The 46,446-nt window shown below is 64.0% G+C and carries 49 protein-coding genes and 4 tRNA genes; 51 read left to right on the top strand and 2 right to left on the bottom strand.

Features of this window, described 5'->3' with window-relative positions; all coding sequences use genetic code 11:
- The 3 genes from pth to N5J29_RS16750 form a co-directional block, all read left to right on the top strand.
- A partial coding sequence (gene pth / locus N5J29_RS16760; RefSeq protein WP_279924484.1) for an aminoacyl-tRNA hydrolase occupies window positions 1-560 on the top strand: 560 nt, incomplete at its 5' end.
- Between the two features lie 102 nt (window positions 561-662).
- Window positions 663-1,754 (top strand): redox-regulated ATPase YchF, encoded by a 1,092-nt coding sequence (ychF, locus tag N5J29_RS16755; RefSeq protein ID WP_053520317.1) that lies wholly within the window; start codon window positions 663-665, stop codon window positions 1,752-1,754.
- A gap of 755 nt (window positions 1,755-2,509) precedes the next feature.
- Window positions 2,510-3,061: a hypothetical protein gene (locus N5J29_RS16750; protein WP_164153090.1), complete on the top strand. Its 552-nt coding sequence runs from the start codon at window positions 2,510-2,512 to the stop codon at window positions 3,059-3,061.
- Window positions 3,062-3,135: 74 nt separating this feature from the next.
- Here the strand turns inward: N5J29_RS16750 and N5J29_RS16745 are convergent, their stop codons facing one another.
- Window positions 3,136-5,874 (bottom strand): TonB-dependent receptor, encoded by a 2,739-nt coding sequence (locus N5J29_RS16745; RefSeq protein WP_164153089.1) that lies wholly within the window; start codon window positions 5,872-5,874, stop codon window positions 3,136-3,138.
- 168 nt (window positions 5,875-6,042) lie between these two features.
- Here N5J29_RS16745 and N5J29_RS16740 point away from each other — a divergent pair, with 168 nt between their 5' ends.
- The 47 genes from N5J29_RS16740 (at window position 6,043) to N5J29_RS16510 (ending at window position 42,610) form a co-directional block, all read left to right on the top strand.
- The gene (locus tag N5J29_RS16740; protein WP_053520321.1) at window positions 6,043-7,065 is read left to right on the top strand and encodes a cyanophycinase; all 1,023 of its coding nucleotides are present in this window, start codon (window positions 6,043-6,045) and stop codon (window positions 7,063-7,065) included.
- Window positions 7,066-7,153: 88 nt separating this feature from the next.
- Window positions 7,154-8,170, top strand: a complete 1,017-nt coding sequence (locus N5J29_RS16735; protein ID WP_065176002.1) for an isoaspartyl peptidase/L-asparaginase — start codon at window positions 7,154-7,156, stop codon at window positions 8,168-8,170.
- Between the two features lie 137 nt (window positions 8,171-8,307).
- Window positions 8,308-8,393 (top strand) — tRNA-Tyr (locus tag N5J29_RS16730).
- A 25-nt stretch (window positions 8,394-8,418) separates the two neighbouring features.
- A tRNA-Gly gene (locus tag N5J29_RS16725) sits at window positions 8,419-8,492 on the top strand.
- Window positions 8,493-8,540: 48 nt separating this feature from the next.
- Window positions 8,541-8,616, top strand: a tRNA-Thr gene (locus N5J29_RS16720).
- Window positions 8,617-8,655: 39 nt separating this feature from the next.
- The gene (gene tuf, locus N5J29_RS16715) at window positions 8,656-9,846 is read left to right on the top strand and encodes an elongation factor Tu (protein ID WP_065176003.1); all 1,191 of its coding nucleotides are present in this window, start codon (window positions 8,656-8,658) and stop codon (window positions 9,844-9,846) included.
- Window positions 9,847-9,949: 103 nt separating this feature from the next.
- A tRNA-Trp gene (locus N5J29_RS16710) sits at window positions 9,950-10,025 on the top strand.
- Between the two features lie 48 nt (window positions 10,026-10,073).
- Window positions 10,074-10,487 carry a preprotein translocase subunit SecE gene (secE, locus tag N5J29_RS16705; protein WP_053519951.1) on the top strand — a complete coding sequence of 138 codons (414 nt, stop codon included), beginning with the start codon at window positions 10,074-10,076 and terminating at the stop codon, window positions 10,485-10,487.
- Between the two features lie 10 nt (window positions 10,488-10,497).
- Window positions 10,498-11,061, top strand: a complete 564-nt coding sequence (gene nusG / locus N5J29_RS16700) for a transcription termination/antitermination protein NusG (RefSeq protein ID WP_053519952.1) — start codon at window positions 10,498-10,500, stop codon at window positions 11,059-11,061.
- 231 nt (window positions 11,062-11,292) lie between these two features.
- The gene (rplK, locus tag N5J29_RS16695) at window positions 11,293-11,721 is read left to right on the top strand and encodes a 50S ribosomal protein L11 (RefSeq protein WP_004145248.1); all 429 of its coding nucleotides are present in this window, start codon (window positions 11,293-11,295) and stop codon (window positions 11,719-11,721) included.
- A 4-nt stretch (window positions 11,722-11,725) separates the two neighbouring features.
- On the top strand, window positions 11,726-12,424 hold the full coding sequence (rplA, locus tag N5J29_RS16690) for a 50S ribosomal protein L1 (protein WP_004154350.1): 699 nt from the start codon (window positions 11,726-11,728) through the stop codon (window positions 12,422-12,424).
- Window positions 12,425-12,812: 388 nt separating this feature from the next.
- A complete protein-coding gene (gene rplJ, locus N5J29_RS16685; RefSeq protein ID WP_053519953.1) occupies window positions 12,813-13,343 on the top strand; it encodes a 50S ribosomal protein L10 in 531 nt (176 codons plus the stop codon).
- Between the two features lie 63 nt (window positions 13,344-13,406).
- Window positions 13,407-13,775, top strand: a complete 369-nt coding sequence (gene rplL, locus N5J29_RS16680) for a 50S ribosomal protein L7/L12 (RefSeq protein WP_053519954.1) — start codon at window positions 13,407-13,409, stop codon at window positions 13,773-13,775.
- 321 nt (window positions 13,776-14,096) lie between these two features.
- Window positions 14,097-18,251, top strand: coding sequence for a DNA-directed RNA polymerase subunit beta (gene rpoB, locus N5J29_RS16675; protein ID WP_053519955.1), 4,155 nt, complete (start codon window positions 14,097-14,099; stop codon window positions 18,249-18,251).
- Window positions 18,252-18,340: 89 nt separating this feature from the next.
- Window positions 18,341-22,564 (top strand): DNA-directed RNA polymerase subunit beta', encoded by a 4,224-nt coding sequence (gene rpoC / locus N5J29_RS16670; RefSeq protein ID WP_053519956.1) that lies wholly within the window; start codon window positions 18,341-18,343, stop codon window positions 22,562-22,564.
- Window positions 22,565-22,897: 333 nt separating this feature from the next.
- Window positions 22,898-23,272: a 30S ribosomal protein S12 gene (gene rpsL / locus N5J29_RS16665; RefSeq protein WP_004145320.1), complete on the top strand. Its 375-nt coding sequence runs from the start codon at window positions 22,898-22,900 to the stop codon at window positions 23,270-23,272.
- 12 nt (window positions 23,273-23,284) lie between these two features.
- Complete coding sequence (rpsG, locus tag N5J29_RS16660) at window positions 23,285-23,758, top strand: 30S ribosomal protein S7 (RefSeq protein ID WP_053519957.1); 474 nt, start codon at window positions 23,285-23,287, stop codon at window positions 23,756-23,758.
- Window positions 23,759-23,896: 138 nt separating this feature from the next.
- Entirely contained in the window at window positions 23,897-26,038 is a 2,142-nt protein-coding gene (gene fusA, locus N5J29_RS16655) for an elongation factor G (RefSeq protein WP_049470847.1), read from the top strand.
- A 52-nt stretch (window positions 26,039-26,090) separates the two neighbouring features.
- Complete coding sequence (gene tuf / locus N5J29_RS16650; protein ID WP_065176003.1) at window positions 26,091-27,281, top strand: elongation factor Tu; 1,191 nt, start codon at window positions 26,091-26,093, stop codon at window positions 27,279-27,281.
- Window positions 27,282-27,614: 333 nt separating this feature from the next.
- Window positions 27,615-27,926: a 30S ribosomal protein S10 gene (gene rpsJ, locus N5J29_RS16645; RefSeq protein WP_005408208.1), complete on the top strand. Its 312-nt coding sequence runs from the start codon at window positions 27,615-27,617 to the stop codon at window positions 27,924-27,926.
- Between the two features lie 11 nt (window positions 27,927-27,937).
- Window positions 27,938-28,588, top strand: coding sequence for a 50S ribosomal protein L3 (gene rplC, locus N5J29_RS16640; protein WP_004145336.1), 651 nt, complete (start codon window positions 27,938-27,940; stop codon window positions 28,586-28,588).
- Window positions 28,589-28,600: 12 nt separating this feature from the next.
- The gene (gene rplD, locus N5J29_RS16635; protein WP_053519740.1) at window positions 28,601-29,206 is read left to right on the top strand and encodes a 50S ribosomal protein L4; all 606 of its coding nucleotides are present in this window, start codon (window positions 28,601-28,603) and stop codon (window positions 29,204-29,206) included.
- A complete protein-coding gene (gene rplW, locus N5J29_RS16630; protein WP_004145338.1) occupies window positions 29,203-29,502 on the top strand; it encodes a 50S ribosomal protein L23 in 300 nt (99 codons plus the stop codon). The genes rplD and rplW overlap by 4 nt, the downstream gene beginning before the upstream one ends.
- 10 nt (window positions 29,503-29,512) lie before the next feature.
- The gene (gene rplB, locus N5J29_RS16625; RefSeq protein WP_065182869.1) at window positions 29,513-30,340 is read left to right on the top strand and encodes a 50S ribosomal protein L2; all 828 of its coding nucleotides are present in this window, start codon (window positions 29,513-29,515) and stop codon (window positions 30,338-30,340) included.
- Between the two features lie 6 nt (window positions 30,341-30,346).
- Window positions 30,347-30,616 (top strand): 30S ribosomal protein S19, encoded by a 270-nt coding sequence (gene rpsS, locus N5J29_RS16620; protein ID WP_005415413.1) that lies wholly within the window; start codon window positions 30,347-30,349, stop codon window positions 30,614-30,616.
- Window positions 30,617-30,628: 12 nt separating this feature from the next.
- Entirely contained in the window at window positions 30,629-30,964 is a 336-nt protein-coding gene (rplV, locus tag N5J29_RS16615; RefSeq protein WP_080375339.1) for a 50S ribosomal protein L22, read from the top strand.
- 18 nt (window positions 30,965-30,982) lie between these two features.
- Complete coding sequence (gene rpsC, locus N5J29_RS16610) at window positions 30,983-31,717, top strand: 30S ribosomal protein S3 (RefSeq protein ID WP_004145350.1); 735 nt, start codon at window positions 30,983-30,985, stop codon at window positions 31,715-31,717.
- A 5-nt stretch (window positions 31,718-31,722) separates the two neighbouring features.
- On the top strand, window positions 31,723-32,136 hold the full coding sequence (gene rplP, locus N5J29_RS16605; RefSeq protein WP_053519743.1) for a 50S ribosomal protein L16: 414 nt from the start codon (window positions 31,723-31,725) through the stop codon (window positions 32,134-32,136).
- Window positions 32,136-32,321 carry a 50S ribosomal protein L29 gene (gene rpmC, locus N5J29_RS16600; protein WP_004154487.1) on the top strand — a complete coding sequence of 62 codons (186 nt, stop codon included), beginning with the start codon at window positions 32,136-32,138 and terminating at the stop codon, window positions 32,319-32,321. Before rplP ends, rpmC begins: the two co-directional genes overlap by 1 nt.
- Before the next feature lie 11 nt (window positions 32,322-32,332).
- On the top strand, window positions 32,333-32,602 hold the full coding sequence (rpsQ, locus tag N5J29_RS16595) for a 30S ribosomal protein S17 (protein WP_053519744.1): 270 nt from the start codon (window positions 32,333-32,335) through the stop codon (window positions 32,600-32,602).
- Between the two features lie 12 nt (window positions 32,603-32,614).
- Complete coding sequence (gene rplN / locus N5J29_RS16590) at window positions 32,615-32,983, top strand: 50S ribosomal protein L14 (RefSeq protein ID WP_010483978.1); 369 nt, start codon at window positions 32,615-32,617, stop codon at window positions 32,981-32,983.
- Between the two features lie 16 nt (window positions 32,984-32,999).
- Window positions 33,000-33,317, top strand: coding sequence for a 50S ribosomal protein L24 (rplX, locus tag N5J29_RS16585; RefSeq protein ID WP_053519745.1), 318 nt, complete (start codon window positions 33,000-33,002; stop codon window positions 33,315-33,317).
- An 11-nt stretch (window positions 33,318-33,328) separates the two neighbouring features.
- Complete coding sequence (rplE, locus tag N5J29_RS16580) at window positions 33,329-33,871, top strand: 50S ribosomal protein L5 (protein WP_053519746.1); 543 nt, start codon at window positions 33,329-33,331, stop codon at window positions 33,869-33,871.
- A gap of 18 nt (window positions 33,872-33,889) precedes the next feature.
- The gene (gene rpsN / locus N5J29_RS16575; protein ID WP_053519747.1) at window positions 33,890-34,195 is read left to right on the top strand and encodes a 30S ribosomal protein S14; all 306 of its coding nucleotides are present in this window, start codon (window positions 33,890-33,892) and stop codon (window positions 34,193-34,195) included.
- A 259-nt stretch (window positions 34,196-34,454) separates the two neighbouring features.
- A complete protein-coding gene (gene rpsH / locus N5J29_RS16570; protein WP_005415417.1) occupies window positions 34,455-34,853 on the top strand; it encodes a 30S ribosomal protein S8 in 399 nt (132 codons plus the stop codon).
- A gap of 18 nt (window positions 34,854-34,871) precedes the next feature.
- A complete protein-coding gene (rplF, locus tag N5J29_RS16565) occupies window positions 34,872-35,396 on the top strand; it encodes a 50S ribosomal protein L6 (RefSeq protein ID WP_164152941.1) in 525 nt (174 codons plus the stop codon).
- Window positions 35,397-35,427: 31 nt separating this feature from the next.
- On the top strand, window positions 35,428-35,781 hold the full coding sequence (rplR, locus tag N5J29_RS16560; protein ID WP_053519749.1) for a 50S ribosomal protein L18: 354 nt from the start codon (window positions 35,428-35,430) through the stop codon (window positions 35,779-35,781).
- A 160-nt stretch (window positions 35,782-35,941) separates the two neighbouring features.
- Window positions 35,942-36,484: a 30S ribosomal protein S5 gene (rpsE, locus tag N5J29_RS16555; protein ID WP_005408213.1), complete on the top strand. Its 543-nt coding sequence runs from the start codon at window positions 35,942-35,944 to the stop codon at window positions 36,482-36,484.
- On the top strand, window positions 36,477-36,668 hold the full coding sequence (gene rpmD / locus N5J29_RS16550) for a 50S ribosomal protein L30 (protein ID WP_004145412.1): 192 nt from the start codon (window positions 36,477-36,479) through the stop codon (window positions 36,666-36,668). The genes rpsE and rpmD overlap by 8 nt, the downstream gene beginning before the upstream one ends.
- Window positions 36,669-36,674: 6 nt before the next feature.
- Window positions 36,675-37,118 carry a 50S ribosomal protein L15 gene (gene rplO / locus N5J29_RS16545; protein WP_053519751.1) on the top strand — a complete coding sequence of 148 codons (444 nt, stop codon included), beginning with the start codon at window positions 36,675-36,677 and terminating at the stop codon, window positions 37,116-37,118.
- 7 nt (window positions 37,119-37,125) lie between these two features.
- Entirely contained in the window at window positions 37,126-38,493 is a 1,368-nt protein-coding gene (gene secY / locus N5J29_RS16540) for a preprotein translocase subunit SecY (protein ID WP_005415420.1), read from the top strand.
- Between the two features lie 347 nt (window positions 38,494-38,840).
- Window positions 38,841-39,197 carry a 30S ribosomal protein S13 gene (gene rpsM / locus N5J29_RS16535; protein ID WP_004154500.1) on the top strand — a complete coding sequence of 119 codons (357 nt, stop codon included), beginning with the start codon at window positions 38,841-38,843 and terminating at the stop codon, window positions 39,195-39,197.
- 11 nt (window positions 39,198-39,208) lie between these two features.
- Complete coding sequence (gene rpsK, locus N5J29_RS16530) at window positions 39,209-39,598, top strand: 30S ribosomal protein S11 (protein WP_004145443.1); 390 nt, start codon at window positions 39,209-39,211, stop codon at window positions 39,596-39,598.
- 15 nt (window positions 39,599-39,613) lie between these two features.
- Entirely contained in the window at window positions 39,614-40,243 is a 630-nt protein-coding gene (gene rpsD, locus N5J29_RS16525; RefSeq protein ID WP_004145446.1) for a 30S ribosomal protein S4, read from the top strand.
- A 55-nt stretch (window positions 40,244-40,298) separates the two neighbouring features.
- Window positions 40,299-41,297 (top strand): DNA-directed RNA polymerase subunit alpha, encoded by a 999-nt coding sequence (rpoA, locus tag N5J29_RS16520; RefSeq protein ID WP_004145453.1) that lies wholly within the window; start codon window positions 40,299-40,301, stop codon window positions 41,295-41,297.
- A gap of 191 nt (window positions 41,298-41,488) precedes the next feature.
- Entirely contained in the window at window positions 41,489-41,872 is a 384-nt protein-coding gene (gene rplQ, locus N5J29_RS16515; RefSeq protein ID WP_053519752.1) for a 50S ribosomal protein L17, read from the top strand.
- A 231-nt stretch (window positions 41,873-42,103) separates the two neighbouring features.
- Window positions 42,104-42,610, top strand: coding sequence for a disulfide bond formation protein B (locus N5J29_RS16510; protein ID WP_053519753.1), 507 nt, complete (start codon window positions 42,104-42,106; stop codon window positions 42,608-42,610).
- A 63-nt stretch (window positions 42,611-42,673) separates the two neighbouring features.
- Here N5J29_RS16510 and N5J29_RS16505 read toward each other — a convergent pair whose 3' ends face one another.
- The gene (locus tag N5J29_RS16505) at window positions 42,674-44,800 is read right to left on the bottom strand and encodes a TonB-dependent receptor (protein WP_164152943.1); all 2,127 of its coding nucleotides are present in this window, start codon (window positions 44,798-44,800) and stop codon (window positions 42,674-42,676) included.
- 219 nt (window positions 44,801-45,019) lie between these two features.
- On the opposite strand from N5J29_RS16505, the gene N5J29_RS16500 reads away from it, so the two are divergent.
- The gene (locus N5J29_RS16500) at window positions 45,020-46,411 is read left to right on the top strand and encodes a 3-deoxy-7-phosphoheptulonate synthase class II (RefSeq protein ID WP_053519755.1); all 1,392 of its coding nucleotides are present in this window, start codon (window positions 45,020-45,022) and stop codon (window positions 46,409-46,411) included.
- The last annotated feature ends 35 nt before the right edge of the window (window positions 46,412-46,446 follow it).

Genomic DNA, 46,446 nt, shown 5'->3' with positions numbered 1-46,446 from the left:
TCGTCGGTCTGGGCAATCCCGGATCGGAGCACGCCCGGACCCGGCACAATGCCGGGTTTCATTTCGTTGAGGCCCTGGCGGAAAAGGCAGGGGCGCGATGGAACGTGGACAGCAAGCTGTTCGGCGAGACCGCCAAGGTCGAGATCGCCGGGCAGACGGTATGGCTGCTCAAGCCTGCCACTTTCATGAACCTCAGTGGCAAATCGGTCACCGCCGCGCAGCGGTTCTGGAAGATCGAGCCCGAGGAAACCCTGTTGGCGCATGATGAACTGGACCTCCCGCCCGGTGTGGCGCGGCTCAAGTTCGACGGCGGTCATGGCGGCCAGAATGGCCTGCGTGACACCATCCGCCTGCTGGGTCACGGCAAGTTCCATCGCCTGCGCGTGGGCATCGGCCATCCCGGCCACAAGGATCGCGTGGTGGGCTGGGTGCTGGGCCGCCCGTCCAAGGACGACGACCTGCTGATCGCGCGCGCCATCGACGATGCGATCGACGTGATGCCGCTGGCCGTACAGGGCGATTTCAATGAAGCGATGAAGCGCCTGAACACCCCGAAGTAGCTGCCAACCCCGGTTGGCACCCGCAATGATCGATTGAAACAGCTTGGGAAAGCGGCGCGCGCGCTGTTTTCCCAATCAATTTCACCCCAGAGGTTGTCAAAGATGGGTATCAAATGCGGCATCGTCGGCCTGCCCAACGTCGGCAAGTCGACCCTGTTCAACGCGCTGACCAAGGCGGGCATCGCCGCGGCGAACTTCCCGTTCTGCACCATCGAACCGAACGTCGGCATCGTGCCGGTGCCGGACCCGCGCCTGAACGAGCTGGCAGCGATCATCAACCCGCAGAAGGTCATTCCGACCGCCGTGGAATTCGTCGACATCGCCGGCCTGGTCGCCGGTGCTGCCAGCGGCGAAGGACTGGGCAACAAGTTCCTCGCGCACATCCGCGAAGTCGATGCGATCACCCACGTGGTGCGCTGCTTCGAGAACGCCGACGTCATCCATGTCAACAACAAGGTCGATCCCATTTCGGATATCGAAACCATCGATACCGAACTGGCCCTGGCTGATCTGGACAGCGTCGAGAAGGCGCTGAACCGCGCCGAGCGCGCTGCCAAGGGTGGCGACAAGGAGGCCGCCGCGCGCAAGCCGGTGCTGGCCAAGCTGCAGGCTGCGCTGTCTGACGGCAAGTCCGGCCGTTCGGTGGGTCTGGACGAGGAAGAGAAGGCGCTGGTGCGCGACCTGTTCCTGCTGACCCTGAAGCCGGTGATGTACATCGCCAACGTGCTGGAGGACGGGTTCGAGAACAACCCGCACCTGGAAGCCGTGCGCGCGCACGCTGCCGCCGAGGGCGCGCAGGTGGTACCGGTGTCTGCCGCGATCGAGGAAGAACTGTCGCAGCTTGACGATGAGGATCGCGACACGTTCCTGGCCGACCTGGGCCTGAGCGAGCCGGGCCTGAACCGCGTGATCAACGCGGCCTACAGCCTGCTGGGCCTGCAGACCTACTTCACTGCCGGCGTGAAGGAAGTCCGCGCCTGGACCGTGCGCAAGGGTGCCACTGCCCCGCAGGCCGCCGCGGTCATCCACACCGACTTCGAGAAGGGCTTCATCCGCGCCGAAACCATCGCGTATGACGACTTCATCAAGTACAAGGGCGAAGCCGGTGCCAAGGAAGCCGGTCGCCTGCGCCTGGAAGGCAAGGAATACCGCGTGCAGGAAGGCGACGTGCTGCACTTCCGCTTCAACGTCTGATCCAGCGGCATCGGATCGACCCCGGACGCCCCGCCCCGAGCGGGGCGTCCGCGTTTCCGGCATCCGTCCCTGCGCTGGACAAAAATTGACCATGCTCTGAAACGCCTGCAGCGCAACGTTCGCACACACTTGTCCACATCAAACCCCCACCGCTTTCCACGCGCGGTGTGGAAAACCCAGCGTGCCGCTGTAGAGCCGAGCCCATGCCCGGCTGATGCCAGCCGAAGCCGAGCATGGGCTCGACTCTACAGAAGCTTGTCCGCGCAGCGTGGATAAATTTTCGCCACGCTTCGAAACGCCTGCGCGACAACGCTCTTACCCACTTGTCCACATCAAGTTCCCATTGCCTTCCACGCTGCGTGTGGAAAACAATCGCAGTCGTGGACAAAAAATCACCACGCATGGAAACGCCTGAGGCGCAAGGCTCTCGCCTACTTGTCCACACCAAGCCCCCATCGCTTTCCACGCGTGGTGTGGAAAACCACGGCCAACAGCAGATTCCGATTTCGGACTTGTTGCATGGTGCGCGGCGCGGTGCTGCTTCAGGCTGGCCTCCGGCCCTTCCACTGACACGGTCGGCATCATGCCTGTGCGCGACCCGGAGAGTTGCTATGACGACGCGAACGTATGGGTGGGTAGTGGCGATCGCGGCCCTCGGGTTGCTTCTGGCCTACGGCTGCCAATACATGGTCGTGCGGCCTGCACGAGGGAGTGCATCAGCCCCGGAGTGCACTGCCGTCAGCCTGTTGAGTGCCATGCGCGAGCGGTTGCGACCCGAAGCGGACTTCAGCGAAAGCGGAGGTATCTACCTGGACTCTGTTGACCCGGAGGATCCAGAGGCACTGATCGCCTATGCAGCACTGGGCCGTATCTGCCGGGAGCCAGCAGGACGACGCACCGATGAGGGGCAGGCCCTTGCCAGACGGCTTGCCCGGATCGCATCCAGCTTCATCGTCGGGGGAAGGCTTGAGCCCGGTCGCTACGTCCTGACCGCGGCCACGACTGGCTCCCGGGGCGATGAAGTGGTCGCGGTGTCACCGGAACACCTTGCACTGCTGCGAAGCATGAACACCCGCACGCTGGGGAGAGCAGTGATGCTGATGGACAGCAAGCGTCCCTACGGTGATACGCATTACCTCTACATCGACATGGCCCGCGCGCTGGGGGAGCCGGTTCCGCTGGACGCGAATGGTAATGCGACGTTCGCGCCGGGGGTGATTGCCCGGTACGACGAACTGCATGGACAGATGATTGATGTGGTCCGTGTTTTCTGGCGCTTTGCGGAGCCGGCGCAGTCTACGTCCTGAGCGGAACTGCACGCGGAAGGGGACGGAGGCCTGCGCCGCCGTCTTCCCGCCTGAGTTCAATGCAGCGGCACGCCTTACAGCGCGCTGCCGCCGAACTTGTGCGTGTACTGCAGATTGATCGTGCGGCCCACGCTGTCGAACCAGGAGACGTCGTAGTACGGGTACGCCGTGTATGTGGCGTCCTTCGGCGGCATCTTGTTGAACACGTTGACCACAGACAGAGACAGGCGCGAGTGGTCGTCGAAGCGATACTGCACCGACGCGTTGTAGCGGTACGTGGCCCTGATGTACGGGCTGTCGCCGCTGTCCCAGTCGAACACCTGGTCGTAGCTGTCCGAGGTGGGCAGCTTGCCCAGTCGCGAACCGTACACGGTGGCCGACCACGCATCTTTTTCCCACGTCACACTGACGCTGCTCTTGGTGCGCGGGATGTCGAAGCCGCTGTTCACCGCGAACTGGTCCTCGATCGCATCGCCGGTGTAGCGCTGGAAATCGTGCTTCTTCACCCAGGTGTGGCTGCCGTTGAAGATGAAGTCACCGATACCGGTCTGCAGGCGGTAGCGCAGGCCCGCATCGATGCCTGAGGTCGACTCGCGTGCCACGTTGATCGGATTCACGTGCACCCCGTACAGGCGGCCGTCGGCGGTCCGTGTCACCCGCGCCAGTGCGTCCACGCAGGTCGGTGACGTGATGTCGGCGTCGCCCAAGCGGCAGTTCGCTTCACTGGCCAGTATCGTGCGCACGTCCATGTCCTGCACCTGCCTGCGCATGTCGATGTCGAACCAATCCACCGAAAGATCCAGCCCTGCGGCCGGCGACCAGACGAAGCCTGCGCTCCACGAGGTGCTGGTCTCCGGGTCCAGCTCGCGGTTGCCGCTGCGGCTGCGGATGACGTTGCGCTCGTAGTCCGAGCAGTCGTCGGCCTGTTCGGCGCGGCAGCTGTACAGGTCCTCGGCGCTGGTCTCGTCGTTGCCGGGGCCGGCAAACACGTAGTGCAGGTCCGGGGCGCGGAAGGCCGTGCCGTACGAGCCGCGCACCAGCAGGCTCTCGACCGGGCGCCACTCAAGGCCGCCGCTCCAGGTCGCCTTGCCGATCGTGTGGCCGGAGTAGCGGTACTGGTCATAGCGACCGGCCACGCTCAGGTTGATCGTCTCGTGCAGCGGCATGCGCAGCTCGGCGGCCGTTGCCCAGCGGTTGCGCGAACCCTTGCCGTCGGAATCCTTCCAGCTGTAGTAGTAGTACTGGGTCGCCAGCGGATCGGGATTCAGCGCGTAGGCCTGCTGGCCCACTTCCACGGTCGCGGCAAAACCGGCATCGCCGCCGGGCAGGGCGAACAGCGAGCCGTTGGTCAGGGTGAGGGCGGCCGTCTCGGTGCGGGACTTCGGGGTATAGGTGGTGCGTGCGGCGATCGCGTCGTACTCGGCGCGGGTCAGCGGGCGGTACAGCCGCGACGGGTCAGCGTTGTAGATCGGGAAGCCGTCATCGTCCTCGCCCAGCTGCGGGCCCAGGAACAGGTCGTTGGCCCTGCCGGCGATGATCTGCGGCCAGCTGATCCGCGACTGGTACTGCGAATGGCTCAACGCCGCTTCGTAATCCCAGTTGCCGGCCAGGTTGCCCTTGAAGCCGGTGGTCACGCTGAAGGTCTTCTGCGTGCTGCGCACCATCGCGTTGCGCAGGCCACCCATTTCCTCGGGCGAGAACTGACGCTGCCAGAACTCGATTTCGCCAGTGGCTTCATTGCTGAAGTAGCCCGACTCGTCGCCGTCGGCGGCCATGCGGCCCCACGACGTCACGTCGCGCATCAGCGCCAGCGTGTGGTAACCCATCTGCACGTCGGCGAACCACTGCTGGCCGTTGTCGAAGTCATAGCTCAGCGAGGCATAGCCGTTGGCGCCGCGGCGCTTGCTGAGGATGGTGCCGTAGCCGATCGACGCGTCGCTGCCGCAGTAGTAGCCATAGCGGGGGCGGAAGGCATGGTAGGTGCTGCCCTGGTTCTGTCCGCTCAGGGCATCGCAGGTGGCCGCGCCCGGATCCAGGTAGTCATCGTTGTAGTCGGTGCGCAGGTAGGCACGGCGGGCGATGCGCGAGCCCTCGGTCGGCCCGTCCTGGGTCGAATCCTGGATGTCGCGCTCATAGGCCCACAGCGGCGTCTGCGACTGCAGCTCCACGCTGTACACCGCATTGAAGCGGCCCGTGCTGAACCCGCTGGACAGGCTCATGTCGAAGGAATCGCCACCGCCCTCACTGGTGGTGCCCATGCGCACGTCGACCGTGGTGCCGTCGGCCTTCTTCTTGAGGATGAAGTTGACCACGCCGGCGATCGCGTCCGAACCATAGATGGCCGAGGCGCTGCCGGTCAGCACTTCGATGCGGTCGATCATGCCCAGCGGAATGTTGGACACGTCGGTGAAGTTGCTGCGGCCCTGGAACGGCATCGGGAAATCGGCGATGCGGCGGCCGTTGACCAGCACCAGGGTGTGGTTGGGCCCCAGCCCGCGCAGGTCGACCTGCTGCGCACCCGGCGAGAAGTCGGCGCCGCTGGAGGATTGCTGGCTCTGCGTCTCGCCGCCGTTCTGGGTCATTGCCCGCAGCACGTCCGGCACGGTGGTGAAGCCGCTGGAACGGATCTGTTCGGCGTCGATCACCGTGATCGGGGCGGGGCCCTCGACCTGGGCGCGCGGAATGCGTGAGCCGGTGACCTGTACCGCATCGAGCTGCCGTACCGGAGAGGAGGCCGGAGCCTGGGCCGCCGCAGAAGCGGCAAGGCCCATCAACGCCAGCTGGATCGACCACGCCATCGCCTGTCTACGCATGAGAAGTTCCCGGAAGTAATGCCGGCCCGCAGAGGAGGGGCCCATCCCCATTCAGATTTCCGCAATGGGCGCCGGCATTTAACGCCTTTTTCATGCCCTTGACTACTGATGACCCATCTGGCAAAGAGTGAAAACGCTTGCAGGTCGTTTCTGTTCAGGGAGATCAAGATGCGACGGTTCCATCGAAGGCTGCGTCACGTGCTTGCCGGCCTGGCAGTGCTGGTTCTCCTGGGCTCGCCGCTGGCCGCGTCCGCGCAGGACCTGCAGGGGCCGGGATTCGCCTATTACGAGACCGGCGATCTCGATGCCCCGCGACCGGGGCCGAGGGCGCCGGCGATGATGCTGATGGGCGGCGGAGAGTGGGTGCCGGAGGCGTTCCAGTGGTGGTTGAAGCAGGCCGGCAATGGCCGCGTGCTGATCCTGCGCGCCTCCGGCAGCGACGAGCTGCAGGAGCGTCTGCACCATGACATCGGCGGCACCACCGCCGTGCAGACCCTGGTGTTCGACAGCCGTCGTGGCGCCGACGACCCGGCCGTACTGCGGGTGGTGGCCGCGGCCGACGCCATCTTCATCGCCGGCGGCGACCAGTCGCGCTACATCCGCTTCTGGAAGGGGACCGCACTCAACCGCGCGCTCAATGCCCACGTCCGTGCCGGCAAACCGATCGCCGGCACCAGTGCCGGATTGGCGATCCTCGGTGGCTATGCCTACGGCGCGCTTGACGGTGGCAGCGTCACCTCCGCCGCCGCGCTGGCCGACCCGATGGGCAGCGCGGTGACGATGGACAGTGGCTTCCTGCAGATGCCCTATCTGCAGCGGGTGGTCACCGACACCCACTTCGACCGGCGTGATCGTCTCGGTCGCCTGATCGTGTTCGTCGCCCGTGCCGCGCAGGACAGTGGCGACCCGGACATGATCGGCATCGGCGTGGACGAAGACACCGCGCTGTGCGTGGAGCCTGACGGACGCGCGCAGGTGTACAGCGCCGATGGTCATGGCAGGGTCTGGGTGGTCCGCCCGGGACGTGGCGCGGACCGGCTCACGCAGGGCGAACCGCTGCGTTTCCACGCTGTGCCGGTTACCGTGGTGGCAAGCGGTGGCCGCATGCGGCTGGACGACTTCCAGGCCGACGCCGACTATCACGCAGCGGTCGATGTTGACGGTGGCCGGATTGAACTGATCCGTCGCTGACCGCTGCTGCCGGCCGCGCGCCGGCCCTTCCCTTCGGGCATCTCGTCGAGCCTGCTCGATGCCATCGCTTCCATTTCCGGAGATATCGATGAAGCTTCATCTGGCGCTGTCTGCGCTGCTGTCCCTGCCGTTGCTCGCCCATGCTGCGCCGGATGCGTCGCCCCTGCTGGTCATCCATGGCGGTGCCGGCGTCGAGCGCAAGGATCTGTCCGCCGCCGAGGAGAAGGCGGCACGTGCGGCACTCCGTGCGGCGCTGCTGAAGGGGCATGCCGAGCTGGCAGCCGGTCGCCCTGCACTGGCGGCGGTCACCGCAGCGATCACCGTTCTCGAGGACGATCCCACGTTCAATGCCGGCAAAGGCGCGGTGTTCACCCACGAAGGGCGCAACGAGCTGGATGCGGCCGTGATGGATGGCGCCACCCAGGCGGCCGGCGCGGTGGCCGGCGTGCAGCGCGTACGCAACCCGATCCTGCTGGCAACGGCCGTGATGCAGGAATCGAAACACGTGATGATGGTCGGGCAGGGCGCTGAGGCGTTCGCCGTCGAGCAGGGCATGACCCTGGTCGATCCTTCGTACTTCCGCACCGACAAGCGCTGGCAGCAGCTGCAGCGCGCACTGAAGGAGGAGGCCGGCGGCCAGGCCCACGCCGACCTGGAAACGGCCCGGCACTTCGGCACGGTCGGTGCGGTTGCGCTGGATGCGCAGGGGCGCCTGGCAGCGGGGACCTCCACCGGAGGAATGACCAACAAGCGCTACGGGCGCGTCGGCGATTCGCCGATCATCGGCGCCGGCACCTGGGCCGATGCACGCTGTGCGGTGTCGGGAACCGGGTGGGGCGAGTACTACATCCGCACCGCTGCCGCGCACGAGATCTGCGCGCGTATCCGCTACCAGGGCCAGTCGCCGGCGGAGGCGGGCAGGGGCGTGATCAACGAGGCGATTCCGCAGATGGGTGGGGATGGCGGTGCGATCGTGCTCTCCGCCGATGGAAAAGCGGCCACGCCGTTCAACACGCAGGGCATGTACCGCGGCTGGATCGGTGCCGACGGCGTTCCGCATGTGGCGATCTTCGCCGACGAGGCCTTGGCACTGCCCGGGCAATAGGCTTGCGTATCAAAGGGTTTGCGACGCATGTGAAAAAAAGTGAAAAAAAGCGTTGACAGGCCCCCGCTTCATCTCCAGAATTGCGGGCTCACCACCACACACCGCAACGCTTCGGCGGCACGGGATGGGGTTGAAACGGAGGGATACCCAAGCGGCCAACGGGGGCAGACTGTAAATCTGCTGGCTTACGCCTTCGGTGGTTCGAATCCACCTCCCTCCACCAGCTTCACGTTGTGGCACTTCCCGGTGCGGGAGTAGTTCAATGGTAGAACCTCAGCCTTCCAAGCTGATGGTGCGGGTTCGATTCCCGTCTCCCGCTCCATTGAATGAACTTTGAATGTTATCGAGTTCATGCCATAATGCAAAACTCGCTCACGTAGCTCAGTCGGTAGAGCACTTCCTTGGTAAGGAAGAGGTCGAAGGTTCGATTCCTTTCGTGAGCACCATCTTCAGCACCACACCAGACGAATTCGAGATAAGCAGCCATGGCCAAGGGTAAGTTCGAGCGCACCAAGCCGCACGTCAACGTCGGCACCATCGGTCACGTCGACCACGGCAAGACCACGCTGACCGCCGCGCTGACCAAGATCGGCGCCGAGCGCTTCGGTGGCGAGTTCAAGGCGTATGACGCCATCGACGCCGCACCGGAAGAAAAGGCTCGTGGCATCACGATCTCGACCGCGCACGTCGAATACGAATCCCCGACCCGTCACTACGCCCACGTTGACTGCCCGGGCCACGCTGACTACGTCAAGAACATGATCACCGGTGCCGCCCAGATGGACGGCGCGATCCTGGTGTGCTCGGCCGCTGACGGCCCGATGCCGCAGACCCGCGAGCACATCCTGCTGTCGCGTCAGGTCGGCGTGCCGTACATCGTGGTGTTCCTGAACAAGGCTGACATGGTCGACGACGCCGAGCTGCTCGAGCTGGTCGAAATGGAAGTGCGCGAACTGCTGAGCAAGTACGAGTTCCCGGGCGACGACACCCCGATCATCTCGGGTTCGGCCCGCCTGGCGCTGGAAGGCGACCAGAGCGAGATCGGCGTGCCGGCGATCCTGAAGCTGGTCGACGCGCTGGACACCTGGATTCCGGAGCCGGAGCGTGCGATCGACAAGCCGTTCCTGATGCCGGTGGAAGACGTGTTCTCGATCTCGGGCCGCGGCACCGTGGTGACCGGTCGTATCGAGCGCGGCGTGATCAAGGTTGGTGACGAAATCGAAATCGTCGGTATCCGTCCGACCCAGAAGACCACCGTGACCGGCGTGGAAATGTTCCGCAAGCTGCTGGACCAGGGCCAGGCAGGCGACAACGCCGGTCTGCTGCTGCGCGGCACCAAGCGTGACGACGTCGAGCGCGGCCAGGTTCTGGCCAAGCCGGGTTCGATCACCCCGCACACCGAGTTCGAAGGCGAAGTGTACGTGCTGTCGAAGGACGAGGGCGGCCGTCACACCCCGTTCTTCAACGGCTACCGCCCGCAGTTCTACTTCCGCACCACCGACATCACCGGCGCTGCCAAGCTGCCGGAAGGCGTGGAAATGGTGATGCCGGGTGACAACGTCAAGATGACCGTGACCCTGATCAACCCGGTCGCGATGGACGAAGGCCTGCGCTTCGCCATCCGCGAAGGTGGCCGCACCGTCGGCGCCGGCGTGGTCTCGAAGATCATCAAGTAAGCCTGCAGTACCGGCGGTTGCATAGCGCTGCCGGTCGCGCGAGTGGCGGGCCGGGAACCTCGGTCCGCCTTCGCCGTCTAAGGGAAGGCAAGTTTCAAAACGTACGCCAGTAGCTCAATTGGCAGAGCAGCGGTCTCCAAAACCGCAGGTTGGGGGTTCGAGTCCCTCCTGGCGTGCCATCTGCCCACCTTATCCAGCGGCCCTTGCCGCTAAAGCAGACACACCGGATGAATAGCAAGATCGAACATTCCAAGGACACCTCCGCCAGCGGTGGAGATATCGTCAAGTACGTTGCCGCATCCCTGCTGGTGCTGGCGGGTCTGTTCGTCTGGTTCTGGTTCTCCGCCGACTCCGGTCGCGCCGCCCAGCTGGGCGCGTGGGCGGGTCAGCTGCGTGCGTTGGCGGTCGTGGTCGGTCTGGTTGGCGGTATCGGCGTGTTCATGCTGACCGGCAAGGGGCGCGACACCCGCGAATTCCTCTCCGAGTCGCGCTTCGAACTGCGCAAGGTGGTCTGGCCGACGCGCCAGGAAGCCGTTCGCATGACCTGGGTCGTGATTGTCGTGGTGCTCATCCTCAGCCTGCTGCTGGGTGGCTTCGACTTCCTGATCCAGAAACTGACTCAGTGGTTCCTGAGCCGCTAAGGAGAATTGCATGAAGCGTTGGTACGTCGTTCACGCCTATTCGGGCTTTGAGAAGTCGGTGGCGCAGGCTCTGCGTGATCGCATCGTCCGTGATGGCATGGAAGAGCGCTTCGGCGACGTCCTGGTTCCGACCGAGGAAGTGATCGAAATGCGCGCCGGCCAGAAGCGCCGGTCCGAGCGCAAGTTCTTTCCGGGTTACGTGCTGGTCCAGATTGAGACCCACGAAGAGGCCGGTATTCCGCGCATCGACAACGAAAGCTGGCACCTGGTCAAGGAAACCCCGCGCGTGATGGGCTTCATCGGCGGTACCGCCGATCGTCCGCTGCCGATCGCCGATTCCGAAGCCGAGTCCATCCTGAACCGCGTTCAGGAAGGTGTCGAGAAGCCGCGTCCGAAGGTGCTGTTCGAGCCGGGCCAGATGGTCCGCGTCACCGATGGTCCGTTCAACGATTTCAACGGTGTGGTCGAAGAAGTCAACTACGAGAAGAGCCGTCTGCGCGTCTCGGTGCTGATCTTCGGTCGTGCCACCCCGGTCGAGCTCGAGTTCGGCCAGGTCGAGAAGCAGACCGGCTGATGCCCGGTGATGCTGCCGGCCACGGGCTGGCAGCCTTCAGGTCGCCCTCCCTGTTCAGACAGGGCGCCCAAAATCTGATATAGTGCGCGGCTCCCCGCTGGGAAGCCAGCAGGACGAGGCCACCGCAAGGTGGCCTTCGGCATGATTTCAAAACGCGATGCCGGGACGCGTGATTCCCGGTCCGATGGGGAGCCTGTTGTCGAAAGGCGCTAGCACCCGGAGAGTACTCACATGGCAAAGAAAGTTGTCGGTTACATCAAGCTGCAGGTGAAGGCCGGTCAGGCCAACCCCTCGCCGCCGGTCGGTCCTGCGCTGGGTCAGCGCGGCCTGAACATCATGGAATTCTGCAAGGCGTTCAACGCTGCCACGCAGAAGCTCGAGCCGGGTCTGCCGGTTCCGGTGATCATCACGGCCTACTCGGACCGTACGTTCACCTTCATCACCAAGAGCACCCCGGCCACCACCCTGCTGAAGAAGGCAGCTGGCATCTCGTCGGGCTCCAAGCGCCCGAACACCGAGAAGGTCGGCAAGGTCACCCGTAAGCAGCTGGAAGAGATCGCCAAGGCGAAGGAACCGGATCTGACTGCCGCCGACCTGGACGCCGCCGTGCGTACCATCGCTGGCTCTGCCCGTTCCATGGGCCTCGTGGTGGAGGGTTAAGAAGATGGCACAGACCAAGCGTGAGAAGGCCATCAAGGCCGCCGTCGTTCCGGGCAAGGCTTACGCCTTCGAGGACGCGATCAACATCCTGAAGAGCGCCACCAAGGCCAAGTTCGTCGAGTCGATCGACGTTGCTGTGCGCCTGGGCGTCGACGCGAAGAAGTCCGACCAGCAGGTCCGTGGCTCCACCGTCCTGCCGGCCGGTACCGGCAAGTCGGTCCGCGTTGCCGTGTTCGCTCCGGCCGGTGCCAAGGCTGATGAAGCCCTGGCCGCTGGCGCCGAAGCCGTCGGCATGGATGACCTGGCCGAGAAGATGCAGGCCGGCGATCTGAACTACGACGTCGTCATCGCGACCCCGGACGCCATGCGCGTTGTCGGTAAGCTGGGCACCGTGCTGGGCCCGCGCGGCCTGATGCCGAACCCGAAGGTCGGCACCGTTTCCCCGAACCCGGGTGAAGCCGTGAAGAACGCCAAGTCGGGCCAGGTCCGTTACCGCACCGACAAGGCTGGCATCATCCACTGCACCATCGGCAAGGCCGACTTCGCCGAAGACGCGCTGAAGTCGAACCTGACCGCGCTGCTGCTGGACCTGATCAAGGCCAAGCCGGCCACCTCGAAGGGCACCTACCTGCAGAAGGTTTCGGTCAGCTCGACGATGGGCCCGGGCGTCACCGTCGACCAGTCGTCGCTGACCCTGAAGTAATTGTTTCAAGCGGTCACGGTACTTTCGGGTGCCGTGACCGTGACATTTGAAGGCATCGCAGGCAGCCCACCGCCTGCGGTAGCCGTCAAAGACCGCAGGCGCGGTCGTGGCAGGGCCGGCGACGGGCACGGAAGCTCGATATGGCAGGGAGTCGCCGCCGGAACAGTCATGAACGCTTAATCGATTCCCCGGAATCACCCTGCGTAGATGGTGCCCTTCTGGAGTTTTTCTGGTTCACGCACGTCTGGGTTTCCCAGGTTGGCCCACTCCAGGTCTAGAACGGCCCACCCCCCGGAACATCATCCTGGTGTTCCCGGCGTCCAGGACGGATGCCGCACAGGACCGCACACGGCAGGAGCCGTAAGCGGAGTTCAATTGGAGGAGTGCAATGGCTCTCAATCTGTCCCAGAAGCAAGAAGTAGTCGCCGAGCTGGCAGACGTCGCCGCCAAGGCCCACTCCTTGATCGCAGCCGAATACGCTGGCACCACGGTCGCCCAGATGACCGCGATGCGCAAGCAGGCTCGTGAAACCGGTGTTTTCTTGAAGGTTGTCAAGAACACCCTGGCTTCGCGCGCCGTTGAAGGCACCGAGTTCGCCGTGGCCCAGGACCAGATGGTTGGTCCGCTGCTGTACGCGTTCTCGCTCGAGGAGCCCGGCGCTGCCGGTCGCCTGATCAAGGAAGCCGCCAAGGGCAACGACAAGCTGAAGGCTAAGGTCGTCGCCATCGGTGGCGAAGTGTTCCCGGCAAGCCACGTCGACGTGCTGGCCTCGCTGCCGACCCGCGATCAGGCCCTGGCCATGCTGGCCCGCGTCCTGACCGAGCCGGTCACGATGTTTGCCCGCGCCATCAAGGCTGTTGGCGAGAAGCAGGGTGGTGGCGAAACCGCCGCTGCCGAGCCGGCCGCCGAGACCGCCTGAGTTTCGACTTACCGTGGTTCCTGACGGAACCTCAACCCAGAAAATCATCCAAAGGTATTAATCATGTCCCTTACCAACGAACAGATCGTCGACGCCATCGCCGAGAAGTCCCTGATGGAAGTGATGGAGCTGGTCAAGGCCATCGAAGAGAAGTTCGGCGTCTCCGCCGCTGCTCCGGTTGCCGTGGCTGCTGCCGCTGGCCCGGCCGCTGCTGTTGAAGAGCAGACCGAGTTCACCGTCACCCTGAAGTCGGCCGGCGAGAAGAAGGTCGAAGTCATCAAGGCCGTCCGCGCCATCACCGGCCTGGGCCTGAAGGAAGCGAAGGACCTGGCCGAAGCCGGTGGCGTCCTGAAGGAAGGCGCTTCGAAGGACGACGCCGAGAAGATGAAGAAGGACCTGGAAGCTGCTGGCGCGACTGTCGAAGTCAAGTAAGCACTTCCTTTGCATCGTCATCGATTCTCGGCGATGCAGCCAAGGCTGGGGGCGTAAGCCCCCGGCCTTTGGTCGTTGTTGCAGGCCCGCGTACTGCGCGGGTGGAATCAGGCGGTAGAAAGCCCAACACGGGCTGCGGTCAAATCCCGGCACGCCCGCGCATCGCGCGGCAGCAGGGAAGTAGATGCAGACGAGTTGGCAGTTGGAAGTAGCGGGAGAAGGCGTGCTGGTGCCGGCAATACCAGCGACTTCCAACTGACAATTTCAAAGTTCCCTTCAGGGTCGTGGACGCACGGCCCGCACAACAAGGTGGAAGACCTCATGACGTCCTATTCGTTCACCGAAAAGAAGCGTATCCGCAAGGATTTCGGCAAGCAGCGCTCGATTCTCGAAGTGCCGTTCCTGCTCGCGATCCAGGTGGATTCCTACCGTGATTTCCTGCAGGAGAACATCGATCCGGCCAAGCGTGCCGATCATGGCCTGCACGCCGCGCTGAAGTCGGTCTTCCCGATCGCCAGCTACAGCGGCAATGCCGCCCTGGAGTACGTCGGCTACAAGCTGGGCGAGCCGGTCTTCGACGAACGTGAATGCCGCCAGCGCGGCATGAGCTACGGCGCTCCGCTGCGCGTGACCGTGCGCCTGGTGATCTACGACCGCGAGTCGTCGACCAAGGCCATCAAGTACGTGAAGGAGCAGGAGGTCTATCTGGGCGAAATCCCGCTGATGACCGAGAACGGCACCTTCATCGTCAACGGCACCGAGCGCGTCATCGTCTCGCAGCTGCACCGCTCGCCGGGCGTGTTCTTCGACCACGACCGCGGCAAGACCCACAGCTCGGGCAAGCTGTTGTACAGCGCCCGCATCATCCCCTACCGCGGTTCCTGGCTGGACTTCGAGTTCGACCCGAAGGACGCGCTGTTCACCCGTATCGACCGCCGCCGCAAGCTGCCGGTGTCGATCCTGCTGCGCGCGCTTGGCTACAGCAACGAAGAGATGCTGGCCGAGTTCTTCGAGATCAACACCTTCCACATCAACCCGGATGAAGGCGTCCAGCTGGAGCTGGTGCCGGAGCGCCTGCGTGGCGAAACCCTGGGCTTCGACCTCGCCGACGGCGACAAGGTCATCGTGGAAGCCGGCAAGCGCATCACCGCGCGCCACATCAAGCAGCTGGAAGCCTCGGGCATTGCGGCCCTGGCCGTGCCGGACGACTACTTGGTCGGCCGCATCCTGTCGCACGACGTGGTTGATGCCTCGACCGGCGAACTGCTGGCCCAGGCCAATGACGAGATCAGCGAAGAGCAGCTGCAGAACTTCCGCAAGGCAGGCGTCGATGCGGTCGGTACCCTGTGGGTGAACGACCTGGATCGTGGTCCGTACCTGTCCAACACCCTGCGCATCGATCCGACCAAGACCCAGCTGGAAGCACTGGTCGAGATCTACCGCATGATGCGTCCGGGCGAGCCGCCGACCAAGGACGCCGCGCAGAACCTGTTCCACAACCTGTTCTTCACCTTCGAGCGCTACGACCTGTCCGCGGTCGGCCGCATGAAGTTCAACCGTCGCGTGGGCCGCAAGGAAACCACCGGCGAAGCCGTGCTGTACGACAGCAAGTACTTCGGTGAGCGCAACGACGAAGAGTCCAAGCGCCTGGTCGCTGCCCATGGCGACAGCTCCGACATCCTGGACGTGATCAAGGTCCTGACCGAGATCCGCAATGGTCGCGGCGTGGTCGACGACATCGATCACCTGGGCAACCGTCGCGTGCGTTCGGTCGGTGAAATGGCCGAGAACGTGTTCCGCGTCGGCCTGGTCCGCGTCGAGCGCGCGGTCAAGGAACGCCTGTCGATGGCCGAGTCCGAAGGCCTGACGCCGCAGGAACTGATCAACGCCAAGCCGGTCGCTGCCGCCATCAAGGAGTTCTTCGGCTCCTCGCAGCTGTCGCAGTTCATGGATCAGAACAACCCGCTGTCGGAAGTGACCCACAAGCGTCGCGTCTCGGCCCTGGGCCCGGGCGGCCTGACCCGTGAGCGCGCCGGCTTCGAAGTGCGCGACGTGCACCCGACCCACTACGGCCGCGTCTGCACCATCGAAACGCCGGAAGGCCCGAACATCGGCCTGATCAACTCGCTGGCCGTGTACGCCCGCACCAACCAGTACGGTTTCCTCGAGACCCCGTACCGCAAGGTCGTGGACGGCAAGGTCTCCGACGAGATCGAGTTCCTGTCGGCGATCGAGGAAAACGAGTACGTCATCGCCCAGGCCAACGCCCTGACCGATGCCAAGAGCATGCTGACCGAGCAGTTCGTGCCGTGCCGCTACCAGGGCGAGTCGCTGCTGAAGCCGCCGGCGGAGGTCCACTTCATGGACGTCTCGCCGATGCAGACCGTGTCGATCGCGGCCGCGCTGGTGCCGTTCCTGGAGCACGATGACGCCAACCGCGCACTGATGGGCGCGAACATGCAGCGTCAGGCCGTGCCGACCCTGCGTTCGCAGAAGCCGCTGGTCGGCACCGGCATCGAGCGCGCCGTGGCGCGTGACTCCGGTGTGACCGTGAACGCCCGTCGTGGCGGTGAGATCGTGCAGATCGACGCTGCCCGCATCGTGGTCAAGGTGGTCGAGGAAGAGATCGTCGGTGCCACCGACGCCGGCGTCGACATCTACAACCTGGTCAAGTACACCCGTTCCAACCAGAACACCTGCATCAACCAGCGTCCGCTGGTCCAGGTGGGTGACGTCATCGCCCGCGGCGACGTGCTGGCCGACGGTCCGTCCACCGACATCGGCGAACTGGCCCTGGGCCAGAACATGCTGATCGCGTTCATGCCGTGGAACGGCTACAACTTCGAAGACTCCATCCTGCTCTCCGAACGCGTGGTGGAAGAGGATCGCTACACCACGATCCACATCGAAGAGCTGACCTGCGTCGCGCGCGACACCAAGCTGGGGCCGGAGGAAATCTCCGCCGACATCCCGAACGTTTCCGAGCAGGCGCTGAACCGCCTGGACGAGAGCGGCGTGGTGTACATCGGTGCGGAAGTCCGCGCCGGCGACATCCTGGTCGGCAAGGTCACGCCGAAGGGCGAGAGCCAGCTGACCCCGGAAGAGAAGCTGCTGCGCGCGATCTTCGGCGAGAAGGCTTCGGACGTTAAGGACAGCTCGCTGCGCGTTCCGCCGGGCATGGACGGCACCGTCATCGACGTGCAGGTCTTCACCCGCGACGGCATCGAGAAGGACAAGCGTGCGCGCCAGATCGAAGAGTCGGAGATCAAGCGCGTCAAGAAGGACTTCGACGACCAGTTCCGCATCCTGGAAGCCGCCATCTACATGCGTCTGCGTTCGCAGATCGTCGGCAAGGTGGTCAACGGCGGTGCCGGCCTGAAGAAGGGTGACGTCATCACCGACGCGTACCTGGACGGCCTGAAGAAGGCTGACTGGTTCGTGCTGCGCATGAAGGACGAGGACGCTTCGGAAGCCATCGAGCGCGCCCAGAAGCAGATCCAGGCGCACGAGAAGGAATTCGAGCGTCGCTTCGCCGACAAGCGCGGCAAGATCACCGCAGGCGACGACCTGGCTCCGGGCGTGCTGAAGATGGTCAAGGTGTTCCTGGCCGTGAAGCGCCGCATCCAGCCGGGCGACAAGATGGCGGGTCGCCACGGCAACAAGGGCGTGGTGTCCAACGTGGTGCCGGTCGAGGACATGCCGTACATGGCCTCGGGCGAAACCGTGGACATCGTGCTGAACCCGCTGGGCGTGCCGTCGCGTATGAACATCGGCCAGATCCTGGAAGTGCACCTGGGCTGGGCCGCCAAGGGCCTGGGCCGCAAGATCCAGGCAATGCTGGAAGCCCAGGCGGCCGTTGCCGACCTGCGCCGGTTCCTGGACGACATCTACAACCACGATGACACCAACGTGGCCAACCGTGTCGACCTGTCGCAGTTCAGCGACGAGGAGCTGCTGCGCCTGGCCCGTAACCTCACCGACGGCGTGCCGATGGCCACCCCGGTGTTCGACGGTGCCACCGAAGCGGAAATCAAGCGCATGCTGGAACTGGCCGATCTGCCGAGCAGTGGCCAGACCCAGCTGTACGACGGCCGCACCGGTGAAGCGTTCGATCGCCACACCACCGTGGGTTACATGCACTACCTGAAGCTGAACCACCTGGTCGACGACAAGATGCACGCGCGTTCGACCGGTCCGTACTCGCTCGTCACCCAGCAGCCGCTGGGCGGCAAGGCGCAGTTCGGTGGCCAGCGCTTCGGTGAAATGGAAGTCTGGGCGCTGGAAGCCTACGGCGCGGCCTACACCCTGCAGGAAATGCTGACGGTGAAGTCCGATGACGTGCAGGGCCGCAACCAGATGTACAAGAACATCGTCGACGGTGAGCACGAGATGGTCGCGGGCATGCCGGAATCCTTCAACGTGCTCGTGAAGGAAATCCGCTCGCTGGCCATCAACATGGAACTGGAAGACAACTGATCCATGCCGGCGCGGCGGCTCTCTCCGCCGCGCCGCTGGCAGTGACCTGAAAGCCCATCGACACAGCATTCCTCCTTCTGGAGAACACCATGAAAGACCTGCTCAATCTCTTCAACCAGCAGCGCCAGACGCTGGACTTCGACGCGATCAAGATCGCGCTGGCTTCGCCGGACCTGATCCGCTCGTGGTCCTTCGGCGAAGTGAAGAAGCCGGAAACCATCAACTACCGTACCTTCAAGCCGGAACGCGACGGCCTGTTCTGCGCCGCCATCTTCGGCCCGGTCAAGGACTACGAGTGCCTGTGCGGCAAGTACAAGCGCATGAAGCACCGCGGCGTGGTCTGCGAGAAGTGCGGCACTGAAGTGACCCTGGCCAAGGTGCGCCGCGAGCGCATGGGCCACATCGACCTGGCCTCGCCGGTCGCGCACATCTGGTTCCTCAAGTCGCTGCCGTCGCGCATCGGCCTGATGCTGGACATGACCCTGCGCGACATCGAGCGCGTGCTGTACTTCGAAGCCTACGTGGTGACCGAGCCGGGCCTGACCGCCCTGGAGCGCCGCCAGCTGCTGACCGAAGAACAGTACCTGCAGGCCCGCCAGGAGCACGGTGACGACTTCGACGCCGCCATGGGCGCCGAGGCCGTGTACGAACTGCTGCGCACGATCGACCTGCAGTCGGAGATGACCCGCCTGCGCGAGGAGATCGCCGCGACCGGTTCGGAAACCAAGCTGAAGCGACTGACCAAGCGCATCAAGCTGATCGAGGCCTTCCTGGAGTCGGGCAACCGTCCGGAATGGATGGTGATGACCGTGCTGCCGGTGCTGCCGCCGGACCTGCGTCCGCTGGTGCCGCTGGACGGTGGCCGCTTCGCGACCTCGGACCTGAACGACCTGTACCGTCGCGTCATCAACCGCAACAACCGCCTGCGCCGCCTGCTCGAACTGAGCGCGCCGGACATCATCGTGCGCAATGAAAAGCGCATGCTGCAGGAATCGGTCGATGCGCTGCTGGACAACGGTCGCCGTGGCCGTGCCATCACCGGCACCAACAAGCGCCCGCTGAAGTCGCTGGCCGACATGATCAAGGGCAAGCAGGGTCGCTTCCGTCAGAACCTGCTGGGCAAGCGCGTGGACTACTCGGGCCGTTCGGTCATCGTGGTCGGTCCGTACCTGCGCCTGCACCAGTGCGGCCTGCCGAAGAAGATGGCGCTGGAGCTGTTCAAGCCGTTCGTGTTCGCCAAGCTGCAGCGTCGTGGCCTGGCCACCACCATCAAGGCCGCCAAGAAGCTGGTCGAGCGCGAAGAAGCCGAAGTCTGGGACATCCTGGAAGAGGTCATCCGCGAGCATCCGGTGATGCTGAACCGCGCGCCGACCCTGCACCGTCTGGGCATCCAGGCGTTCGAGCCGGTGCTGATCGAAGGCAAGGCCATCCAGCTGCATCCGCTGGTCTGCACCGCGTTCAACGCCGACTTCGACGGTGACCAGATGGCCGTCCACGTGCCGCTCTCGCTGGAAGCCCAGCTGGAAGCGCGTGCGCTGATGATGTCGACCAACAACATCCTGTCGCCGGCCAACGGCGAGCCGATCATCGTGCCGTCGCAGGACGTCGTGCTGGGTCTGTACTACATGACCCGCTCGCTGGAAAACAAGAAGGGCGAGGGCATGGCCTTCGCCAACATCGCCGAAGTCAAGCGCGCCTACGACAACCGCGTGGTGGAACTGCACGCCAAGGTCAAGGTCCGCATCACCGAAGTGGTGACCGACGAGGAAGGCAACAAGCAGAACAAGACCTCGATCGTGGATACCACGATCGGTCGCGCCCTGCTGGCTGAAATCCTGCCGGAAGGCCTGCCGTTCGCGCTGGCCAACACCGAGCTGACCAAGAAGAACATCTCGCGCCTGATCAACTCCAGCTACCGTCAGCTGGGTCTGAAGGACACGGTCGTGTTCGCCGACAAGCTGATGTACACCGGCTTCGCCTACGCAACCCGCGCCGGCGTGTCGATCGGTATCGACGACATGCTGATCCCGGACGAAAAGCGCGGCATCCTCACCGAGGCCGAAGCCGAAGTGCTGGAAATCCAGGAGCAGTACCAGTCGGGTCTGGTCACCGCTGGCGAGCGCTACAACAAGGTGGTCGACATCTGGTCGCGCACCAACGAGCGCATCGCCAAGGCGATGATGGACACCATCGGTACCGAGAAGGTCGTCAATGCCAAGGGTGAGACCATCGATCAGAAGTCGATGAACTCGCTGTACATCATGGCCGACTCCGGTGCACGAGGCAGCCAGGCGCAGATCCGTCAGCTGGCCGGCATGCGCGGCCTGATGGCCCGCCCGGACGGCTCGATCATCGAGACGCCCATCAAGGCGAACTTCCGCGAAGGCCTGAACGTGCAGGAGTACTTCAACTCCACCCACGGTGCCCGTAAGGGTCTGGCCGATACCGCGCTGAAGACCGCGAACTCGGGTTACCTGACCCGTCGACTGGTCGACGTGGCGCAGGACGTGGTGATCACCGAGGTGGATTGCGGTACCACCGAAGGCCTGATCATGACCCCGATCGTGGAAGGCGGTGACGTGGTCGAGCCGCTGAAGGACCGCGTGCTGGGTCGCGTGGTTGCCGAGGACGTGTTCCTGCCGGGCAACGACGAAGATCCGATCGTCACCCGCAACACCCTGCTGGACGAGCAGTGGGTCGCCAAGCTGGAAGATGCCGGCGTGCAGAGCATCAAGGTGCGTTCGACGATTTCGTGCGAATCGGCCTTCGGTGTCTGCGCTCGCTGCTACGGCCGCGATCTGGCCCGTGGCCATCTGGTCAACATCGGTGAAGCGGTCGGCGTCATCGCCGCCCAGTCCATCGGTGAGCCGGGTACCCAGCTGACCATGCGTACCTTCCACATCGGTGGTGCGGCGTCGCGAGCTGCTGCGGTCGACAACATCACCGTCAAGACCACCGGCTCGGTCAAGTTCAGCAACCTCAAGTCGGTCGAGCATGCCAACGGCTCGCTGGTGGCAGTGTCGCGCTCGGGCGAAATCTCGGTGCTCGATGCCCACGGCCGTGAGCGTGAGCGCTACAAGCTGCCGTACGGTGCGACCATCACGTCCAAGGACGGCGATGCGATCAAGGCTGGCCAGACCGTGGCCAACTGGGATCCGCATAACCACCCGATCGTGTCGGAAGTGGCCGGCTTCATCCGCTTCATCGACTTCGTCGACGGCATCACCGTCATCGAGAAGACCGACGAGCTGACCGGCCTGGCCTCGCGCGAAATCACCGATCCGAAGCGTCGTGGTACCCAGGCCAAGGACCTGCGCCCGATCGTGCGCATCGTCGACGCCAAGGGCAACGACCTGTCGATCCCGGGCACCGATCTGCCGGCGCAGTACCTGCTGCCGCCGCGCTCGATCGTCAACCTGCAGGATGGCGCCCCGGTGGGCGTGGGTGACGTCGTCGCCAAGATCCCGCAGGAAGCCTCGAAGACCCGCGACATCACCGGTGGTCTGCCGCGCGTGGCCGACCTCTTCGAAGCGCGCAAGCCGAAGGATCCGGCGGTGCTGGCCGAGCGTTCGGGCATCATCAGCTTCGGCAAGGACACCAAGGGCAAGCAGCGCCTGATCATCAAGGACACCGATGGTTCGGAGCACGAAGAGCTGATTCCGAAGTACCGCCAGGTCATCGTGTTCGAAGGCGAGCATGTCACCAAGGGTGAAACCATCGTGGACGGCGAGCCGAGCCCGCAGGACATCCTGCGCCTGCTGGGTGTCGAACCGCTGGCGGCCTACCTGGTCAAGGAAATCCAGGACGTGTACCGCCTGCAGGGCGTGAAGATCAACGACAAGCACATCGAGGTGATCACCCGCCAGATGCTGCGCAAGGTCGAGATCACCGATCAGGGCAGCAGCAAGTTCCTGAACGGCGAGCAGGTCGAACGCCAGCGCGTTATCGAGGAGAATGCCCGCCTGTCGACCCGCAACGAGCTGCCGGCGCGGTTCGATCCGGTCCTGCTGGGCATCACCAAGGCCTCGCTGGCCACCGAGTCGTTCATCTCGGCGGCGTCGTTCCAGGAGACCACCCGCGTGCTGACCGAAGCGGCCGTGCGCGGCACCTCGGACAACCTGCGTGGCCTGAAGGAAAACGTCATCGTCGGCCGTCTGATTCCGGCCGGTACCGGTCTGGCGTACCACAGCCAGCGCCGTCGTGGCGCGTCCGGCCTCACCGAGTCGGAGATGCAGACCCTGGCCGGCACCCCGGCGGCGGTCGAGGCTCCGGCAGTGGAAGCCGAGACCGAACAGGCTGCGGGCGAGGAATGAGGTGACCGGTCCGGCCGCAAGGCCGGACCCACCTTTGCGGTAACGCCCGGGGACATGCCCGGGCGGGCTTGAAGGGCAGGGCGGCGCAGGCCGTCCGACCTGGCTGTAGCGGCAGGCGGCTCCATCCGTGGAGGGCCGGTCGAACCTGAACGGGGTACATGGAGGCCCCCCAGTAACGTTCCGGGATCAGGGACGGGCTTGACAGGACGCGTTTGACGTCGTTCCTGGCAGGTTGCTACAATCGTCTGTCTCAGCAGGCCAGAATTTTGGCCTGCTTTAACATTTCCGCATCTCTGGCCGGATTTTCCGGCCACCAATCAGAAGAACCTACTGATGGCGACGATCAACCAGCTGGTCCGCAAGCCGCGGCAAGCGACCACCTACAAGAGTGCCTCGCCGGCGCTCGACAAGTGCCCGCAGCGCCGTGGCGTCTGCACCCGTGTCTACACCACCACTCCGAAGAAGCCGAACTCGGCCCTTCGCAAGGTTGCCAAGGTCCGCCTGACCAACCAGGAAGAAGTGATTTCCTACATCGGTGGTGAAGGCCACAACCTGCAGGAGCACTCCGTGGTCCTGATCCGCGGCGGTCGCGTCAAGGACCTGCCGGGTGTGCGTTACCACACCGTTCGTGGCTCGCTCGACGCCGCCGGCGTTGCCAAGCGTCGCCAGGCCCGTTCCAAGTACGGCGCCAAGCGTCCGAAGGCCTAAGGAGAGAGCACTATGTCGCGTAAGGGTAATACTCCGCAGCGTTCCGTCCTGCCCGATCCGAAGCACGGAAGCGAAACCATCGCCCGCTTCATCAACATGGTCATGCAGAGCGGCAAGAAGTCCGTCGCCGAAAAGATCGTGTACGGCGCCATGGACGTGATCACCGAGAAGAACAGCAGCGCCAACGCCATCGAGCTGGTACAGAAGGCGCTGGACAACGTCGCTCCGGCGGTCGAAGTCAAGTCGCGTCGCGTCGGCGGTGCCACCTACCAGGTGCCGGTCGAAGTGCGTGCCTCGCGCAAGATGGCTCTGGCCATGCGCTGGCTGATCGACTCCGCGCGCAAGCGTGGTGAGAACACCATGCCGAAGAAGCTGGCTGCTGAACTGATCGACGCCTCGGAAAACCGTGGTGGCGCCATCAAGAAGCGCGAAGAAACCCACCGCATGGCCGAAGCCAACAAGGCATTCGCCCACTACCGCTGGTGAGTTTGACGGCCTTGCAAAACAGGCAGGGCAGCACCACCTAGGTGCTGCCTCGCGGTCCCAGAAGGACTGCGCCAACCCGAAGGCCGCCGAAAGGCGGCGTTCGGCCATCCGAAATCCAAGAAATCTGAGAGGCTCCCCGTGGCCCGTTCCACTCCCATCGAGCGTTACCGTAACTTCGGCATCATGGCTCACATCGATGCCGGCAAGACCACCACGTCCGAGCGCATCCTGTTCTACACCGGCAAGAGCCACAAGATCGGTGAAGTGCATGACGGCGCCGCCACCATGGACTGGATGGAGCAGGAGCAGGAGCGTGGCATCACGATCCAGTCCGCTGCCACCACCGCGTTCTGGAAGGGCATGGACAAGTCCCTGCCGGAGCATCGCTTCAACATCATCGACACCCCCGGGCACGTCGACTTCACCATCGAAGTGGAGCGCTCGCTGCGCGTGCTCGACGGTGCGGTGTTCGTGCTGTGTGCCGTCGGTGGCGTGCAGCCGCAGTCGGAAACCGTGTGGCGCCAGGCCAACAAGTACCACGTGCCGCGCATCGCGTTCGTCAACAAGATGGACCGTACCGGTGCCAACTTCCAGAAGGTCGTCGGCCAGCTGAAGGCCAAGCTGGGCGCGGTTGCCGTGCCGATGCAGCTGCCGATCGGCGCTGAAGACAACTTCAAGGGCGTCGTCGACCTGCTGAAGATGAAGGCCATCCACTGGGATGAAGCCTCGCAGGGCATGAAGTTCGAGTACAGCGACATCCCGGCTGAACTGCAGGCGGCTGCTGAAGAAGCCCGCCAGTTCATGGTCGAGACCGCTGCCGAAGCCAGCGAAGAGCTGATGGAGAAGTACCTGGGCGGCGAAGAGCTGGCCGAGGCTGAAATCATCAACGCGCTGCGTACCCGCACCCTGGCCACCGAGATCGTGCCGATGTACTGCGGCTCGGCGTTCAAGAACAAGGGCGTGCAGGCCATGCTGGACGGCGTGATCCAGCTGCTGCCGTCGCCGGTCGATGTGCCGGACGTGAAGGGCGTGGACGTCGACGACGATACCGTCGAGATGACCCGCAAGTCGGACGACAAGGCGCCGTTCTCGTCGCTGGCCTTCAAGATCATCACCGACCCGTTCGTCGGCGCGCTGACCTTCTTCCGCGTCTACTCGGGCACGCTGAACGGTGGTGACACCGTGCTGAACTCGGTGAAGGGCAAGAAGGAGCGCATCGGCCGCATCCTGCAGATGCACTCGAACAACCGCGAGGAAATCAAGGAAGTTCTGGCGGGTGACATCGCTGCGGCCGTGGGCCTGAAGGACACCACCACCGGTGACACCCTGTGCGCCGTGGACGCCCCGATCATCCTGGAGCGCATGACGTTCCCGGAGCCGGTGATCTCGATGGCCGTCGAGCCGAAGACCAAGTCGGACCAGGAAAAGATGGGTCTGGCCCTGGGTCGTCTGGCGCAGGAAGATCCGTCGTTCCGCGTCAAGACCGACGAAGAATCCGGCCAGACCATCATCTCCGGCATGGGCGAGCTGCACCTGGACATCATCGTCGACCGCCTGAAGCGCGAGTTCAACGTTGAAGCGAACGTCGGTGCGCCGCAGGTGGCCTACCGCGAAACGATCACCCTGGCCGACGTCAAGTCGGACTACAAGCACGCCAAGCAGTCCGGTGGTAAGGGTCAGTACGGTCACGTCGTGATCGAGCTGTCGCCGATCACCGCTGAAGACCGTGCCGATCCGAAGCTGGCTCCGGCCATCAAGGACGACTTCCTGTTCATCAACGACATCACCGGCGGCGTGATCCCGAAGGAATTCATTCCGTCGGTCGAGAAGGGCCTGCGCGAAACCATCACCAGCGGCCCGCTGGCTGGCTTCCCGGTCGTGGACGTCAAGGTGAAGCTGGTGTTCGGTTCGTACCACGACGTCGACTCCTCGGAAATGGCGTTCAAGCTGGCTTCGTCGATGGCCTTCAAGCAGGGCTTCGCCAAGGCCAAGCCGGTGCTGCTGGAGCCGATCATGAAGGTCGAGATCGTGACCCCGGAGGATTACCAGGGTGACGTGATGGGCGACGTCAGCCGTCGTCGCGGCGTGCTGCAGGGTTCCGACACCACCGGTGACGGTTCGGCCAGCATCATCAACGCGATGATCCCGCTGGGTGAAATGTTCGGCTACGCCACTGCGCTGCGTTCGCAGACCCAGGGCCGCGCCACCTTCACCATGGAATTCGATCACTACGAGCCGGCTCCGACCAACATCGCCGAAGCCGTCATGAAGAAGGGCTGAGCCTCGCTCAGCCTCTCTTGAAACCACTTACGAACAATCAAGGTATATAACAATGGCAAAGGGTAAGTTCGAGCGCACCAAGCCGCACGTCAACGTCGGCACCATCGGTCACGTCGACCACGGCAAGACCACGCTGACCGCCGCGCTGACCAAGATCGGCGCCGAGCGCTTCGGTGGCGAGTTCAAGGCGTATGACGCCATCGACGCCGCACCGGAAGAAAAGGCTCGTGGCATCACGATCTCGACCGCGCACGTCGAATACGAATCCCCGACCCGTCACTACGCCCACGTTGACTGCCCGGGCCACGCTGACTACGTCAAGAACATGATCACCGGTGCCGCCCAGATGGACGGCGCGATCCTGGTGTGCTCGGCCGCTGACGGCCCGATGCCGCAGACCCGCGAGCACATCCTGCTGTCGCGTCAGGTCGGCGTGCCGTACATCGTGGTGTTCCTGAACAAGGCTGACATGGTCGACGACGCCGAGCTGCTCGAGCTGGTCGAAATGGAAGTGCGCGAACTGCTGAGCAAGTACGAGTTCCCGGGCGACGACACCCCGATCATCTCGGGTTCGGCCCGCCTGGCGCTGGAAGGCGACCAGAGCGAGATCGGCGTGCCGGCGATCCTGAAGCTGGTCGACGCGCTGGACACCTGGATTCCGGAGCCGGAGCGTGCGATCGACAAGCCGTTCCTGATGCCGGTGGAAGACGTGTTCTCGATCTCGGGCCGCGGCACCGTGGTGACCGGTCGTATCGAGCGCGGCGTGATCAAGGTCGGTGACGAAATCGAAATCGTCGGTATCCGTCCGACCCAGAAGACCACCGTGACCGGCGTGGAAATGTTCCGCAAGCTGCTGGACCAGGGCCAGGCAGGCGACAACGCCGGTCTGCTGCTGCGCGGCACCAAGCGTGACGACGTCGAGCGCGGCCAGGTTCTGGCCAAGCCGGGTTCGATCACCCCGCACACCGAGTTCGAAGGCGAAGTGTACGTGCTGTCGAAGGACGAGGGCGGCCGTCACACCCCGTTCTTCAACGGCTACCGCCCGCAGTTCTACTTCCGCACCACCGACATCACCGGCGCTGCCAAGCTGCCGGAAGGCGTGGAAATGGTGATGCCGGGTGACAACGTCAAGATGACCGTGACCCTGATCAACCCGGTCGCGATGGACGAAGGCCTGCGCTTCGCCATCCGCGAAGGTGGCCGCACCGTCGGCGCCGGCGTGGTCTCGAAGATCATCAAGTAATCTGTTAGACTCTGCGCCCCGATGTTGCCTGGGTAGGGCATCGGGGCGTATCAAAATGGGAAAGCAGGCACAGGATGTGCCTTGTGTTCCCCGGACCAGGAAGGGTCAAGGCCATTCAGGCGGCGTCAACAGGACACTGTTGACAGCTGCCTGGCGTGCCATTATGCTTCTACGTCTGGGCAGGCCGGGAAACTGGTCTGCCTACGTTTTTGAGGTCTACGGATTGACCTTGTCGGCCTGCAGGAGTGCGGGCCGTCCGTATGCAGGAATTTCATGGGGCAAAGCAACCCAGAGGCTTTGTCTGTCGCTCTTTTAACGAAGGAACCTACCGCCATGGCGGACCAAAAGATCCGGATCCGGCTGAAAGCGTTCGATCATCGTCTGATCGACCGTTCGGCCAGCGAGATCGTTGAAACGGCAAAGCGGACCGGCGCGCAAGTGCGTGGCCCGATCCCGCTGCCGACCAAGATCGAGCGTTACACCGTTCTCGTTTCCCCGCACGTCGACAAGGACGCGCGTGACCAGTACGAGACCCGCACGCACAAGCGCGTGCTCGATATCGTTGACCCGAATGACAAGACCGTGGACGCGCTGATGAAGCTCGAACTGGCTGCCGGCGTCGACGTTCAGATCAAGCTGACCTGAGGACTACGACCATGACGAAGAAGTATTCGTTGGGCTTCGTGGGCCGCAAGGCCGGCATGAGCCGCGTGTTCACCGAAGATGGTCGTTCCATCCCGGTGACCCTGATCGAAGCCACCCCGAACCGCATCGCGCAGATCAAGACCGTCGAAACCGACGGCTACAGCGCCGTGCAGGTGACCGTCGGCGCGCGTCGCGCTGCCCTGGTCAACAAGCCGGAAGCCGGCCACTTCGCCAAGGCGAAGGTGGAAGCGGGTCGTGGCCTGTGGGAATTCCGCGTTGAAGACGCGCAGCTCGGCGATTTCGCCGTCGGCGGCGAAGTCAAGGCGGACATCTTCGAAGTCGGCCAGATCGTCGACGTCCAGGGTGTCACCAAGGGTAAGGGTTTCCAGGGCACCATCAAGCGCCACAACTTCCGTATGGGCGATGCAACCCACGGTAACTCGCTGTCGCATCGCGCGCCGGGTTCGCTGGGTCAGCGCCAGACCCCGGGTCGCGTTTTCCCGGGCAAGAAGATGTCGGGCCACATGGGCGCGGTGCAGCAGAGCACCCAGAACCTGGAAGTGGTCAAGGTCGACGTCGAGCGCGGTCTGATTGCGGTTCGCGGCGCCGTTCCTGGCGCGGCGGGTGGCGATGTGATCGTCCGTCCGGCGAGCAAGGCATAAGGAGAGATGACGATGGAACTCGTTATCACGGGTAGCAACAACAAGGTCTCGGTCTCCGACGCCGTGTTCGGTCGCGATTTCAGCGAAGATCTGGTCCACCAGGTCGTCGTTGCTTACCGCAACGCCGGTCGCGCCGGCACCAAGGCACAGAAGACTCGCTCCGAAGTGGCTGGTACCACCAAGAAGTCGAAGAAGCAGAAGGGCGGCGGCGCGCGTCATGGCGCACTGACGGCTCCGATCTTCGTCGGCGGCGGTGTCACCTTCGCGGCCAAGCCGCGCAGCTTCGAGCAGAAGGTCAATCGTAAGCAGTACCGTGCCGCCATGTGCGCGATCCTGTCCGAGCTGAACCGTCAGGGCCGTCTGACCATCGTGGAGGCCTTCGATGTCGAAGCGACCAGCACGAAGGGTCTGATCGCCAAGCTGGCCGGCCTGGAAGTGGGCAAGCGCCCGCTGATCGTCACCGAGGAAGCCTCCGAGCACCTGTACCTGTCCGCCCGCAATCTGCCGTACGTGCAGGTGCGTGACGTGCAGGGCCTGGACCCGGTGTCGCTGGTCGGTGCCGACACGGTCGTCATCACCGCTGACGCGGTCAAGAAGGTCGAGGAGTGGCTGGCATGAACAGCAACGAAAAAATCTTCAGCGTGCTGCGTGCCCCGCGTGTCTCCGAAAAGACCGCGCGCCTGCAGGAACTCTCCAACCAGTATGTCTTCGAAGTTTCGAACGAAGCCACCAAGGCCGATGTAAAGGCCGCGGTTGAGCAGCTGTTCGACGTCAAGGTCGAAGCCGTCAACGTGGTCAACGTCAAGGGCAAGAACAAGTCCTTCCGTAACCGTGCTGGCCGCCGCGGCGATTGGCGCAAGGCGTACGTTCGCCTGGCCGATGGCCAGTCGATCGATGTAACGGCCAAGGCCTGAGGTACATCCCATGCCATTGATGAAATTCAAGCCCACTTCCCCCGGCCGCCGTTCGGCCGTGCGCGTGGTTACGCCCGACCTGCACAAGGGTGCTCCGCACGCTGCGCTGGTCGAGTCGCAGAGCCGCTCGGGTGGTCGTAACCACCACGGCCGCATCACCACCCGTCACGTCGGTGGTGGCCACAAGCAGCACTACCGCATCATCGACTTCAAGCGCAACAAGCTGGGCATCCCGGCGCGCGTGGAACGCATCGAATACGATCCGAACCGCACCGCCCATATCGCCCTGCTGTGCTACGTCGACGGCGAGCGTCGCTACATCATCGCCCCGAAGGGTCTGAAGGCCGGTGATCAGGTGATCGCTGGTTCGGATGCCCCGATCAAGGCGGGCAACACCCTGCCGCTGCGCAACATCCCGGTCGGTACCACCATCCACTGCATCGAGCTGAAGCCGGGCAAGGGCGCTCAGATCGCCCGCGCTGCAGGTGCTGCCGTGCAGCTGGTCGCCCGTGAAGGCGTCTACGCCACCCTGCGCCTGCGCTCGGGTGAAATGCGTAAGGTTCCGGTCGAGTGCTGCGCCACCATCGGCGAAGTCGGCAACGACGAGCACAGCCTGGAAAAGCTGGGCAAGGCCGGTGCCAAGCGCTGGCGCGGCGTCCGCCCGACCGTTCGTGGTGCTGCCATGAACCCGGTTGACCACCCGCACGGTGGTGGTGAGGCCAAGGCCGGCCAGGGTAACCCGCATCCGGTCACCCCGTGGGGTGTCCCGACCAAGGGTTACAAGACGCGCCATAACAAGCGCACTCAGCAGTTCATCGTCCGCGATCGTAGGGGCTAATCGACCATGGCACGTTCACTCAAGAAGGGCCCGTTCGTCGATCACCACCTCGTCAAGAAGGTGGAGGCCGCTGCGGGCAGCAAGAAGCCGATCAAGACCTGGTCGCGCCGTTCGATGATCCTGCCTGACATGGTAGGCATCACCATTGCCGTGCATAACGGCAAGAACCACATCCCGGTTCTCGTCAACGAGAACATGGTCGGCCACAAGCTCGGCGAATTTGCCATCACCCGGACCTTCAAGGGTCACGGTGGTGACAAGAAGTCGGGCAAGTAAGGAGAGATGACAATGGAAGCGAAAGCCATCCTGCGCACTGCGCGCATCTCCCCGCAGAAGGCTCGCCTGGTCGCTGACCAGGTGCGCGGTCTGCCGGCCGAACGTGCGGTCAATCTGCTGAAGTTCTCGGACAAGAAGGCTGCCCACCTGATCAAGAAGGTGGTGGAGTCGGCTATTGCCAACGCTGAGAACAACCAGGGCGCCGACGTCGACGAGCTGAAGGTTCAGACCATCATGGTTGATGAAGGTCCGACCCTGAAGCGTTTCATGGCGCGGGCGAAAGGCCGCGGTACCCGCATCCTCAAGCGCACCAGCCACATCACTGTGGTTGTGGGCGCCGGCAAGTAAGCGGATAAGGAAAAGACCATGGGTCATAAAGTTCATCCGATTGGTATCCGTCTCGGTATTTCCAAGGACTGGAACTCCAAGTGGTACGCCAACAAGGCCGAGTTCGCTGGTTACCTGGCAGCCGACCTGAAAGTTCGCGAAATGCTGCGCAAGAAGCTGGCTCAGGCCGGCATCAGCAAGATCCTGATCGAGCGTCCGGCCAAGACCGCGCGCGTGACGATCCACACCGCCCGTCCGGGCGTGGTGATCGGCAAGCGTGGTGAGGACATCGAGAAGCTGCGCAAGGAAGTGAGCGAGATGATGGGCGTTCCGGCGCACATCAACGTCACCGAAGTGCGCAAGCCGGAACTGGACGCGCAGCTCGTTGCCGAGTCGATCGCCCAGCAGCTGGAGCGTCGCATCATGTTCCGCCGCGCAATGAAGCGCTCGGTGGGCAACGCGATGCGCCTGGGTGCCCTGGGCATCAAGGTCAACGTGGGTGGCCGCCTCAACGGTGCTGAAATCGCCCGTTCGGAGTGGTACCGCGAAGGCCGCGTGCCGCTGCACACCCTGCGTGCCGACATCGACTATGGCTTCGCTGAAGCCAAGACGACCTACGGCATCATCGGCATCAAGGTCTGGATCTACAAGGGCGAGGTCTTCGATTTCTCCCAGGTTGGCCAGGAAAAGCAGGACGACACCCCGTCGCGCAACGATCGTCACGATCGCGGCGACCGTGGTGACCGTCAGCGCCCGGCCCGTGAAGCGAGGTAACGACAATGTTGCAACCCAAGCGAACCAAGTACCGCAAGGTACACAAGGGCCGTAACGAAGGCCTGAGCTGGAGCGCCAACGCTGTCAGCTTCGGCGAATACGGCCTGAAGGCAACCGCACACGGTCAGCTGACCGCGCGTCAGATCGAAGCGGCTCGCCGCTCGATCAGCCGCTACGTCAAGCGCGGCGGCAAGATGTGGATCCGCGTGTTCCCCGACAAGCCCATCACCAAGAAGCCCATCGAAGTTCGAATGGGTTCGGGTAAGGGTAACGTGGAATACTGGGTGGCCCAGATCCAGCCCGGCCGCATGATCTATGAAATCGAGGGTGTTTCCGAGGAAGTGGCTCGCGAGGCGTTCCGCCTGGCCGCCGCCAAGCTCTCGGTCACCACCACTTTCGTGACCCGTACGGTGCGCTGATGGATATCAAAACTCTCCGTGAAAAGTCGGCTGACGAACTCAAGGCCCACCTGATCGACCTGCGTAAGGAACAGTTCTCTGTCCGTATGCAGCAGGTCACCGGCCAGCTGCCGAAGACCCACGACATCCGCCGGGTCCGTCGCGAGATTGCTCGCGTCAAGACCCTGCTCGGCAGCACGAAGTAAGGATGGCCGCTATGAGCGACAATACTGAAAACAAGACGCTGCGCACGGTCGAAGGCCGTGTCGTCAGCAACAAGATGGACAAGACGGTTACCGTCCTGGTTGAGCGTCAGGTCAAGCACGCACTGTACGGCAAGTACATCAAGCGCTCGACGAAGCTGCACGCCCACGATGCCGACAACGCCTGCAAGGAAGGCGATGTCGTCCGCGTGACCGAGATTGCTCCGATGTCCAAGACCAAGAACTGGCGCGTGGTGGAAGTCATCACGCGTGCGGCTGAATAAGGAGTCTGAATCATGATCCAGATGCAGAGCTACCTTGACGTCGCGGACAATTCGGGTGCCAAGCAGGTGATGTGCTTCAAGGTGCTGGGTGGTTCCAAGCGCCGTTACGCCGGCATCGGCGACATCATCAAGGTCACCGTGAAGGATGCGATTCCGCGCGGCAAGGTCAAGAAGGGTGAAGTGTATGACGCCGTCGTGGTGCGTACCCGCAAGGGTGTGCGTCGCGCCGACGGCTCGCTGATCCGCTTCGACGGCAACGCTGCCGTCCTGCTGAACAACAAGCAGGAGCCGATCGGTACCCGTATCTTCGGGCCGGTGACCCGTGAACTTCGTTCGGAGAAGTTCATGAAGATCGTCTCGCTCGCTCCCGAAGTGCTGTGAGCGACAGGAGATAATCATGGCTAACCGTATCAAGAAGGGCGACCAGGTCGTCGTCAACACCGGCAAGGACAAGGGCAAGCAGGGCGAAGTCGTCCGCGTCGACGGCGACCGTGTGGTCGTCGCCAACGTGAACATCGTCAAGCGCCACACCAAGCCGAACCCGCAGGCAGGCGTTGCCGGCGGCGTGGTCGAGCGTGAAGCTTCGATCCATATCTCCAACGTGAATGTGCTGAACCCGGCTTCGGGCAAGGGCGAACGCGTTGGCTTCAAGGTGCTGGAGGATGGACGCAAACTGCGTGTGTTCCGCTCCAGCGGTGAGGCGCTCGACGCCTGAGGAATGAGAAGATGACTTCCCGTCTCGAAAAGTTCTACAAGGACGAAGTGGTGCCGGCGCTGATGAAGCAGTTCGGCTACACCAATCCGATGGAAGTGCCGAAGCTCGTCAAGGTCACCCTGAACATGGGTGTCGGCGAAGCGGCCACCAACAAGAAGATCCTGGAAAACGCCGTCGGCGACATGACCAAGATTTCCGGCCAGAAGCCGGTTGTCACCAAGTCGCGTATTTCGGTTGCGTCGTTCAAGATCCGCGATGGTTGGCCGATCGGCTGCAAGACCACGCTGCGTCGCCACAAGATGTACGAGTTCCTGGATCGCCTGATCAACATCTCGCTGCCGCGCGTGCGCGACTTCCGTGGTGTCTCCGGTCGTTCCTTCGACGGTCGCGGCAACTTCAACATGGGTGTGAAGGAACAGATCATCTTCCCGGAAATCGACTTCGACGCTGTCGACGCGATCCGCGGTATGGATATCGCCATCACCACCACTGCGAAGACCGACGCGGAAGCGAAGGCGCTGCTGGCAGCGTTCAAGTTCCCGTTCCGTAACTGATCCGTCGAGGAAACCGAAATGGCAAAGACCTCCATGGTCAACCGCGACATCAAGCGGGAAAAGCTGGCCAAGAAGTACGCTGAGAAGCGTGCTGCTCTGAAGAAGATCGTGTCCTCGGTGGACGCGAGCTACGACGAGAAGATCGAAGCTGCTGCCAAGCTGGCCAAGCTGCCGCGCGATTCGTCGCCGAGCCGCCAGCGCAACCGCTGCGAACTGTCCGGCCGTCCGCGTGGCGTCTACAGCAAGTTCGGCCTGGGCCGCAACAAGCTGCGTGAAGCCACCATGCGTGGCGACGTCCCGGGTCTGCGCAAGGCCAGCTGGTAATCCCAGCCGGTCCTGCGATCAGGCGCCCCCCCCCGGGGGTTCCTGAACCGGGGAGGGGAGGCATTCAGCCTCCCTTTCGCAAAAAACCCGAAGAGCCCGACGCAAGTCGGGCTCTTTTGGCGTATACTCCCGCGTCTTGCCCTGTGCAGACGGGGTTGTAGGGCGGGCCACAGGTCCGCTGCATCAAGGGACCTGGCCCGTTTCCAGGAGACAACAGATTTTCGCGAAAGCGGATATCGGTGCACTCAAAGGTACTCATATGAGCATGACTGATCCCATCGCCGACCTGCTGGTCCGCATCAAGAATGCGGCCGCGGTTGGCAAGCAGACGGTGAAAGCCCCGTCGTCCAAGATCAAGGTTGCGATCGCCCAGGTCCTGAAGGACGAGGGTTACATCACCGACCTGCGCGTTACCCAGCTGGAGAACAACAAGGCCGAGCTGGAAATCGTGCTGAAGTATTTCGAAGGCAAGCCGGTCATCGCGACCCTGAAGCGCTTCTCGCGTTCGGGCCTGCGCCAGTACCGCGGCAAGAGCGAGCTGCCGAAGGTCATGAACGGCCTGGGCATCTCCATCATTTCCACCTCCAAGGGCATCATGACTGATGCGCAGGCGCGCCAGCTGGGCGTCGGCGGCGAAGTCCTGTGCTTCGTGGCCTAAGGCGAAAGGAGTAGAACTATGTCCCGCGTAGCCAAGAAGCCGATCGACCTGGGTAAGGTTGAACTGAACGTCCAGTCGGAAAGCGTCGCCGCCAAGGGCCCGAAGGGCACCCTGTCGCTGGCCAAGCCGGCCGGTATTGCCATCAACGTCGACAACGGCGTTGCCACCCTGAGCACCGAGAACGTCGAACTGGTCGCACTGACCGGCACCGTGCGTGCGATCCTGGCCAACATGGTCAAGGGCGTGTCCGAAGGCTTCGAGCGCAAGCTGGAGCTGGTCGGCGTGGGTTACCGCGCTGCCATGCAGGGCAAGGACCTGAGCCTGTCGCTGGGCTTCTCGCACCCGGTCGTGTTCGTGGCGCCGGAAGGCATCACGCTGTCCACCCCGACCCAGACCGAGATCCTGGTCCAGGGCGCGGACAAGCAGGCCGTCGGTGAAGTTGCCGCCAAGATCCGTGCGTTCCGCAAGCCGGAGCCGTACAAGGGCAAGGGCGTGAAGTACTCCGACGAAGTCATCATCCGTAAGGAAGCCAAGAAGGCCTAATAGGCGCTTCCGCTTTCATAGGAAAAACATCATGAACAAGAACATCGCCCGCCTGCGTCGCGCCAAGTCGACCCGCGCCCACATCCGTGAGCTCGGCGTCGCCCGCCTGTCGGTGCTGCGCACCGGCCAGCACCTGTATGCCCAGGTCTTCACCGCCGACGGTTCCAAGGTGCTGGCTGCCGCCAACACCACCCAGACCGACGTCAAGGAAGGCCTGAAGAGCGGCAAGAATGTCGATGCCGCCGCCAAGGTTGGCCGCATCGTCGCTGAGCGTGCCAAGGCCGCCGGCGTCGAGAAGGTTGCCTTCGATCGTTCGGGTTACCGTTACCACGGCCGTATCAAGGCCCTGGCAGAGGCTGCCCGCGAAGCCGGCCTGCAGTTCTAAGGGATCTGGGCAGGGGGCCGATGGCCCCCTGTCCGCCTGCTCGCCAGCCTGAGCGAGGCTGGACGGCGCCATTCTTCTGTAGTGGCCCACCGGAACGACGCGTCATTCCACAACCATAAGCGGCCCTGAGCCGTACATACCCAACAACCAAGGAATCAACATGGCAGAAGAGCGTCAGCAGCGGGGTCGCGATCGCGACCGTAACCGCGAAGAGAAGATCGACGACGGCATGATCGAAAAGCTGGTCGCGGTCAACCGCGTCAGCAAGACCGTCAAGGGTGGTCGCCAGTTCACCTTCACCGCCCTGACCGTGGTCGGCGACGGCGAAGGCAAGGTCGGTTTCGGTTATGGCAAGGCCCGCGAAGTGCCGGTCGCCATCCAGAAGTCGATGGAACAGGCCCGCAAGAACCTGGTCAGCGTTGACCTGAACAACGGCACCCTGTGGCACACCATCAAGGATGGTCATGGCGCAGCCCGCGTGTTCATGCAGCCGGCTTCGGAAGGTACCGGCGTCATCGCCGGCGGTGCCATGCGCGCCGTCCTGGAAGCGGTTGGCGTGAAGAACGTGCTGGCCAAGGCCACCGGTTCGCGCAACCCGATCAACCTGGTGCGTGCCACCGTGAAGGGCCTGTCTGCAGCGCAGTCGCCGGCCCGCATCGCGGCCAAGCGCGGCAAGAAGGTGGAGGAACTCAACCATGGCTAATGAGTCCAACAAGACTGTGAAGGTGCGCCTGGTGCGCGGCCTGCGTGGTGCTCAGTCGCGTCACCGCCTGTCGGTGCGTGCCCTGGGTCTGAACAAGCTCAACGATGTGCGTGAACTGAAGGACAGCCCGCAGGTTCGCGGCCTGATCAATACCGTTCACTACCTCGTCAAGGTTGAGGAGTAATCGATCATGACTCTGCGTCTCAATGAACTGAGCCCGGCACCGGGCGCCCGTACCGAGCGCACCCGCGTCGGTCGCGGTATCGGCTCGGGCCTGGGCAAGACTGCCGGCCGCGGCCACAAGGGTTCGTTCGCCCGCAAGGGTGGCGGCAAGATCAAGGCCGGCTTCGAAGGCGGCCAGACCCCCATGCAGCGTCGTCTGCCGAAGATCGGCTTCCGTTCGCCGATCGCCAAGGACACCGCTGAAGTGCTGCTGTACCAGCTGGACAAGCTGCCGGCCGGCGAGATCGACTTCGCCGCCCTGCGTGCCGCCAAGCTGGTCCCGAGCACTGCCAAGAAGGCCAAGGTCGTCGTCAAGGGCGAAGTGACCAAGGCGTTCACCCTGAAGGGTGTTGCTGCCACGGCCGGTGCCAAGGCTGCGATCGAAGCTGCCGGCGGCAGCGTAACGGAGTAAGAAAATCATGGCGCAAGCTGGCATCGGTAACCTCGCGGGCGGAATGGGCAAGTTCACTGAACTTCGCCAACGTTTGCTGTTCGTCGTCGGGGCTTTGATCGTCTATCGCATCGGCTGCTACGTGCCGGTGCCGGGCGTCAATCCCGATGCCATGCTTGCCATGATGCAGCAGCAGGGCGGCGGCATCGTGGACATGTTCAACATGTTCTCGGGCGGCGCCCTGCACCGTTTCAGCATCTTCGCGCTGAACGTGATGCCGTACATCTCGGCATCGATCGTGATGCAGCTGGCCGTGCACATCTTCCCCGCCCTGAAGGCGATGCAGAAGGAAGGTGAGTCCGGTCGCCGCAAGATCACCCAGTACTCGCGCATCGGCGCCGTGCTGCTGGCAGTGGTGCAGGGCGGTTCGATCGCTCTGGCCCTGCAGGGCCAGGTCTCGCCGTCGGGCGCTCCGGTCGTGTACGCGCCGGGCATGGGCTTCGTGCTCACCGCCGTGGTCGCGCTGACCGCCGGCACCATGTTCCTGATGTGGGTCGGTGAGCAGGTCACCGAGCGCGGCATCGGCAACGGCGTGTCGCTGATCATCTTCGCCGGTATCGTGGCGGGCCTGCCGGGCGCGGTCATCCATACCTTCGATGCCTACCGCGACGGCAACATCCAGTTCATCCAGCTGCTGCTGATCGCCATCGTCGTTCTCGCCTTCACCTTCTTCGTGGTGTTCGTCGAGCGCGGCCAGCGCCGGATCACGGTCAACTACGCGCGCCGCCAGGGCGGTCGCAATGCGTACATGAACCAGACCTCGTTCCTGCCGCTGAAGCTCAACATGGCCGGCGTCATCCCGGCGATCTTCGCCTCGAGCCTGCTGGCCTTCCCGGCCACCCTGGCCATGTGGTCCGGCCAGGCGGCCAACCAGAGCAGCTTCGGCCAGGTCCTGCAGAAGGTCGCCAACGCGCTGGGTCCGGGCGAGCCGCTGCACATGATCGTGTTCGCTGCGCTGATCACCGGTTTCGCGTTCTTCTATACCGCGCTGGTGTTCAACTCGCAGGAAACCGCCGACAACCTGAAGAAGTCGGGCGCGCTGATTCCGGGCATCCGTCCGGGCAAGGCCACTGCCGACTACATCGACGGCGTGCTGACCCGCCTGACCGCAGCCGGCTCGGCCTACCTGGTGATCGTCTGCCTGCTGCCGGAACTGATGCGCACGCAGCTGAACGCCTCGTTCTACTTCGGCGGTACCTCGCTGCTGATCGTGGTGGTGGTGGTGATGGACTTCATCGCCCAGGTGCAGGCGCACCTGATGTCCCACCAGTACGAGAGCCTGCTGAAGAAGGCCAACCTGAAGGGTGGCAACCGCGGCGGTTTTGCCCGCGGCTGATTCGCCTGTTATACTTTCGTCTTCCTGACGTGATGGTCCCTCCGCTTCGCGGACTCCGGCCACACAAACGAAGGGCGGCCCCCGCAGCGGTTCCGGGTGGGGGTGTGATGAGGTGGTCCCGCGCAGGAGTAGCGCGGGCGGCCCCGGGAGACCTCCCGGGATCAACCCCATCCGGCGCCGGAGCCTGGGCACACTCCCCAGGCCGGGTTCATGAAACCTCTGGTTTCACGGGCTTCCATGTAAACCGGAACCTTGTTAGTATCGCTAGTTCACTTTTTTGATCCATCCTGCCGGATTGGCGTGCCCGAGGCGCGCTGTCGGCCATCACTCAGCTGGAGAACCGCGTCATGGCGCGTATTGCAGGCGTCAACCTGCCAGCCCAGAAGCATGTCTGGGTCGGGTTGCAAAGCATTTACGGCATCGGCCGTACCCGTTCGAAGAAGGTCTGCGAAGTCGCAGGCGTCGCTTCGACCACCAAGATCCGCGATCTGTCGGAGCCGGAAATCGAGCGCCTGCGCGCCGAAGTCGGCAAGTACATCGTGGAAGGCGATCTGCGCCGTGAGATCGGCATCGCGATCAAGCGCCTGATGGACCTGGGCTGCTACCGCGGCCTGCGTCACCGTCGTGGCCTCCCGCTGCGTGGCCAGCGCACCCGTACCAACGCCCGCACCCGCAAGGGTCCGCGCAAGGCGATCAAGAAGTAAGGGACTGAGAAATGGCTAAGCCCGCTGCTAAGACCAAGAAGAAGATCAAGCGCGTCGTCACTGACGGCGTTGCCCACGTCCACGCTTCGTTCAACAACACCATCGTCACCATCACCGACCGCCAGGGCAATGCTCTGTCGTGGGCGACCTCCGGTGGCGCTGGCTTCCGCGGTTCGCGCAAGTCGACCCCGTTCGCTGCCCAGGTGGCTGCCGAGAAGGCCGGTCGTGCTGCGCTGGACTACGGCGTGAAGTCGCTGGAAGTCCGCATCAAGGGCCCGGGTCCGGGCCGTGAGTCGGCCGTGCGTTCGTTGAACAACGTCGGCTACAAGATCACCAACATCATCGACGTGACGCCCATCCCGCACAACGGGTGCCGTCCGCCGAAGAAGCGTCGCGTCTAAAGGGAGCGATAAGAAATGGCTCGTTATATCGGTCCTACCTGTAAGCTCGCCCGCCGCGAAGGCGCCGACCTGTCCCTGAAGAGCCCGGCGCGTGCGCTGGACTCCAAGTGCAAGCTGGAGCAGAAGCCCGGCCAGCACGGCGCCACTGCCCGCAAGGGCAAGCTGTCCGACTACGCCACCCAGCTGCGTGAAAAGCAGAAGGTCAAGCGTATCTACGGCCTGCTGGAGCGTCAGTTCCGCAACTACTACAAGAAGGCCTCGACCAAGAAGGGCAACACCGGCGAGAACCTGCTGCAGCTGCTGGAAACCCGCCTGGACAACGTCGTCTACCGCATGGGCTTCGCCGTGACCCGTCCGGCTGCCCGCCAGCTGGTGTCGCACCGCGGCGTCACCGTGAATGGCAAGTCGGTCAACCTGGCTTCGTACCAGGTCAAGGCTGGCGATGCCATCGCGCTGTCCGAGAAGGCTGCCAAGCAGCTGCGCGTCCAGGAAGCCCTGACCGTCGCCGCACAGCATGACCTGAGCCCGTCGTGGGTTGAAGTGGATTCCGGCAAGTTCACCGGCATCTTCAAGGCTGTTCCGGATCGTTCGGATCTGCCTGCGGACATCAACGAAGCGCTGATCGTCGAGCTGTATTCGAAGTAATTCACATTGGAGAGCCCCCGGCGACGGCCGGGGGTTCACTAGGAGAACCCGCAACATGACGGTTACCGCCAACCAGGTTCTGCGTCCTCGCGGTCCGCAGATCGAACGCCTTACCGACACCCGTGCAAAGGTCGTTATCGAACCTTTGGAGCGGGGTTACGGGCATACGCTGGGCAACGCCCTGCGTCGCGTGCTGCTGTCGTCCATCCCGGGCTTCGCCATCACGGAAGTCGAAATCGACGGCGTGTTGCATGAGTACACCACGGTCGAAGGTCTGCAGGAGGACGTGCTCGAAGTCCTGCTGAACCTGAAGGACGTGGCCATCCGTATGCACTCCGGCGACAGCGCCACCCTGTCCCTGTCCAAGCAGGGCCCGGGCGTTGTCACCGCTGCCGATATCAAGGTCGACCACAATGTGGAGATCCTGAACGGCGACCATGTGATCTGCCACCTGACCAAGGATACGGCAGTGAACATGCGTCTGAAGATCGAGCGTGGTTTCGGCTACCAGCCGGCTGCTGCGCGTCGTCGTCCGGACGAAGAAACCCGTGCCATCGGCCGCCTGGTCCTGGATGCCTCGTTCTCGCCGGTCCGCCGCGTCGCCTATGCCGTGGAAGCGGCCCGCGTCGAACAGCGTACCGACCTGGACAAGCTGGTCATCGATATCGAGACCAACGGCACCATCGATGCCGAGGAAGCCGTGCGCACCGCCGCCGACATCCTCAGCGATCAGCTGTCGGTGTTCGGTGACTTCACCCACCGCGACCGCGGTGCGGCCAAGCCGGCCAACAACGGCGTGGATCCGGTGCTGCTGCGCCCGATCGACGATCTGGAGCTGACCGTGCGTTCGGCCAACTGCCTGAAGGCTGAAAGCATCTACTACATCGGCGATCTGATCCAGAAGACCGAAGTGGAGCTGCTGAAGACCCCGAACCTGGGCAAGAAGTCGCTCACCGAGATCAAGGAAGTGCTGGCCCAGCGCGGCCTGTCGCTTGGCATGAAGCTGGAGAACTGGCCGCCGGCCGGCGTCGCCAGCCACGGCATGCTGGGCTGATAAAGCCTCCTGCTGTACCCGGAGGCTCCACCGTCAGCGGTGGAGCCTTCACCGCAAGATGCCATGACGAACCGCAGGTTCGCGGGCAGGTCGTCCAGGACGGGCGGCCAGGACCATCCGCAGTCCGTGCAGCAACGCCAGGATGGCGACAACGATCCACACAGCCACATCATTAATCAAGGAACATCACCATGCGTCACCAGAAGTCTGGCCGTAAGTTCAGCCGTACCAGCGCCCATCGCGAAGCGATGTTCAAGAACATGGCCGCCTCGCTGTTCAAGCACGAGCTGATCAAGACCACCCTGCCGAAGGCCAAGGAACTGCGCCGCGTCGCCGAGCCGCTGATCACCCTGGCCAAGGTCGATTCCGTTGCCAACCGCCGTCTGGCCTTTGCCCGCCTGCGTGACAACGAAGCCGTGGGCAACCTGTTCACCATCCTGGGCCCGCGCTACGCGAACCGTCCGGGCGGCTACCTGCGTCTGCTGAAGTGCGGCTTCCGCGCCGGCGACAATGCTCCGATGGCCTACGTCGAGCTGGTCGACCGTCCGGCCGTGGCCGAGGAAGTGGCCGAGTAATCGGACCGCTCCAACGCGACACAGTGAAAGCCCGGCATCTGCCGGGCTTTTGCGTTCTGGTAGCGCCGGGCGATGCCCGGCGTTTACGTTTCCGCTGCACTCGCCGGGCATGGCCCGGCGCTACCTGCGAAGGGAAGTGGCCCGCACCGTTCCGACGAGCGTCACCGGCAGCGGTTCGAATGGCAGGCGCGGTCGGTTACGCTTGGCGCCTGATCCATTCGAGCATTCACGATGAATCCTCTGCGCTGGCCCTTCCGCGCCCAGTTCCTGCTGGGCTTCCTGATCTGCGTGGGCCTGCTGGGCTATGCGATTTTCCTGCAGCTGAAGATGGGGCTGGAGCCGTGCCCGCTGTGCATCTTCCAGCGGCTGGCCTTTGCCGCGCTCGGCCTGCTGTTCCTGCTGGGCGCACTGCACGGCCCGTCGAACCGGCCGGGACGGGTGACGTACGGCATCCTTGCCTTCATTGCGGCAGCCGTCGGCGTCGGCATCGCCGCGCGCCATGTCTACGTGCAGATGCTGCCGCCGGAAATGGGTGCCACCTGTGGTCCGCCGCTGAGCTTCCTGCGCGAGACCATGGGCCCGTTCGAGGTGTTCCGCACGGTGCTGACCGGTACCGGCAACTGCGGCAACATCGACTGGACCTTCCTCGGACTGACCATGCCGATGTGGTCGGGCGTGTGGTTCGTGCTGCTGGGGCTGTGGGCACTGCTGGTGCCGCTGCGCAGGGTCAGGCGCTGAGTAACTGACGCGCCCCAGCAGAGCCGGGCATGGGCTCGGCTCTGCCGGGGGCAGCGACATCGATCAGAAAACCTGTTGCAGGCTGAGATAGGCGCCGCGTCGCGGCCCCCACTGGGGGGCGAACACGCCTACGCCGCCGCCATCGCGCAGCTGATAGCTGCGATCCAGCGCGTTGACCAACGCCAGCTGTGCATGCAGCGGATGGCCGCTGTCGGCGTTGAAATCGTGGCCAGCACTGAGGTTCACCTGCAGGTAGGACGGCAGCTCGCCCCCATTGGGTACGCTTTCGGTGTCCGAGCGCAGGCCACTGCCGAACACGTAGTTGGCACCGATCCGGTTGTGTCCGGCGAAGGCATAGCTGACACCGCCCGACGAGGTCAGCTTCTGGTCGTGGTCCAGGTGGATCCAATGGTCGGCCACGTAGGCCAGGGCGTCCGGGTCGAGGTTGTACTGGCCGGTGATCACCTGGGTGCCGATCGCCTTGTTGCATGCGGCGTTGAAGTACGCGCTGAACGGTCCGTCGCTGTAGTCGGCGCTGAACTCCAGGCCGCGGATGTGGCCGCGACGATAGTTGAACGTCGAGTAGAGGTAGGCGGCGCCGAACTGGCCTTCATCCTGCAGGCGGGCGACACGCCGGTCATACGCATCCACGCCGAGTGTCAGGTGCTCGCCGATCTGCTGCGAGATGCCGAGGTCGTAGTAGTCACTGCGCTCGGCCAGTGGCGTGGCGTTGCCATCACTGGGCTGCTGGTTGCTGGTGCCGTCGTACAGCGCGATGTCGTCGGAGGCGATCAGCTCGCTGGCCGGTGGTGTGAAGTAGCGCGCATAGCCTGCGTGCAGGGTGGTGCTGTCGCCGGCATTCCAGACCACGCCCAGGCGCGGGCTGAGCTGGCCTTCGGTCCGCCCGAAGGCCGTGTAGCGGTCGCCGCGCAGACCATAGTTGACCGTCCAGTTGTCTCCGATCTTCCACTCGTCCTGCACGTAGAGCGCCAGCGTGCTGGCGTGGAAAGCACTGCGGTCGGGAATCAGCAGGGGCGTGGTGCTGGCCTGCTGGCCGGCGTCGTCAACCGGGAACACCCAGCTGCTGCTGTGGGCCCGCGCGGTCTCATGATTGCCGTACAGGCCATAGCGCAGCGTGTGATCGCTGCCCAGCGGGGTGGAAACGTCGGCCTGCACGGTGTTGGCGCGGTTGCTGCGCTGGACCTGTGAAGCAACACCGCTGAATACCAGATCGCCCGCCACATCGGGATTGAACCCGACATCGCTGTAGCGTTGGCCGGCCGACAGCTGGTACGCGCTGGCGCCCAGCGTCCCCTGCAGCACCAGCATGCCGAAGCGCGTGGTCTCGCGCTGGGTCTCATCCAGCTGGCTGGAGTCGAACGTGGAGGTATCGAGGTAGCCGAACTGCGGTGTCTGGCCCGGGTTCACCGGAATCTGGAAGCGGTTGTTGGCAATGCCGGCAAACACGCTCACGCGCGTGTTCTCGTCCAGCAGATAGGTGAGGTCGGCGAACGCCTTGCCCTGGTGGGTGTCGTCGTGCAGCGGCCGGCGCGAGTTCGTCGGGTTCTCCAGGCCGACCTCGTTCTGGTCGTAGTTGCCGGTCAGGAACCAGCTCCAGCGTCCCTGGTTGCCCCACCAGGAGGCGTTGGGATTGACCTTGCCGAACGACCCGGCAGTCAGTCCGGCGCTGCCGCCGTTGCCCAGTTCGGCGCCACTGCGGGTGGTGATGTCCACCACTGCGGCGGTGCGTTCGCCGAACTGCGCCGGCAGTGCGCCATCCATCAGCCGGATGCTCCTGATGGTTCGCGTATCCAGGGTCTGGCCGAAGCCGGAGATCGATTCGGGCAGCAGCACGCCGTTGATGCGGTACTGCAGGTTGGCGTGATCACCACGCACATGGACACCGCCGTAGGAGTCCTGGACCACGCCCGGGGCCTGCAGCAGCACCTGGCTGAGTGCGGCGGAGGCGCCGAGCGGCTGCTTCTGGATGTCCTCGGCGGTGATCTGGTACTGGCTGCTGCCGATGTCCGGCGACAGCGCGTTGCGGGCCTGGTCGAGGTGGGCGCTGACGGTGACCGCATCCAGGTTCTTCACTGCGGGCCCGGCGTCATCCGCGGCCGCGGCAAGGGGGGGCATGCTGGCCAGGGCCAGGGCGAAGGTGATGCTGGTAGCGAGGCGTGAGGGCTTCATGGGAGAGAGCAGGGCCTGGGGCGTGGAGGGGGCCGGTCCATGACGGTGAGTGTTACTCCGTAACAGATCATGCGCCTCTGGCGGCGCCGCCGACCATGCGGTCTGTGGCTGCTCGGCGCGTGCTTTCCCTGGCGTTCAGGCATCGGGCCGGAAGGGCTGGCCCTTTGCGGCGGCGGCCGGCTCTGCGACCATGACCGTCCCCCACCCCGGAAGTCTGCAATGAGCCTGTCCGCCGTTTCACCGGTTCCCGATCCTGCCGCAACCGCTGCGGGTGCTGCCTGGTCGCCGGAGAGCTGGCGCGGCAAGACCGCACTGCAGATGCCGACCTATCCCGACCCGGTGGCGCTGGATGCTGCCCTGCATGAGCTGAAGCGGCTCCCCCCTCTGGTGACCTCGTGGGAGATCCTGGCGCTGAAGCAGCAGCTGGCGGAGGCGCAGGAGGGCAAGCGCTTCCTGCTGCAGGGCGGCGATTGCGCCGAGAACTTCAGCGACTGTGAGTCCGGCACCATCTCCAATCGGCTGAAGGTGCTGCTGCAGATGAGCCTGGTACTGGTGCATGGCCTGCGCCAGCCGGTGATCCGCGTCGGCCGCTTCGCCGGCCAGTACGCCAAGCCACGCTCGGCTGATACCGAGACCCGTGATGGGGTGACGCTGCCCAGCTACCGGGGCGATGTGATCAATGCGCCGGCCTTCACCGAAGCCGCGCGCCTGCCCGACCCGAAGCGGATGCTGCAGGCCCACGCGCATTCGGCGATGACGATGAACTTCGTGCGGGCGCTGATCGATGGCGGCTTCGCCGACCTGCACCATCCCGAGTACTGGAACCTGGACTGGGTGCGGCATTCGCCGCTCGCCGCCGAGTACCAGAAGATGGTGGCATCGATCGGCGATGCCGTGCACTTCATGGAAACCCTGGCCGGTGCCCGGGTGCACAACCTCAACCGCATCGACTTCTACACATCGCACGAAGCCCTGCTGCTGCCCTACGAGCAGGCGCTGACCCGGCAGGTGCCGCGCCAGCAGGGCTGGTTGAACCTGAGCACGCACTATCCCTGGATCGGCATGCGCACGGCTGCGCTCGACGGCGCGCACGTGGAGTACCTGCGGGGCGTGCGCAATCCGATCGCGATCAAGGTGGGGCCGTCGGTTTCGCCGGACCAGCTGCTGCGCCTGATCGATGTACTCAATCCGGACGACGAGCCCGGGCGCCTGACCTTCATTCACCGCATGGGCGCGACGCAGATAGCCGAAAAGCTGCCGTCGCTGTTGGAAGCGGTCAAGCGCGACGGCCGCCGCGTGCTGTGGGTGTGCGATGCCATGCACGGCAACACCGAGAGCACCGCCAATGGCTTCAAGACGCGCCGCTTTGACAACGTGCGCCGCGAGGTGGAGTTGTCGTTCGATCTGCACGCCGCGGCAGGTACGCGCCTGGGCGGCGTGCACCTGGAGCTGACCGGCGAGGACGTGACCGAATGCACCGGTGGCGCGCGCGAGCTCACCGAGCGTGATCTTGAGCGCGCGTACCGTTCCACGGTCGATCCGCGGCTGAACTACGAGCAGTCGCTGGAGATCGCGATGGCGATCGTGCGCAAGCAGGAACAGGTGCGCTAAGGGTTTTTCGGCAGGGCTTGCAGCCCTGCACCTGC

The sequence above is a fragment of the Stenotrophomonas sp. GD03680 genome, assembly GCF_029844625.1.
GTDB classification, from domain to species: Bacteria; Pseudomonadota; Gammaproteobacteria; order Xanthomonadales; family Xanthomonadaceae; genus Stenotrophomonas; species Stenotrophomonas maltophilia_P.
Note: the sequence above shows the minus strand (reverse complement) of the source record. Positions and strands in the feature narration are given on the sequence as shown.

Excerpts from the sequence above, each read along its gene's own strand:
- rplC (WP_004145336.1), top strand. The coding sequence starts at position 27,938 with ATGACGAAGAAGTATTCGTTGGGCTTCGTGGGCCGCAAGGCCGGCATG.
- rpmD (WP_004145412.1), top strand. The coding sequence starts at position 36,477 with ATGGCTAATGAGTCCAACAAGACTGTGAAGGTGCGCCTGGTGCGCGGC.
- rplD (WP_053519740.1), top strand. The coding sequence starts at position 28,601 with ATGGAACTCGTTATCACGGGTAGCAACAACAAGGTCTCGGTCTCCGAC.
- rplW (WP_004145338.1), top strand. The coding sequence starts at position 29,203 with ATGAACAGCAACGAAAAAATCTTCAGCGTGCTGCGTGCCCCGCGTGTC.
- rplP (WP_053519743.1), top strand. The coding sequence starts at position 31,723 with ATGTTGCAACCCAAGCGAACCAAGTACCGCAAGGTACACAAGGGCCGT.
- rpoC (WP_053519956.1), top strand. The coding sequence starts at position 18,341 with ATGAAAGACCTGCTCAATCTCTTCAACCAGCAGCGCCAGACGCTGGAC.
- rpsD (WP_004145446.1), top strand. The coding sequence starts at position 39,614 with ATGGCTCGTTATATCGGTCCTACCTGTAAGCTCGCCCGCCGCGAAGGC.
- rplE (WP_053519746.1), top strand. The coding sequence starts at position 33,329 with ATGACTTCCCGTCTCGAAAAGTTCTACAAGGACGAAGTGGTGCCGGCG.
- rplK (WP_004145248.1), top strand. The coding sequence starts at position 11,293 with ATGGCAAAGAAAGTTGTCGGTTACATCAAGCTGCAGGTGAAGGCCGGT.
- rpsJ (WP_005408208.1), top strand. The coding sequence starts at position 27,615 with ATGGCGGACCAAAAGATCCGGATCCGGCTGAAAGCGTTCGATCATCGT.
- rpoB (WP_053519955.1), top strand. The coding sequence starts at position 14,097 with ATGACGTCCTATTCGTTCACCGAAAAGAAGCGTATCCGCAAGGATTTC.
- rplJ (WP_053519953.1), top strand. The coding sequence starts at position 12,813 with ATGGCTCTCAATCTGTCCCAGAAGCAAGAAGTAGTCGCCGAGCTGGCA.
- rpsQ (WP_053519744.1), top strand. The coding sequence starts at position 32,333 with ATGAGCGACAATACTGAAAACAAGACGCTGCGCACGGTCGAAGGCCGT.
- rpsE (WP_005408213.1), top strand. The coding sequence starts at position 35,942 with ATGGCAGAAGAGCGTCAGCAGCGGGGTCGCGATCGCGACCGTAACCGC.
- tuf (WP_065176003.1), top strand. The coding sequence starts at position 8,656 with ATGGCCAAGGGTAAGTTCGAGCGCACCAAGCCGCACGTCAACGTCGGC.
- nusG (WP_053519952.1), top strand. The coding sequence starts at position 10,498 with ATGAAGCGTTGGTACGTCGTTCACGCCTATTCGGGCTTTGAGAAGTCG.
- rplV (WP_080375339.1), top strand. The coding sequence starts at position 30,629 with ATGGAAGCGAAAGCCATCCTGCGCACTGCGCGCATCTCCCCGCAGAAG.
- rpmC (WP_004154487.1), top strand. The coding sequence starts at position 32,136 with ATGGATATCAAAACTCTCCGTGAAAAGTCGGCTGACGAACTCAAGGCC.
- rplB (WP_065182869.1), top strand. The coding sequence starts at position 29,513 with ATGCCATTGATGAAATTCAAGCCCACTTCCCCCGGCCGCCGTTCGGCC.
- rplL (WP_053519954.1), top strand. The coding sequence starts at position 13,407 with ATGTCCCTTACCAACGAACAGATCGTCGACGCCATCGCCGAGAAGTCC.
- rplR (WP_053519749.1), top strand. The coding sequence starts at position 35,428 with ATGAACAAGAACATCGCCCGCCTGCGTCGCGCCAAGTCGACCCGCGCC.
- rplF (WP_164152941.1), top strand. The coding sequence starts at position 34,872 with ATGTCCCGCGTAGCCAAGAAGCCGATCGACCTGGGTAAGGTTGAACTG.
- rpsN (WP_053519747.1), top strand. The coding sequence starts at position 33,890 with ATGGCAAAGACCTCCATGGTCAACCGCGACATCAAGCGGGAAAAGCTG.
- N5J29_RS16735 (WP_065176002.1), top strand. The coding sequence starts at position 7,154 with ATGAAGCTTCATCTGGCGCTGTCTGCGCTGCTGTCCCTGCCGTTGCTC.
- rpsK (WP_004145443.1), top strand. The coding sequence starts at position 39,209 with ATGGCTAAGCCCGCTGCTAAGACCAAGAAGAAGATCAAGCGCGTCGTC.
- N5J29_RS16750 (WP_164153090.1), top strand. The coding sequence starts at position 2,510 with ATGCGCGAGCGGTTGCGACCCGAAGCGGACTTCAGCGAAAGCGGAGGT.
- N5J29_RS16510 (WP_053519753.1), top strand. The coding sequence starts at position 42,104 with ATGAATCCTCTGCGCTGGCCCTTCCGCGCCCAGTTCCTGCTGGGCTTC.
- N5J29_RS16505 (WP_164152943.1), bottom strand. The coding sequence starts at position 44,800 with ATGAAGCCCTCACGCCTCGCTACCAGCATCACCTTCGCCCTGGCCCTG.
- rpsG (WP_053519957.1), top strand. The coding sequence starts at position 23,285 with ATGTCGCGTAAGGGTAATACTCCGCAGCGTTCCGTCCTGCCCGATCCG.
- rplO (WP_053519751.1), top strand. The coding sequence starts at position 36,675 with ATGACTCTGCGTCTCAATGAACTGAGCCCGGCACCGGGCGCCCGTACC.
- secY (WP_005415420.1), top strand. The coding sequence starts at position 37,126 with ATGGCGCAAGCTGGCATCGGTAACCTCGCGGGCGGAATGGGCAAGTTC.
- tuf (WP_065176003.1), top strand. The coding sequence starts at position 26,091 with ATGGCAAAGGGTAAGTTCGAGCGCACCAAGCCGCACGTCAACGTCGGC.
- rpoA (WP_004145453.1), top strand. The coding sequence starts at position 40,299 with ATGACGGTTACCGCCAACCAGGTTCTGCGTCCTCGCGGTCCGCAGATC.
- rpsH (WP_005415417.1), top strand. The coding sequence starts at position 34,455 with ATGAGCATGACTGATCCCATCGCCGACCTGCTGGTCCGCATCAAGAAT.
- N5J29_RS16740 (WP_053520321.1), top strand. The coding sequence starts at position 6,043 with ATGCGACGGTTCCATCGAAGGCTGCGTCACGTGCTTGCCGGCCTGGCA.
- rpsL (WP_004145320.1), top strand. The coding sequence starts at position 22,898 with ATGGCGACGATCAACCAGCTGGTCCGCAAGCCGCGGCAAGCGACCACC.
- rpsM (WP_004154500.1), top strand. The coding sequence starts at position 38,841 with ATGGCGCGTATTGCAGGCGTCAACCTGCCAGCCCAGAAGCATGTCTGG.
- rpsC (WP_004145350.1), top strand. The coding sequence starts at position 30,983 with ATGGGTCATAAAGTTCATCCGATTGGTATCCGTCTCGGTATTTCCAAG.
- rpsS (WP_005415413.1), top strand. The coding sequence starts at position 30,347 with ATGGCACGTTCACTCAAGAAGGGCCCGTTCGTCGATCACCACCTCGTC.
- rplA (WP_004154350.1), top strand. The coding sequence starts at position 11,726 with ATGGCACAGACCAAGCGTGAGAAGGCCATCAAGGCCGCCGTCGTTCCG.
- rplQ (WP_053519752.1), top strand. The coding sequence starts at position 41,489 with ATGCGTCACCAGAAGTCTGGCCGTAAGTTCAGCCGTACCAGCGCCCAT.
- rplX (WP_053519745.1), top strand. The coding sequence starts at position 33,000 with ATGGCTAACCGTATCAAGAAGGGCGACCAGGTCGTCGTCAACACCGGC.
- N5J29_RS16745 (WP_164153089.1), bottom strand. The coding sequence starts at position 5,874 with ATGCGTAGACAGGCGATGGCGTGGTCGATCCAGCTGGCGTTGATGGGC.
- rplN (WP_010483978.1), top strand. The coding sequence starts at position 32,615 with ATGATCCAGATGCAGAGCTACCTTGACGTCGCGGACAATTCGGGTGCC.
- N5J29_RS16500 (WP_053519755.1), top strand. The coding sequence starts at position 45,020 with ATGAGCCTGTCCGCCGTTTCACCGGTTCCCGATCCTGCCGCAACCGCT.
- secE (WP_053519951.1), top strand. The coding sequence starts at position 10,074 with ATGAATAGCAAGATCGAACATTCCAAGGACACCTCCGCCAGCGGTGGA.
- ychF (WP_053520317.1), top strand. The coding sequence starts at position 663 with ATGGGTATCAAATGCGGCATCGTCGGCCTGCCCAACGTCGGCAAGTCG.